Source organism: Amycolatopsis orientalis DSM 43388, from assembly GCF_000411975.1.
GTDB classification, from domain to species: Bacteria; Actinomycetota; Actinomycetes; order Mycobacteriales; family Pseudonocardiaceae; genus Amycolatopsis; species Amycolatopsis orientalis_D.
In genome coordinates this window covers 1-57,671 of the sequence record NZ_ASXG01000124.1, presented here as the reverse complement: position 1 = coordinate 57,671, position 57,671 = coordinate 1, and the positions used below count along the sequence as shown (strand labels likewise).

Annotated in this window: 46 protein-coding genes, 3 pseudogenes and 1 CRISPR repeat array (1 of these 50 running past the window's edge); of the genes and pseudogenes, 14 read left to right on the top strand and 35 right to left on the bottom strand. The window is 68.1% G+C overall.

Annotated elements, in window-relative coordinates; all coding sequences use genetic code 11:
• Positions 1-49, top strand: partial view of a cysteine desulfurase DndA gene (gene dndA / locus L942_RS24350; protein ID WP_037364626.1) — the 3' end only. 1,103 nt of this gene lie to the left of the window's left edge; 49 of the gene's 1,152 nt are visible here — the last part of the coding sequence; the start codon falls outside the window, past its left edge; it ends in the stop codon at positions 47-49.
• A gap of 33 nt (positions 50-82) precedes the next feature.
• On the opposite strand, the gene L942_RS43870 is transcribed toward dndA, so the two are convergent.
• The 11 genes from L942_RS43870 to L942_RS24295 all read right to left on the bottom strand — a co-directional run bounded on the left by L942_RS43870 (position 83) and on the right by L942_RS24295 (position 14,063).
• Positions 83-622: a hypothetical protein gene (locus L942_RS43870; RefSeq protein ID WP_106965008.1), complete on the bottom strand. Its 540-nt coding sequence runs from the start codon at positions 620-622 to the stop codon at positions 83-85.
• A 205-nt stretch (positions 623-827) separates the two neighbouring features.
• Positions 828-2,564 (bottom strand): acyl-CoA dehydrogenase family protein, encoded by a 1,737-nt coding sequence (locus L942_RS24340; RefSeq protein WP_037364623.1) that lies wholly within the window; start codon positions 2,562-2,564, stop codon positions 828-830.
• A complete protein-coding gene (locus L942_RS42095) occupies positions 2,561-4,615 on the bottom strand; it encodes a beta-ketoacyl synthase N-terminal-like domain-containing protein (RefSeq protein WP_051166193.1) in 2,055 nt (684 codons plus the stop codon). The genes L942_RS24340 and L942_RS42095 overlap by 4 nt, the downstream gene beginning before the upstream one ends.
• 26 nt (positions 4,616-4,641) lie before the next feature.
• Positions 4,642-5,406, bottom strand: coding sequence for an SDR family NAD(P)-dependent oxidoreductase (locus L942_RS24330; protein ID WP_037364621.1), 765 nt, complete (start codon positions 5,404-5,406; stop codon positions 4,642-4,644).
• A gap of 21 nt (positions 5,407-5,427) precedes the next feature.
• Positions 5,428-6,660, bottom strand: coding sequence for a beta-ketoacyl-[acyl-carrier-protein] synthase family protein (locus tag L942_RS24325; protein ID WP_106965007.1), 1,233 nt, complete (start codon positions 6,658-6,660; stop codon positions 5,428-5,430).
• A 4-nt stretch (positions 6,661-6,664) separates the two neighbouring features.
• The gene (locus tag L942_RS24320) at positions 6,665-6,901 is read right to left on the bottom strand and encodes an acyl carrier protein (protein WP_037364620.1); all 237 of its coding nucleotides are present in this window, start codon (positions 6,899-6,901) and stop codon (positions 6,665-6,667) included.
• Between the two features lie 477 nt (positions 6,902-7,378).
• Complete coding sequence (locus L942_RS24315) at positions 7,379-8,272, bottom strand: hydroxymethylglutaryl-CoA lyase (protein ID WP_037364618.1); 894 nt, start codon at positions 8,270-8,272, stop codon at positions 7,379-7,381.
• On the bottom strand, positions 8,269-8,883 hold the full coding sequence (locus L942_RS24310; protein WP_037364921.1) for an isochorismatase family protein: 615 nt from the start codon (positions 8,881-8,883) through the stop codon (positions 8,269-8,271). Before L942_RS24310 ends, L942_RS24315 begins: the two co-directional genes overlap by 4 nt.
• A 5-nt stretch (positions 8,884-8,888) precedes the next feature.
• A complete protein-coding gene (locus L942_RS24305) occupies positions 8,889-10,760 on the bottom strand; it encodes a hydantoinase B/oxoprolinase family protein (RefSeq protein WP_037364616.1) in 1,872 nt (623 codons plus the stop codon).
• A 2-nt stretch (positions 10,761-10,762) separates the two neighbouring features.
• Positions 10,763-12,853, bottom strand: coding sequence for a hydantoinase/oxoprolinase family protein (locus L942_RS24300; protein ID WP_037364614.1), 2,091 nt, complete (start codon positions 12,851-12,853; stop codon positions 10,763-10,765).
• A gap of 10 nt (positions 12,854-12,863) precedes the next feature.
• Positions 12,864-14,063 (bottom strand): CaiB/BaiF CoA transferase family protein, encoded by a 1,200-nt coding sequence (locus L942_RS24295; RefSeq protein WP_037364613.1) that lies wholly within the window; start codon positions 14,061-14,063, stop codon positions 12,864-12,866.
• A 153-nt stretch (positions 14,064-14,216) separates the two neighbouring features.
• Here L942_RS24295 and L942_RS24290 point away from each other — a divergent pair, with 153 nt between their 5' ends.
• The 4 genes and pseudogenes from L942_RS24290 (at position 14,217) to L942_RS43860 (ending at position 16,640) form a co-directional block, all read left to right on the top strand.
• Positions 14,217-14,912: a GntR family transcriptional regulator gene (locus L942_RS24290; RefSeq protein WP_051166192.1), complete on the top strand. Its 696-nt coding sequence runs from the start codon at positions 14,217-14,219 to the stop codon at positions 14,910-14,912.
• 200 nt (positions 14,913-15,112) lie between these two features.
• Positions 15,113-15,430 (top strand): annotated as a pseudogene (locus tag L942_RS24285) (IS1380 family transposase); the annotation flags it as partial.
• Positions 15,431-15,641: 211 nt separating this feature from the next.
• Positions 15,642-16,205 (top strand): annotated as a pseudogene (locus L942_RS43865) (ACR3 family arsenite efflux transporter); the annotation flags it as partial.
• A 58-nt stretch (positions 16,206-16,263) separates the two neighbouring features.
• Positions 16,264-16,640 (top strand): annotated as a pseudogene (locus L942_RS43860) (arsenate reductase/protein-tyrosine-phosphatase family protein).
• Here the strand turns inward: L942_RS43860 and L942_RS24275 are convergent.
• From L942_RS24275 to L942_RS24200, 18 genes are all read right to left on the bottom strand, one after another.
• Positions 16,622-17,620, bottom strand: coding sequence for a hypothetical protein (locus L942_RS24275; RefSeq protein WP_051166191.1), 999 nt, complete (start codon positions 17,618-17,620; stop codon positions 16,622-16,624). The pseudogene L942_RS43860 and the gene L942_RS24275 overlap by 19 nt on opposite strands.
• The gene (locus L942_RS24270) at positions 17,617-18,324 is read right to left on the bottom strand and encodes a cytochrome b N-terminal domain-containing protein (RefSeq protein ID WP_081655203.1); all 708 of its coding nucleotides are present in this window, start codon (positions 18,322-18,324) and stop codon (positions 17,617-17,619) included. Before L942_RS24270 ends, L942_RS24275 begins: the two co-directional genes overlap by 4 nt.
• Positions 18,321-18,488 (bottom strand): hypothetical protein, encoded by a 168-nt coding sequence (locus tag L942_RS44415; RefSeq protein WP_158684522.1) that lies wholly within the window; start codon positions 18,486-18,488, stop codon positions 18,321-18,323. Before L942_RS44415 ends, L942_RS24270 begins: the two co-directional genes overlap by 4 nt.
• A 431-nt stretch (positions 18,489-18,919) precedes the next feature.
• A CRISPR array of direct repeats spans positions 18,920-20,905; the repeat unit is 28 nt; unit sequence GGATCATCCCCGCCTGCGCGGGGAGCAC.
• A gap of 65 nt (positions 20,906-20,970) precedes the next feature.
• The gene (gene cas2e, locus L942_RS43105) at positions 20,971-21,402 is read right to left on the bottom strand and encodes a type I-E CRISPR-associated endoribonuclease Cas2e (protein WP_081655202.1); all 432 of its coding nucleotides are present in this window, start codon (positions 21,400-21,402) and stop codon (positions 20,971-20,973) included.
• Positions 21,399-22,349, bottom strand: a complete 951-nt coding sequence (cas1e, locus tag L942_RS24265) for a type I-E CRISPR-associated endonuclease Cas1e (RefSeq protein WP_037364606.1) — start codon at positions 22,347-22,349, stop codon at positions 21,399-21,401. Before cas1e ends, cas2e begins: the two co-directional genes overlap by 4 nt.
• On the bottom strand, positions 22,346-23,020 hold the full coding sequence (gene cas6e / locus L942_RS24260) for a type I-E CRISPR-associated protein Cas6/Cse3/CasE (RefSeq protein WP_037364604.1): 675 nt from the start codon (positions 23,018-23,020) through the stop codon (positions 22,346-22,348). The genes cas1e and cas6e overlap by 4 nt, the downstream gene beginning before the upstream one ends.
• Complete coding sequence (gene cas5e, locus L942_RS24255) at positions 23,011-23,748, bottom strand: type I-E CRISPR-associated protein Cas5/CasD (RefSeq protein ID WP_037364602.1); 738 nt, start codon at positions 23,746-23,748, stop codon at positions 23,011-23,013. Before cas5e ends, cas6e begins: the two co-directional genes overlap by 10 nt.
• A complete protein-coding gene (gene cas7e, locus L942_RS24250; protein ID WP_037364599.1) occupies positions 23,745-24,875 on the bottom strand; it encodes a type I-E CRISPR-associated protein Cas7/Cse4/CasC in 1,131 nt (376 codons plus the stop codon). The genes cas5e and cas7e overlap by 4 nt, the downstream gene beginning before the upstream one ends.
• Before the next feature lie 9 nt (positions 24,876-24,884).
• Entirely contained in the window at positions 24,885-25,502 is a 618-nt protein-coding gene (gene casB / locus L942_RS24245; protein ID WP_037364597.1) for a type I-E CRISPR-associated protein Cse2/CasB, read from the bottom strand.
• On the bottom strand, positions 25,499-27,142 hold the full coding sequence (gene casA / locus L942_RS24240) for a type I-E CRISPR-associated protein Cse1/CasA (RefSeq protein WP_037364592.1): 1,644 nt from the start codon (positions 27,140-27,142) through the stop codon (positions 25,499-25,501). Before casA ends, casB begins: the two co-directional genes overlap by 4 nt.
• Positions 27,132-29,951, bottom strand: coding sequence for a CRISPR-associated helicase Cas3' (gene cas3 / locus L942_RS24235; RefSeq protein WP_200862906.1), 2,820 nt, complete (start codon positions 29,949-29,951; stop codon positions 27,132-27,134). Before cas3 ends, casA begins: the two co-directional genes overlap by 11 nt.
• A gap of 218 nt (positions 29,952-30,169) precedes the next feature.
• Entirely contained in the window at positions 30,170-32,068 is a 1,899-nt protein-coding gene (locus L942_RS24230) for a recombinase family protein (RefSeq protein ID WP_158684521.1), read from the bottom strand.
• Positions 32,069-32,326: 258 nt separating this feature from the next.
• Entirely contained in the window at positions 32,327-32,869 is a 543-nt protein-coding gene (locus L942_RS24225) for a hypothetical protein (RefSeq protein ID WP_158684520.1), read from the bottom strand.
• A gap of 231 nt (positions 32,870-33,100) precedes the next feature.
• Positions 33,101-34,468 (bottom strand): DNA-methyltransferase, encoded by a 1,368-nt coding sequence (locus L942_RS45530; RefSeq protein WP_037364587.1) that lies wholly within the window; start codon positions 34,466-34,468, stop codon positions 33,101-33,103.
• The gene (locus L942_RS24215) at positions 34,465-35,508 is read right to left on the bottom strand and encodes a DNA-methyltransferase (protein ID WP_051166188.1); all 1,044 of its coding nucleotides are present in this window, start codon (positions 35,506-35,508) and stop codon (positions 34,465-34,467) included. Before L942_RS24215 ends, L942_RS45530 begins: the two co-directional genes overlap by 4 nt.
• The gene (locus L942_RS24210; RefSeq protein WP_051166187.1) at positions 35,505-36,740 is read right to left on the bottom strand and encodes a DNA-methyltransferase; all 1,236 of its coding nucleotides are present in this window, start codon (positions 36,738-36,740) and stop codon (positions 35,505-35,507) included. Before L942_RS24210 ends, L942_RS24215 begins: the two co-directional genes overlap by 4 nt.
• A 111-nt stretch (positions 36,741-36,851) precedes the next feature.
• Positions 36,852-37,769: a DNA methyltransferase gene (locus tag L942_RS24205; RefSeq protein WP_037364584.1), complete on the bottom strand. Its 918-nt coding sequence runs from the start codon at positions 37,767-37,769 to the stop codon at positions 36,852-36,854.
• Complete coding sequence (locus L942_RS24200) at positions 37,762-38,745, bottom strand: hypothetical protein (protein ID WP_143271441.1); 984 nt, start codon at positions 38,743-38,745, stop codon at positions 37,762-37,764. The genes L942_RS24205 and L942_RS24200 overlap by 8 nt, the downstream gene beginning before the upstream one ends.
• A 532-nt stretch (positions 38,746-39,277) precedes the next feature.
• Here L942_RS24200 and L942_RS24195 point away from each other — a divergent pair.
• From L942_RS24195 to L942_RS24160, 8 genes are all read left to right on the top strand, one after another.
• Complete coding sequence (locus tag L942_RS24195) at positions 39,278-40,300, top strand: hypothetical protein (protein WP_037364578.1); 1,023 nt, start codon at positions 39,278-39,280, stop codon at positions 40,298-40,300.
• Between the two features lie 161 nt (positions 40,301-40,461).
• Positions 40,462-40,791, top strand: a complete 330-nt coding sequence (locus L942_RS45000) for a pilin (RefSeq protein ID WP_037364576.1) — start codon at positions 40,462-40,464, stop codon at positions 40,789-40,791.
• Positions 40,792-40,795: 4 nt separating this feature from the next.
• Positions 40,796-42,931, top strand: coding sequence for a hypothetical protein (locus L942_RS24185; RefSeq protein WP_037364574.1), 2,136 nt, complete (start codon positions 40,796-40,798; stop codon positions 42,929-42,931).
• On the top strand, positions 42,928-44,079 hold the full coding sequence (locus tag L942_RS24180; RefSeq protein WP_037364572.1) for a PrgI family protein: 1,152 nt from the start codon (positions 42,928-42,930) through the stop codon (positions 44,077-44,079). Before L942_RS24185 ends, L942_RS24180 begins: the two co-directional genes overlap by 4 nt.
• Entirely contained in the window at positions 44,076-45,989 is a 1,914-nt protein-coding gene (locus tag L942_RS24175) for a VirB4 family type IV secretion system protein (RefSeq protein WP_037364569.1), read from the top strand. The genes L942_RS24180 and L942_RS24175 overlap by 4 nt, the downstream gene beginning before the upstream one ends.
• A gap of 225 nt (positions 45,990-46,214) precedes the next feature.
• Complete coding sequence (locus tag L942_RS24170; protein ID WP_037364566.1) at positions 46,215-48,716, top strand: type IV secretory system conjugative DNA transfer family protein; 2,502 nt, start codon at positions 46,215-46,217, stop codon at positions 48,714-48,716.
• 68 nt (positions 48,717-48,784) lie between these two features.
• Entirely contained in the window at positions 48,785-49,819 is a 1,035-nt protein-coding gene (locus L942_RS24165; RefSeq protein ID WP_037364563.1) for a replication-relaxation family protein, read from the top strand.
• A 6-nt stretch (positions 49,820-49,825) separates the two neighbouring features.
• Entirely contained in the window at positions 49,826-50,779 is a 954-nt protein-coding gene (locus tag L942_RS24160; RefSeq protein WP_037364560.1) for a M23 family metallopeptidase, read from the top strand.
• Positions 50,780-50,881: 102 nt separating this feature from the next.
• Here L942_RS24160 and L942_RS24155 read toward each other — a convergent pair whose 3' ends face one another.
• A complete protein-coding gene (locus L942_RS24155; protein ID WP_037364558.1) occupies positions 50,882-51,157 on the bottom strand; it encodes a hypothetical protein in 276 nt (91 codons plus the stop codon).
• A 368-nt stretch (positions 51,158-51,525) separates the two neighbouring features.
• Between L942_RS24155 and L942_RS24150 the strand changes: the two genes are divergently transcribed.
• On the top strand, positions 51,526-52,770 hold the full coding sequence (locus tag L942_RS24150; protein ID WP_143271440.1) for a hypothetical protein: 1,245 nt from the start codon (positions 51,526-51,528) through the stop codon (positions 52,768-52,770).
• 9 nt (positions 52,771-52,779) lie between these two features.
• Here the strand turns inward: L942_RS24150 and L942_RS24145 are convergent, their stop codons facing one another.
• The 5 genes from L942_RS24145 to L942_RS44405 form a co-directional block, all read right to left on the bottom strand.
• Positions 52,780-53,832: a DUF3560 domain-containing protein gene (locus L942_RS24145; protein WP_081655199.1), complete on the bottom strand. Its 1,053-nt coding sequence runs from the start codon at positions 53,830-53,832 to the stop codon at positions 52,780-52,782.
• A 94-nt stretch (positions 53,833-53,926) separates the two neighbouring features.
• On the bottom strand, positions 53,927-54,502 hold the full coding sequence (locus L942_RS24140) for a hypothetical protein (protein ID WP_158684519.1): 576 nt from the start codon (positions 54,500-54,502) through the stop codon (positions 53,927-53,929).
• 158 nt (positions 54,503-54,660) lie between these two features.
• Entirely contained in the window at positions 54,661-55,665 is a 1,005-nt protein-coding gene (locus tag L942_RS24135) for a DUF932 domain-containing protein (protein ID WP_037364546.1), read from the bottom strand.
• A gap of 133 nt (positions 55,666-55,798) precedes the next feature.
• Positions 55,799-56,584: a hypothetical protein gene (locus L942_RS24130; RefSeq protein ID WP_143271439.1), complete on the bottom strand. Its 786-nt coding sequence runs from the start codon at positions 56,582-56,584 to the stop codon at positions 55,799-55,801.
• Positions 56,585-56,619: 35 nt separating this feature from the next.
• The gene (locus L942_RS44405) at positions 56,620-56,778 is read right to left on the bottom strand and encodes a hypothetical protein (RefSeq protein WP_158684518.1); all 159 of its coding nucleotides are present in this window, start codon (positions 56,776-56,778) and stop codon (positions 56,620-56,622) included.
• Between the last annotated feature and the right edge of the window lie 893 nt (positions 56,779-57,671).

Below are 57,671 nucleotides of genomic sequence, written 5' to 3'. Positions count from 1 at the left end.
CGCGACCGACTGGCGCGGACTTCGCGAACTGATCAACGCCGTCCGCTAGCCCTTCAAGGCCGACGGTAACAGAGCGTAGTTTCTATCGCTGTTTCCGACGGGACTTCCCATATCCCTGCCTGCGAACCTTCGCGTGAGCTGGCTTCACGGAGACTGGCAAGCCGCTGACCAGCAGGTTCAGGTTCGTATACTGGCTTGTTGGGTGCACCGATCCAGGCAATGTGCGAACCTTTCGCTCCGTAGTCGTGCCTGGTGACGCGGCTGCGGAGCGTTGGGTTGGCACATTGGCGTCGCCGGGGATGATGAACGTGGGCGCAGCCGTTTCGCGGCTGGTGATGTCCTCTCGGTGGACGAAGGTTTGTATGACGCGGCGGAGGGCTTCGTCGCTGCCAGCGTCGGCTGCGGCTTCGACGTCCGCGCGCAGGGTTTCCAGGGCGCTGGTGTCGGGCATTTCCGGCGCGGTGGCCTCGTCGATCAGCAGTCCGAGTTCGTCGCGGCGAGCGCGTTGTTCGGTGAGCTGGGTGGCAAGTTTCTTGACTCGAGGCGAGCAGGTTTCCTCGTCTGGACACCAGAGCTCGATGCTCAGGTGGAGGAAGTGCTCACCTGCCGGGGCTACCGGCACCGAGTCTGCCCTACTGGCTGGCCCGGTAGCTCCCATTAGGTGAGGAGGTCGAGACTCTGGGGGCGAGGGGCGTGATCGCGTGATGGATGGGCAATGTCGATGGGTTGGTGATGGTCAGCGTTGACAGTCGGGCACCGGCTCGGGCGGTGTGACGTGACGCCCTCGGGTCGAGGGTGTCACGGGCTGGGGCCTCGGGCGGCACAGGCTATCGGACCAGTGCGGCGACGCGGTCGATGTAGTCGGTTCGTCCGATGAACCCGCCGACGCGTCCGGGGGGAACTGCGAGCCCGTCGATGAGCGCGTCGAGGTGTCGGGCGACGTCTTCGGCGGCGGCAGCGTGGGCGTTGTGTAGCACGTCGAGGTCGCCGGGGTGCAATGAGCCGTGGTTGAGGTGCCAGCCGGCCGAGTCCAGCAGGGCGTCGATTCCGTAGAGGTGTCGTGCGGAGTCGAGGACGGTGCGCCACCGGCCTTCGGAGTTCGTTGCCGCTTGATGGAATTCCTGCAGGGTGCGGCGCACGATGTGCACGCGGGCCAGGCGCTCGATGTCGTGGAGGTGATCACCTGCGTCGTCGTGGTTGATGCGGTGCCGCAGTTGGTCGGCGAGGACGCGTTCGTGGACAGAGACGAGGCGGCAGACTGAGCGCGAGTCGCCCATGCCGATGCCGGGCGCGCTGCGTGCGGGGGCGCTGGTTCCTTCGATGAGTTGTCTCCCGGCTTCCAGCAGCAGGAGCCGGGTGTCGCCACCGGCGGCGTGGAAGCTGCGGGCCATGTCCTCGTAGACGGCGATTCGGTTGGCGTGCAGGACGCCTTGGAAACCGCAGAGGCGTCTGCACGTGGCGCCAATGCCTTCGAGAGTGGTCGTGGCGGCTACCTTGGCGAGGGTGCGGTCGCGGTTGGCGGCGAGCCAGGGCGCGTAGCTGGCGTGCTCGACTTGTTGGGGCGTGCCGGTGGCTGCGGTACTGAGACGTTCGTTGATGAAGTCCCGGCGGACTTTGTCAACGTAGAAACCGGTGGCGTAGACGTGGGCGACTGCTGAGGCGAGTTGGGCACGGTGGGTGGAGAACCCGAGCGCGGGTGTGCCGGGGTAGCCGATGAGGCGTTGTGTGTTGTACCGGGCGGCTATGGCGACCGCGGCGCGGGTGGCAGAAGCAAGGGCGACTGCGGCTGAGGTAACGGCGGCGTTGACGCCGCTGAGGGACCGCGCCAGACGCTGTCCGGCCGGAAGGGGGTCGTTGACGCCGGTGCCGGTGATGGTGGCGGTGTCGGAAAGCCAGTAGCCGAAAGGGATCTCGGCGTGCTGGAAGCGGATCACTGAGTAGTCCAGCGGCACCGGAGCCCCGCCGGGAAGCACGGTGACCCGCGCTTGCGGGTGCGGGAATCGGAATGCGAAGGCGTGCACCCCGTGGTCCGCATCATCGACGATGAGCCGCGCGTTGACGACGGCCGTCCGGGCAAGTCCGGTCCAGCCGACGTTGGGCATGATCTTCAATGCGGTGTCGTCGGGGGTGTGCAAGATGAAGGAGGAGCGGTCGCGGTGGTAGCGGGCCTCGGTGCGGATATTGACCTGTGATCCGCCGCGCCCGAGTTCGGTGGCCACGATCGCGCCGGGCGCGTCCATGGTGTCGAGGTCGGCGATGAGGGGGTCGAGGTCGCCACCGGGGCGGCCGCATTCGACGAGGGCGGTGGTGGCGACCCCGTAGTGCACCATCGCGGCGTGCATCATCGCGGGGTCTATGATCCCGGCCCACTCCATTCCCGCCATGAGTCTTTCGGCGTCGCGATGTACTTCCGTAGCCGGTCCGAGTACCCGGCCGAAGGCTTGGAGGCGCTGGTAGGTGGCGTTGATCCCGGTGCGGCTGAGGTCGAATTCGGGTTTGTCGAGGAGTTCGTCGAGTTCGGCCCACACGGGCATGCGGTCACCGAAGATCGGGTTGGGTGTCATCGGGCGAGTACCTCGCTGTACCAGTAGCGGCGGAGGTTCCAGGAGCGCTGCGGGTGACGTGGTCGCGACCCGGTTCGGGTGGGTGGGGCGGCGATGATGGCGTGAGCGTTCGCGCCGGAGAGCCCGAATGAGGAGACGGCGGCGCGGCGACGGCCGTCGAACGGCCACGGCTCCACCGCGGTCGGTACGCGCAGCGCGGAGTGGTCCCAATCGATGGCTGGCGCGGGTGCGTTGTGGTGTAGCGAGGCGGGAACCCTCCCGTGTTGCAGCGCGAGGACGGCTTTGATGAACCCGGCGATCCCGGCGGCCGGTTCGAGGTGCCCGATGTTGGTCTTCACCGACCCGACGAGGCACGGGTGGGGGTTCGCTCCATACACCTCGTGCAGGGCCGTGAGTTCGACGCTGTCTCCGACGGTGGTACCGGGTCCGTGTGCTTCGATGTATCCGATCTCGCTGGGGTGGCAGCCGGCGTCAGCGAGGGCTTCGCGCATCATGCGAACCTGCCCGGGTGCGCTGGTGGTGACGATGTTGCGGCCGGATTGGCCATTGGCGTTGATGGCGGATCCTTCGATGACCGCGTGGATCGGGTCGCGGTCGCGAACCGCGTCGGGGAGTCGTTTGAGCAGGATGACCGCGATGCCTTCGGCTCGGGCGTAGCCGTCGGCGTCGGCGCTGGCGAACGCGGAACGGCCCCGTGGGGACAGGGCCTTCGCAAGGCCGTGTGACGGTCCGGCGTCGGGGTTGAGGATGAGGTGTGCCCCGGCGGCGAACGCGGCGTCCACTTCCCCGTTGCGCAGGGCCTGGCACGCGGTGTGGATCGCGGTGAGCGACGCCGAGCAGGAGGTGTCGAGCGTGATGCTCGGGCCTTGGAGGTCGAAGAAATACGACACCCTGCCGGACAGGAAGCTCTTCAGCCCTCCGCCGGACAGCGAGTAGATGTTCGGCGGCACGACGGGCACGGACAGATCCCAGTAGTCGGAATGGCTCTCGCCCACCCAGATCCCGGTGCGGGGTCCCGCGATATCGGGCGGGGCGAGCCCGGCGTCGTCGATGGCCTCCTGCACGGCCATGAGCAGCAGCCGCAACCTCGGATCGGAGCGGTGTGCCTCCCGGGCGCTGAATCCGAAGTGTTCGGCATCGAACTGGTCCACGTCGGTAACGAACCCGCCGGCCCGCATGATCGGCTCGTGGGGGTTGGTGACGCGGTCGGCAGGCACCGGCCCGACGGCGGCGCGGCCGTCGCGGAGCAGGTCCCAGAACTCGGCGGGGTTGCTGGCTCCGGGAAGGCGGCAGGCCATGCCGATCACCGCGATCGGGTCGATGTGGCGGGCAGAGGCGTGCGTATCGCGTGCGGCGATGCGGATGATCTCGTCACGCTGTTCGGTGACGGTGAAGTGTCCGGCCTCGAGCAAGTGGAGCGAGACATTGGCGTGCGTGGTTTCACGCCACCCGACGAGGTCACCCAGCTCGAACAGGGGGTCGCTGGTCCCGCTGATGACCGTGATCGGGCAGGGCAGCATGTGTCGCACGGGACGGTAGTGACCGACCGCGGTGGCATCGGCGCGGATCACGTCGACATTGGCGCGAATCGCGTCGCGGGCCGACTCGGGCGCCCCGCCAAGCCCGATGACTTCGGCGACGATGTCATCATCGGGCAGCCCGTGCAGAGACGAGAAGCGGCGCGGCGGTAGGTGTGGTGGCGGGGCCGACAGGATGAACAGCCGCTCCGGGCCGGGGGAGACGCGTTCGGCGAGGACAGTGGTGACGGCATGCGCGAGCCACGCGCCCATCGAGTGGCCGAGGAAGTAGTACCGGCCGGTGAGCCGCGGGATGACCTCGTCGGCGATCTCCTCGGCAAGCGTGCGCAAGGACCGCGCGAACGGTTCGTGGCCTCGCGGCCCTCGCCCGGGCAGGATCACCGGGAGCACGTCGATTCCCGGTATGCGCCAGACATCGAACAGTGTTACGGGCGCGCCGGAGTAGGGGAAACAGATCAGGTGCGCCGCGGCACCCGGGTTGGGGTCGTGGTGCAGCCACGGAATGGTCGGCACGGTCTGGTCCTCTCCAACGAAACAGGCTAGTACTGGGTGAAACCGCCATCGACACTGATCGCCGCACCGGAAATCGCCCCTCCCTGAGGGGACACGAGTACGGCGACGACCGCGGCGACTTCGGACGGTTCGACCATGCGGCCGAGATCGCCGGTGTAGTAGGCCGCGGCCTGGCCGAAGTCGACACCGGCGGTTTCGATGGCGCCCTGGAGTTCCCGGGGGATCATCTCGGTGTCCGTGATGCCGGGGCACACGGCGTTGGCGGTGACACCCCGCGTGGTGACCTCTTTCGCGAGGGTCTTGGTGAAGCCGATCAGAGCATGCTTGGCGGTGGTGTAGCCGACGAGCCCGGCGGCACCGGTCTTGCCCGCGATCGAGGACATGTTGACGATCCGGCCGTAGCCGCGCGGCAGCATGTGCGGCAGCACGGCGCGGCAGGCCCAGAACGCCGAGTTGACGTTGAGGGTGAACGCGCGGTCCAGTGCGTCGTCATCCACTTCGGACACTGGCCGACCGTCGTCGGTGACACCGCCGGCATTGTTGACCAGCACATCGATCCGTCGGTGTTCGTCGACGGTCTCCTCGATCAGGCTGGTGACCTGCTTGGGATCGGTGACATCGCACGGGATGTAGCGGGCCCGGCCGCCCGCCCCGAGCTCGGCGATGGCCTTGCGTCCCCGTTCGGCGGAGCGTCCGGAGATCACGACGGTACCCCCGTCGTCAAGGAACTTCTTGGCACAGGCCAGGCCAATGCCTGCGGTGCCACCGGTGACGACAGCGATCTGCCCCATATCCAGGGTTCCTTCCGTTGGTCAGGCTGCGGTGAAGGCGAGAACCGCGTTGTGTCCACCGAAGCCGAAGCTGTTGGAGATGGCGGTGTCGAACCGGCCGGTGCGAGCGTTGGACGCGACGAGGTCAAGCTCACGGGCCCGGTCACACGGAACGTCGAGATTCGCGGTTGGTGGCACCGTCTGTGCGCGCAACGCCAGCGCGGCGTACGCGGCCTCGATTGTTCCAGCCGCGCCCAGCGTGTGGCCGGTGACACCCTTGGTGGAGGTCACGACCGCGCGGGGCATGAGGTCTGCGATCACACCGGCTTCGACCGTGTCGCCGGTGGGTGTGGAGGTGGCGTGTGCGTTGACATGGTCGATCTCGTCGAGGGCGAGCCCGGCGTCGCGGCACGCGGCACGGATCGCGGCCTTGGCCCCGTGCCCGTCCGGGTGAGGAGCGGTGATGTGGTGTGCATCGGCACTGGCCCCATACCCAGCGAGGTGGGCGAACGGCCTGACACCGCGCGCGGCGGCGTCGTCGTCCCGTTCGAGCACCAGAATCCCCGCGCCTTCGGCCATGACGAACCCGTCGTGGTCGCGATCGAACGGGCGAGATGCGCAGGCAGGCGGATATTTTCGGGCTCGCGTCAGCGCGCGGAGTTTGTGGAACCCCGCCACGTGCAGCGGTGTGACGCTGGCGTCCGTTCCGCCGCAGACCACGATGTCCGCCCCGTCAGAACGCAGCAGACCGAGGCCGATGCCGATCGCGGTCGCGCCGGACGCGCAAGCCGTGGAGACGACCATGTTGGGTCCGGTCGCGCCCAACTCGATCGACAGGATTCCGGAGACCATGTTCACCAAGCTCTTCGGGAGAAAGCGGGCGTTCACCGCTTCCGGGCCCGCGGCCAGAAGCCTGGCATGGTTGTCCTCGAACGCCTGGATCCCACCGAACGCGGTGCCGACCACCACCGCGACTCGCGCTTCGTCGAGCACGGCCGCGGTGATCCGCGCGTCGTTGAGTGCGGCTCGCGCGGCGACGAGCGCGAACTGGGTGCTGCGGTCGTAGTGGCGGGACACACGGCGCCCGGTGAGCCGGTCGACGTCGAACGTGCCGGGCACGGTGCTGGCGAACCCGACAGGCGCTTCGCTGAGCGTATCGACGACACGGGCGGTGGGACGTGCGGCGCACACGGCGGCCCAGTTCGCGGCACGGCCGATGCCAGCCGGAGTGACGAGCCCGATCCCGGTGATCGAGGCGGGAGCGCGACTGGCCACGGCGCTATCCACCCACCTTCGCCGTGACGGTATCGATCACCTGCTCGACGGTGTTCTTGTTGGTCAGCTCCTCATCGGCGATCTTGATGCCGAACTTCTCCTGGAGAATGTCGACAAGTTCGATTGTCGCAACGGAATCCACGCCAAGATCGTCCAAAGTCGTCTCTGGCGCGATGTCCTCGGCGACGACCTCGAAATTTTCGCTCAGAACAACAGAAAGATAGCGGGACACGTCAGACATCGTGCGTCGTCTCCTGTGAGCGCGGGGGGATTTGCAAGATTCTTGCGGAGCGATATCAACGTTGCCATGAGGCAACTCCCGCCGGTAGCCGCTGAACGTGTGCACTAGACGTGTTCGTGTAACTACAGCCAGTCGTAGATCGACTGTGGGGGTTCAAACCAGGATCACAGCCTCGGTCCTCGTCGTTCACCCAGCTCACCAGGCCACTTGCGCGAGAAGGCCCGCAGGTGAACGGGCACCCACCGCGCAGGACGTCAACCCCCAACCCGGCCACGGGCAGCGACAGCGATCACATCCTTCCGGGAAGCTCGCCTTACCGAGGGCGACCACAGCCTTGGCCCGCGCCTGGTCTACTGGCCTGCTTCGTCTCGCCGACCAGCGCGCGTCGGCACACCCGACGCGCGTGGAGTAGCCCGGTCCGGATGGGGCATCGTGGTCTCGCTGGTGCGGGTTGCCCAGTCCCCGCGGGGGATCGTGTCAGGCCGGGAACCCACCCGCGCGCAGCAGGGCACTCGGCAGCTTCTTTTCCAGCTGTTCCTCCAGCCAGCCCGCTGTCTCGATGGTCGTCGACAGGGCGATCCCAGTCGGCAGGCCCGTTCGCTCGAGCAGGTACACCAGGTCCTCGGTGGCCACGTTGCCGGTCGCGGCGGGCGCGAACGGGCAACCGCCCGCGCCGCCGATGCTGGCGTCCAATGTGGTCACCCCGGCCTGCACCGCCGCGGCCGCGTTGGCCACACCGGTGTGCCGCGTGTCGTGCAGGTGCACCCGCAACGGCAGGTCCGGCCCGGCGATCTCCCTGGCCAGCGCTAGCCGGGTGGTGATGTCCGAAGGCACCGCGACACCGATGGTGTCGGCCAGGGCCAGTTCGTCGGGCCCCGCGTCCACCACCCGCAGCAAGACCTCGGTGAACCGCTCGACGGGCACCTCGCCCTCGAACGGGCAACCGAAGGACGCGCCGATGGTGATCGTGCTCCACACCCCGGCGGCCCGCGCGGACTCGACGAGACTCGCGGCGATGTCACAGGCTTCGGCCGTGGTCATGCCCTGGTTGCGGCCGCAGAACGTGTCGGTGGCCACCACCACGGCGTTGATCTCGTCCACCCCGGCGGCGAGTGCCCGCTCCAGGCCGCGCTGGGTCATCACCAGACCCGCGTAGGTCACGCCCTCATGTCGCGGCAGCGCGGCCATCAGCGCGTCGGCGTCGGCCATTTGCGGCACCCGCTTCGGGTTGACGAAGCTGGTCACCTCGATCCGGCGGGCCCCGCCCCGCACAGCCCGTTCGACGAGCTCGACCTTCGCCTCGGTGGACAGGATGATCGACTCGTTCTGCAGGCCGTCGCGGGGCGCGACCTCGACGATCTGAACGTTCATCGCTTCTCCGACAGGTAGGTCACGGCCTCGGTCTCGCTGACCACCTCGCCACACTTTTCCTGGATGTCGAACAGGTTGGCGTCGTTGATCTCCGGCGTACGGTCGCCGACCGACTCGCGCACGACCAGCGGGATGAACCCGTGCTGGATGGCGTCGAGCGCCGAGGCGCGGATACAGCCGCTGGTGCTGACCCCCACGATGACGACGGTATCCACTCCCTGGGCGCGCAGCATCGGCGCCAGCGGGGTGGCGAAGAAGGCGCTCGGATATTGCTTGACCAGCACCACCTCCGCACCGGCCGGAGCGACCTGGGGCATCAGCTCCCCCAGTTCCCCGCCGCCGTCGAACAAATGGCGCAGCGCGGGCACCTTGCGCACGAACACGCCGCCATCCACGCCACCAGGACCGTACGCCACCCGGGTGTGTACCACCGGTACATGGTTTTCCCGGGCGGCGGCCAGCACTCTGGCCGCCGAGTCGAGGCACTCGCTGGATGGCAGCCGCAGGGGGCTGCCCTCCACGAAGTATGACCGCATCAGGTCGATGGACACGACCGCGGGCCGCGCGCCGGCGGCTAGACGGCCGCCGAAAGCTTCGTTGATCCGCCCCATCGAGCTCACCCCGCGACCGGCGGACTCGGTGCCGGCAGGCCTGTCTCTTCCAGCGCGCGCTCCAGGATCGTCTCGATGGCCGGGCCGGTGTTGAAAGTCGGCAGCGAGGCCGGCCGGCTCGCTTGCAGCTCGGCACGCAGATGGTCGGTGGCGGCCACGTCGACCACGCCGTTCTCGTCGACGACCACGCCGTACCGGCGCGCACCCTCGGCGGTGACCAGGCCGCGGCGGACCTCCAGGGCCACCAGCTCCGGGTCGCGGGCGAGCGGGTCGCCCCAGCCGCCGCCACCCCAGGTGACGAAGTGCAGCAGGTCGCCGGGCTGGACGGGCACGTCGTGGACCTTGCTGCCGAGCACCTCCGTGGTTCCGCCGACGCGCTCGATCCACTTGCGGCTGCGGGCACCCGGGGCGCCGCCGTTGACGCCCCACGGGTAGGTCAGCCAGCGGTCGTCGTGGATGGCGATGGTGCCCGACTCGAGGAAGCGGTAGGCCACGTCTACGGCGTTGCCGCCGCGGTGCAGGCCCGCGCCGCCGGTGTCGGCGACCGTCTCCCACTTCTCGATGCGCAGCGGGTAGTAGGACTCCAGGTATTCGCACGGGATGTTGACGAACGAGGGCCACAGCGAGTGCCCGTCCGGACCGTCGCCGAGCGGACGGCCGGGGATGCCACCGAAGCCGATCGAGTACAGCTGGAACCACTCGCCCTTGCGCTCACCCTGGCTGTAGGTGCCGGAGTACATGAAGTGCGGCGAGGAGGAGAAGCCCGCCGCGTTGAGCAGGTCCGGGTTGGTCTGCCCGAGCAGGCCTCCGAACAGGTCGAACACGCGGCCGATGCCGTGGTTGCGGGCGTTGAGCGCCGCCGGGTACTTCGGCTTCCAGAACGACTCCTCCGGGATGACGACGTCGACCAGCGGGTAGAAGCCGTCATTCCACAGGATCTGCGGGTCCGCAACGGTGATCATGTAGATCCCGAAGAACATGCGGATGAGGTTCTCGTTGATGAAGTAGTTGATCGGCCCCTGCGCCTGCGGGCTGCTGCCCGAGAAGTCGAGGGTGACTTTCTCCCCGCTCCGGGTCAGGCTGAGCTTGAGCTCGTAGGGGCCGTAGCCCAGGCCGTCGTCGCAGATGTAGTCGGTGAACGAGATGGTCTCGCCATCCTTGAACACGGTCTCCAGCAGGACCTTCATCGCCCGGTAGTTGCGGTCGAGCAGCTGGTCGAGCGCGGAGTTGTAGGTGTGCACGCCGAACCGGGCGCACATCTCCTGGATCCGGCGGGCGGCGGTGCGGCAGGCCGCGACGATGCCGTTGAGGTCGGCGCGGTTCCAGTCGGGCTTGCGGACCTGGTTGAGGATGATCTTCAGGGCGTCCTGGTCCAGATTGCCCTTCTTGTACAGCTTGAAGGGCGGGATGACCACGCCCTCCTCGTAGATGGTGCGCGCGTCGGTCGGCATCGAGGCGGGTGTCTTGCCACCTACATCGGACATGTGGCCGAACATCGAGGCCCAGCCGACGATCCGGCCCTCGAAGAAGATCGGCAGCACGACCAGCCAGTCGTTGGCGTGGCTGATGGCCGCGCCGCAGGAGTACGGGTCGGAGGTGAGCAGGACGTCGCCCTCCTCGATGTCCTCCTCGAAGTTCTCCAGGAAGTCCGGAATGGACAGGCCGAACTGGCCGACGACCATCTTTCCCTCGCGGTTGGCGATGAGCGGGAACTCGTCGTGCTGCTCGCGGATACCGGGGGACAGCGCCGTGCGAAACAGCACCTCGTCCATCTCGTGCCGGGCGTTGCGCAGGCCGTTCTCGATGAGGTCGAGGGTGACTACGTCGACCTCCACGGTCTGCAGTGCTTCGGTCGCGGTCTCGATCAAACGTGCCATTGTCAGTTCTCCGAGGTGCGGTCGGCGGTCTGGTCGACCGGGCGAATGAGGAGGCTGCCGCTGGCGTGCACCGTGACCGCGTGCCCGGGCAGCACCAGGGTGGTGGAGTCCATCTCGGTGACGATCGCCGGACCGGTCACCATGTTGCCCGCACGCAGCAGCGTGCGGTCGTAGATGCCCGCCTCGACCTCGGCACCCTCGACCCAGATGGTGTTGGTGGTGTACAGCGCGTGGGACGAGTCCTTGCCGTCCTCCTCCAGTTGCGCGGTCGTGACCTCCGGCCGGGGCCCGTGCGCGGTAGCCCGGATGGTCACCAGCTCGTGCTCGTTGTCCAGCACGAACGAGAACAGCCGCTCGTGCTCGGCGTCGAACGCTCGGCGCAGGCCGTCGAGACCCGCCTCGCCCTCGTCACCGAAGGTGTCGAAGGCGATGGTGACCGGGATCTCGAAGCCCTGGCCGTGGTACCGCAGGTCGGCCTGGTAGACGACGGTCTGGTCCCTGGCGGCCACACCCTGCTCGGTGAGCGTGGCGCGGGCCTTGCCGGCCAGCTCGGTGAGCAGGTCCTTCAGGTTCTTGTCGGTCAGCTCGCCGAACCGGCGGACCAGGGTGCGCGCGGCCTCGTCGCGCAGGTTGGTGGTCGCGTCGCCGTAGGCGCAGAGGACACCGGGTGACGGCGGGATGATCACCGGCCATGAACCGGTCAGCTTGCCCAGCGCGTTGGCGTGCAGCGGGCCCGCACCACCGAAGGCGACCAGGGCGAAATCACGCGGGTCGAAGCCCTGCTGGACCGAGACCAGGCGCAGCGCACCGAACATGTTCTCGTTGACGATGTCGATGATGCCCGCCGCGGCGGCCTCCACCGAGTGCAGGCCGGTGGCGTCGGCGATCGTCTTGACCGCGGCCCGCGCGGCCCCGCGGTCGAGGGTGATCTCGCCACCGGCCAGGTCGGTGGGCAGGTAGCCGAGCATGACGTTGGCGTCGGTCACCGTCGGCTGGGTGCCGCCGTGGCCGTAGACGGCCGGGCCCGGGGAGGCACCGGCGGACTGCGGGCCGACCCGCAGCGCCTGGGTCAGCGCGGGCACGTGGGCGATCGAACCGCCACCGGCACCGACGGTCCGCACGTCCACCGAGGTAGCCCGCACGGTGAGGTCACCGACGTTGGTCTCCCGGCCGATACGCGGGGTAAGGCCCTGCACCAGCGCCACGTCGGTGGACGTACCGCCCATGTCGAAGGTGAGGAAGTCGGGAAACCCGGCCTGCTCGGCGACCCAGGTCGCACCGGTGACCCCACCGGCCGGACCGGACAGCAGCAGGTTCACCGGGTTGTCGGCGGCCACGTCGGCGGAAACCAGACCACCGTCGCTGCGCAGGATACTCAGCCTGCCGTCCACGCCGGCATCGCTCAGCTTGCGCGCGAGGTTGTCCACGTACAGGGCCACCTGCGGCTGTACCGCGGCGTTGGCCACTGTGGTGACGGTGCGCTCGTATTCCCGCAGTTCGGGCAGCACGGCGGAGGAGATCGACACCGGCACACCCGGCAGCATTTCCGCGGCCAGCGCGGCCACCCGCTGCTCGTGACCAGGGTTGGCGTAGGAGTTGATCAGGCTGATACTCAGCGCCTCGATGCCCTGCTCGCGCAGCTTGCCCAGCTTGGCGCGCACGTCGCCCTCGTCGAGCGGGGCGACCTCGCTGCCGTCGGCCGCGATGCGGCCATGAACCTCGACAGTGTCCTCCAGAGCGGCCAGCGGCTCCGGCTTCGGCCAGATGATCCAGCCCGCCAGACCGCCGGGCACGAACGAACGGGCGATCTGAAGGACCTGGCGGAAGCCCTCGGTGGTGACCAGGCCGACCCGGGCACCCTTGTCCTCCAGGATCGCGTTGGTGGCGACGGTCGTGCCGTGGAAGACCTCACGGATCTCCGACAGCGACACGTTCGCGAGTTCACAGGCCCGCTCGATACCGCGCAGGACGCCGATGGACTGGTCCTCCGGAGTGGACGAGGTCTTCGCCCGGTAGGTCTGACCGGAATCCTCGTCGATCAACAGGATGTCGGTGAACGTGCCCCCCACGTCCACGCCGAGCCGGTAGGTCACAGTCTCCTCCTCAGATGACACCGGCCGAGCGCAACGAGACAACGTCGTCGTCGCCAAGTCCCAGCAGGTCGCGATAGATCTCGTCGTTGTGCTCACCGAGTTCCGGTCCGACGTGCCGGATCCGGCCGGGACTCTCGGAGAGCTTGGGCACCACGTTGTGCATGGCGAATTCCCCCAGTTCGGGGTGAATCAGCCGGGTGATCGCCTCGCGCGCGGCGAAGTGCGGGTCGGCGAGCATGTCCTTGGCCTGGTAGATCCGGCCTGCGGGCACACCGTGCTCGTTCAGTTTGGACAGCAGATCGTCGGCGGTGTACTTGGCACTCCATCCGGCGATGAGGTTGTCCAGCTCCGCCATCGACTCGCCGCGAGCGCCGTGCGTGGCGTACCGCTTGTCGGTGGCCAGTTCCGGACGGTCCATCGCCTCGGCGAGCCGCTTGAACACTGTGTCCTGGTTGGCGGCGATGAGGATGATCTCGCCGTCGGCCGTCGGGTAGACGTTGCTGGGAGCCACGTTCGGCAGCGTGGAACCCGTACGCGCCCGCTGGTACCCGGCGATCTGATATTCCGGGATGAGCGATTCCATCATCGCCAGCACGGCCTCGTAGATGGCCGAGTCGACGACCTGGCCCCGCCCGGTGCGCGCCCGCTGGTGCAGCGCGACCAGCGTGCCGACACACGCGAAAGTGGCAGCGAGCGAGTCACCGAGCGAGATACCGGCCCGTGACGGGGGCCGGTCCGGATCACCAGTCACATACCGGATTCCCCCCATCGCCTCACCGATAGAGCCGTAGCCCGCGCGGGAGGAGTAAGGGCCGGTCTGACCGAAACCACTCACCCTGGTGATGATCAGCCTGGGGTTGAGCTCCCACAGCTTCTCCGGCGAGAGCCCCCAACGCTCCAGGGTGCCAGGGCGGAAATTCTCCACGAGGACGTCCGCGCTCTCGATCAGCCTGCGCACGATGTCCTGGCCCGCCCCGGAACGCAGGTTCGCGGTGACCGACTTCTTGTTCCTGGCCACCACCGGCCACCACAGAGACTTGCCGTACGGGCGCTCACGACCCCACTGGCGCATCGGATCGCCACCCTTCGGGTCCTCGACCTTGATCACTTCAGCGCCGAAATCCCCAAGGAGTTGGCCGCAAAACGGTCCGGCCAGCAGCTGACCGAGCTCCACGACCCGGACGTCATCCAGGGGCATCGGGTTACTCATAGATCCACCCATCCACACAGTTGCATACAATCAACTGTCATCTGTCATCAAGTGTCGACATGATTCACTGGAAGTTATGCGACTGGACGTGCGCTGTCAACGCACGATCCGAAATGTTGCATACAACTTTTCTGGTCGCTACTGTCCTTGACAATGAGCGACGCCAATCGGGACCACCCCGACACCGTGCACGCGGCGGATCACGCCTACCGGCTGATCCGCGAGGAGATCCTGTCCGGCCGACGGGCTGCGGGTGAATGGCTGCGCGAGAGTGAGATGGCCGAGTCGACCAGGGTCAGCCGTACCCCCGTCCGCGAGGCGTTCCGCAGGCTGACCGCAGAAGGGCTGGTGCGCTACGAGCGCCACCGCGGCGTGCAGGTGCAAAGCTGGAGCGAACGGGACCTGGACGAGATCTTCAGCCTGCGCTCGGTGCTGGAACCGTGGGGCTGCCGGCTCGCCGCCATCGCCGGCACAGCAGACGTGACCAAACTGAACGAAATGGCCTGCCGGATGGACGAGCTGGCCCCCGGCGGCCACCCCTCTGACGTGGATAAGCTCACCGAACTGAACAACCAGTTCCACCAAATGATCCTGAAAAGCGCCGACAACGAGCGCCTGAACAACGTGACCGCCTCGGTAATCCAGGTGCCGCTGGTCTGGCGAACGTTCGCGCGCTACACCCCGGAGGCCCTGCTGCGCAGCCTGGCCCACCACCACGAACTGGTGACCGCACTCGCCGCAGGCGACGAAAACTGGGCCGAGTCGGTCATGCGCAGCCACATCCGCGCGGCCTGGCACTCCATCCGCTCCACGGAAAAAACGACCCCGCCCACCGAATCAGCAAGCTGAACCGCACAAGCCTGACCAGACACTCACTCAGGACGCTGCGGGTCACAAATGCAGGCACTTCATCGCGGCTTGCTTACTAAGCCTCGATCCACCGACGGGTGGGGTCCGGTGGGCGTGTCGAAATAGGAGAAGTGCCTTCTGAGCTGGGATGATTGGAGTTCTCACGCAGCAATCGGACCCAGCCTTGGAAGGCACTTCGAGTGCAAGTCTCGCACAGGTTCGCCGAAGAGTCGGCGCTATTCGACGATGACCATCTCGTGTCGCCGGCCGGGCTGGTGCCAGTGATGGCCCTGGCTGAGCAGACCGGACTGCCGCAGCTGCTGGCGGAGAAAGTGTCCATCGCCGCGCCGCGTATCGCGTCCGGATCGGCGAACCCTGGCCCGAAACTGGGCACGCTGATCGCGGGAATGTGCGCGGGCGCGGACTGCATCGACGATGTCGATGTCGTGCGCTCGGGTGGGATGAGGGCACTGTTCGGCGGGGTCTACGCCCCCTCGACGTTGTCGGCGCTCATGAAAATCTCGTGAGCGGAAAACAGAGCCGGAGGGCTGGGGGGCCGTGCTGCGCGCCTGCCGGCCTGTCTGATGTCGGGACCTGGGAAATGCCGTCGGGTTGGGCTTTCGGGATCTTCTCAGGCATCCGGGCCTCCGGGACGGATCTGTGGAGCGATCCGTACGTGCCGTTCCACGGCGAAGCCCCGCGCGGCCCACGCGCGCATGATCGGGGTGGTGCATCGCGATGGTGATCATCTGGAACGACCTGGCGTGCGGCGACCGGGAGGCTGCGGCGTGCTCGTGGCGCTGAACTCCGTGTTCCAGGTGCTCATGTTCGGGGTGCTGGGCTGGTTCTACCTGTCGGTGCTGCTCGGCTGGCTCGGTCTGCCGACCACGCAACTGGCCGTGTCGGGATGGTGGATCGCCAAGAGTGTGCTGATCTTCCTCAGCATCCCGCTGGTCGCCAAGGTCGGGCCCGTCGTGCTGTTCGCGCTGCAGGGGCACCAGATCACCGGCCATCCTCTCGACGTCGCGCGTATCGCGCTGTCGCCGCTGGCCTGTTTCGCCGTGATGGGCCGGGTCGTACGCGCTGGGGAAGGCGCGCGGGCAGAGCTACGAGCGGACCACCACGCTCGCGTTCACCGCGGCGGGCGACAACTTCGAGCTGGCCATCGCGGTCGCGATCGCCACGTTCGGCGCCACGAGCGGGCCGGCGCTCGCCGGGGTGGTCGGCCCGCTGATCGAGGTGCCCGTGCTCCTCGCGCTGGTGTACGTCTCGTTCGCCCTTCGTCCACGATGAGGCAAACCTGACGCCTGAGGTGCTGTTCGTCTGCGTGCACAACGCGGGTCGCTCGCAGATGGCGGCCGCGTTGCTGGACCACCACGCGCGCGGCGCGGTCACGGTGCGCTCGGCCGGGTCGGTGCCGGCGAACACCCTCAATCCCGCCGTGGTGACGGTCATGGGCCAGCTCGGCTTCGACCTGTCGCGGGAGTTCCCGGAGCCGCTGACCACGGGAGGCCGTCCGCGCGGCCGACGTCGTGATCAGGATGAGCTGCAGCGACGCGTGCCCGGTCTTTCCCGGCAAGCGTTATCTGGACTGGCAGCTCGACGACCCCTGCGGACAGGCCGGTCGGGGAGGTCCGGCGGATCCACGACGAGATCGACCGGATGGTCCGCGCGCTGCTCGCGGAACTTGTGAGGCCCGGGCGAGGGGTTCAGGAGTCCGGTGGGTGAGCCGGTCCCTGTGTTGCCGTGGCTGGTGGGTGGTCGCGGTGGTAGCGTCGCCAGATCAGGCGGTGGAGCCCGACCAGGCGGGGCACGCTGCGCAGTCCGGGGATGAACGGCACGCAGATCAGGATCAGGCTCAGTAGCGCCATCAGTGCCCAGATCCAGGCATCGGCGTTGTCGGAGTGTGCGAACGACGGGATCTGGTACCAGAACGTGTAGAGCCACAGCCACGCCTGGCCGGGGTAGTTGCCGGTCTCGTTCATCATGCCCCACTGGTCGCCCGAGAGGTGCCGGGAGTCGGCGATGCCGGCGAAGTAGCCTCCGTCGGCGAGGAACAGCAGGGGTTTGGTGTAGTTCGTGGTGTAGAACCCGCTGTTGCCGACGAGCGCGCTATCAAGGCCGCCGGTCTGGGCCAGCCGGAGCAGGCGGCCGGTCAGCACGGGTACGGGCCCGTAGTCTCCCGGTGCGACCTTGGCGGGGTCGTTGCCAGGAGCCTTGCTCAGCGCGTCGTCGTAGTCACCGGCCCAGCGCAGCTGCTGGGCAGCCGAAGCCGAGGTGTAGGTCCGCAGCGCCTGCGTCAGGCGCGGGTCATCCGGAACCGCCTTCAGCGGGCCGAGCACGAAGTCGGTGGCCGGGTCGACCGGTTCCCGTATGCCGCCCCACTTCTGCAGCGTGACCGGTCCCATGTGCTGCCCTTGGCTGCTGTCGTTGTACGGGGGGCCGTAGGTCGCTGTGTCGCTGGTACCGCCGAGTTCGGTGACGGTGGTGGTCACGAAGTCCGCCGGATCCGCGTTGGCCCACTGACGCAGGCTGATGGCGTGATCGTCTGGCGAGCTGAGTACGGTGGCGAGCAAAGCCGTCAGCATGCCGGTCACGACCAGCGCGATGACGAACTCCTTGACCAGGTCGTAGTGCCGCGTCGGGCCGCGCCACGGCCCGTCGGCGTGGTGGCGCTTGCTCGGTCGCGTGCCGGTTCGGGTCGTCATCGTCGCGTCCCTTCTGTCTCCGGTGCAGCCGCCAGCTGTTCCTGCTCCTCGGGCTCGGCCCCGATTGGGGGGACCACCCCGCGCCTGCGTACCAGCAGGATGTGCCAGACGATGAGGACGCCCAGTACCAGTGGGAGCAGCAGCACGTGCCAGAGCAGCATCTGCCCGGTGTCGAGGACGTTGAACCAGGCTCCGATGCCGACAGAGTTGAGGCCGTCCTTCGCCTGGGTCGAGATCCACTGTGCATCGAAGTTGGTCTGTACCAGATATCCGGTGAACGCGGTGGCGATCGAGCCGAGGAACGCGATCGAGCCCGTCACCCAGGTTGCCGCGCGCCGGCCGCGCCAGGCGGCCATGAAGAACTTGCCCCACAGGTGGATGACCATGAAGAAGAAGAAGAGTTCCACGCCCCACAGGTGCAGGGAGTTCACGAAATGCCCGACCGGCGAGGTGTGCCACCACACCGGGCCTTCCAGTGCCAGCCAGGTGCCGGAGAAGATCACCCAGATCAGCGCGGTGAGGGTCAGCACCCCGAAGACGTAGATCCAGCTCGACACGTATGCCGGCTGACGGTCGGGCATCAGCCTGTCCGGCGGCAGTGCGCGCACCGCCCGTCGCCGCAGGCGAGCGGTCCAGTTCCGTGGGTCCACGCCGTCGCCGAACTCGTCCGTTCGCGTTTGCCCCTTGCCTGGTTCCGTGCTCATCGCCGGTCGCCTCCCCGGGGAAACGGCAACGCGATGGCCAGCGCGAACACCAGCAGCATCAACAGGATGACGACGAGGTTCGCCACCGAGATCTGGATGACGCCCCAATGCAGGTAGTGACCGGTGGTGTTCAGATCCACCGGCCCGCGGGCGAAAACAGCCATGCCATACCTCCTGATCCGGCCGTATCGCCGGCCTGCTGTCTGCAGGCATGGTGTTCGCCCCCGCGACGGCAGATGTAGTGGCCAAAGTCCCCTGCCCCGAGGACGATCGCCACTGACCAGACGGTCCTAACCGGACTATTTCCACCTTTCTGCCGAAACCCCGCTCGACCGAAGTCGCCGCCTGCCGCCTCCCGGCGCGCGGCTAGCAGCATCAAGATCGACCCGCGCCAAGCGCACGTCGACATACAACCGACCGGCCGCCACGCTCTGGAGGCCGCCGCCGTCGGAAAAGTAGCTGATGTACGTCGAGATCCTCACCGAGCCCAAGCTTGAGTTCGGCGAGGGGCAACGCCGCGTTGACCCTCGCTTCGGCATCTCTACGTACGGTCCTGCCGACGTGGGCCTCGTGTCGGTGACAAGATTTCGCAGAGGGATCATCCCCGCCTGCGCGGGGAGCACATGTTGCCGCTGCGCCAGTGCCGGTACTGGCAGGGATCATCCCCGCCTGCGCGGGGAGCACGTCCGGGATCTGGTTGATCGAGCTGACATGGCGGGATCATCCCCGCCTGCGCGGGGAGCACGTGTCCGGGTGGACAGTCGGTGACACGCTGTTGGGATCATCCCCGCCTGCGCGGGGAGCACGTCAACGGCGTCTTTGTGCCAAGCCATTTCACGGGATCATCCCCGCCTGCGCGGGGAGCACGTTCCGCGGGCGAGTACTTCCGCGGGGGCGACGGGATCATCCCCGCCTGCGCGGGGAGCACCCACTTCCACAGTTTCCGGCCGTTGGGGGTGGCGGATCATCCCCGCCTGCGCGGGGAGCACGGCTGTCCATCCGGATTGAGCGTAGGTGTCCCCCGGATCATCCCCGCCTGCGCGGGGAGCACGATGGTCGCCGGGTCCGGCATCCCGGGGTTGATGGATCATCCCCGCCTGCGCGGGGAGCACGCCCGGCGGGCGTCCTCGGCGAACCTACCGCCCGGATCATCCCCGCCTGCGCGGGGAGCACGTCCGCTTAGGGCGAAGGAACGCGGCGTACTGCGGATCATCCCCGCCTGCGCGGGGAGCACTTCCAGCCGCCAGGGTGATCGCCCCAGTACCGGGGATCATCCCCGCCTGCGCGGGGAGCACGTCAGGATGTAGTACAGCGAGTCGTACATCGGGGGATCATCCCCGCCTGCGCGGGGAGCACAGCGGCTCCCGGTTACCCACCAGCAGATACTGCGGATCATCCCCGCCTGCGCGGGGAGCACACTGGTGGCTCTGACGGCACGTGGCTGATGGCGTTACGCGGATCATCCCCGCCTGCGCGGGGAGCACGCCGCCCCACCGTTCTTCAGCAGCCATGTGGCGGGATCATCCCCGCCTGCGCGGGGAGCACATCCTCATCCAGCATCCGGGGATCTACTACCTGGGATCATCCCCGCCTGCGCGGGGAGCACCAGGCCGGAAGTCGGCAGCGCGTACAGACCCTCGGATCATCCCCGCCTGCGCGGGGAGCACAGTCGGAAGGGGTGCGGGTCGGGTTTGCCGTCCGGATCATCCCCGCCTGCGCGGGGAGCACAGGATGTTCCCTAGTGCACCTTGGATCCGCGCCGGATCATCCCCGCCTGCGCGGGGAGCACGGACGATCAACGGTCCCGGATCGACCATCCTTCGGATCATCCCCGCCTGCGCGGGGAGCACGTGGACAGGCTCACCGCATGGCTGAACCGGGGGGGATCATCCCCGCCTGCGCGGGGAGCACCGGGGCGGTCAGGTTCTCCGGGTCCGCAGAGGCGGATCATCCCCGCCTGCGCGGGGAGCACGCGTCCGTGGCGTCATCGGCCTGGATCGCGATGGGATCATCCCCGCCTGCGCGGGGAGCACAGCGCGCCGCACCTTCACCACGCGTCCAGTACGGATCATCCCCGCCTGCGCGGGGAGCACGTTTCCCGCGTTCAGGCTCGACCCCTGCAGACCGGATCATCCCCGCCTGCGCGGGGAGCACGACGAGTACGCGTTCAACACCGACCTGGTGACCGGATCATCCCCGCCTGCGCGGGGAGCACGTCCACAGTTTCTTCCACACGGTGGCTCAGCCCGGATCATCCCCGCCTGCGCGGGGAGCACATCGGATCGGTCAACTTCCCGCTGGGGTATGGGGGATCATCCCCGCCTGCGCGGGGAGCACGACGAAGCCTTGCTCAGAACTTCTCTGCGACAGGGATCATCCCCGCCTGCGCGGGGAGCACTTCCCGGACTTCGGGGGCTCGTGCCCTGCGGCGGGATCATCCCCGCCTGCGCGGGGAGCACGCCCAGCTCAGGCGGCAGTACACAGCTGATCTCGGATCATCCCCGCCTGCGCGGGGAGCACATTAGCTATCGATGCGACGTGCTCGTCAACCTCGGATCATCCCCGCCTGCGCGGGGAGCACACTTCTTGACCTGGGTCGATGTGATCAGATCTGCTCGATTTGCTTCACTTTGCCCCGACTCAAGATCAATCTTTCTCGTTTGCCGGCGGTGGTTTCGGGCGGAATTTTCGTCGCGCTTGCCGACGTTTCCACACGGTCTCATCTCGCATGGACGTTCCACCACGGGAGGGGCGGGCTGGTCTTCGTTGTTGCTGTGTCGGTCCGTTGGCCGGGATGTAGTCGGGGACCGTTTGTCGGCGTATGAGGGTGATGCCGTCGTAGTCGACAGGTGTCCAGTCGTGTCCGTGTACCTCGAACGCGAGTCGTTGCTCGCCGTTCACGGTGTAAACCATGAGCGCTCGTCCGTCGTCGACGAACTCGATGACGCGTTCCCATGTCAGTTCGCGGACGCGGGTGGGTAGATGCCCGACGAACACGCCTGGACTGATTTCCAGTAGCCACCGGGTGAGGTGCCCGCGGAGTCCGGGTGGCACGGCGGTCAGGACGATGACGATCATGTGTCGCTCCGGTATGAAACGCCGCCGGGCACCGATTCGTGGCGCTCGTCCCACAACGAGAGGACGTCGACCTCGAAGTAGTCGTCACCGGTCTTGTCGTCGGCTTCGTCGCCCAACAGGAGGCGTTGGATGTCGCGGGTGCATCGTTGCAGGAGTTTGCCTTTGTGGAGAGCGTCTCGCACACGCCGTCGTGCTTCGCCTGCGATGTCGTCACATGAGCTTGCGGCTATGTCGAAGGCCACCGGGATTGTGAGTTCGGCTTTGTACAGGTCGGCGATGTCGTAGACGAAGGATCTGTGGTGTCCGGTGTGGACGAATCCGAGCGCTGGCGAGCAGCCGAGTGCGACGATGATGGAATGCACAATGCCGTAGAGCGCGGCGTTGGTGGCGGACAGGGCCTTGTTCACCTCGTCGCCGGCGTCCCAGTCGTCGACATCGTAGGTCCGACTGGTCCAGTCCACTCCGGTGCGTTCGGAGTGTTCGCGGTACACGCGGCGGACGCGGGCGCCTTCCCGGCCTCGTAGCTGCTGCATGTTCAGGGTCGAGACGTCTTCGTCGGGGAAGCGCATCTCATACATCGCCCGCGCGACACGCAAGCGAGACCGGGTGTTGGTCACCGCTTCGGCCTGTGCGAGCAGCAGCCGCGATGAGCGGGCGAGTGAGACGCCGTGAGCGTAGTAGCGTACGCCCCGCTCGCCGACCCATACGACGGTCGATCCGCTGTCGGACATGAGGGTGATCGCTTGGTGGGTGATCGTGGTGCCGGGACCGAGCAGCAGAACCCCGACTGCCGCGGCCGGGATGTGCACGGTTCCGCGCTCGTCCGTCGCGGTGATCGCGTTGCTGTCGCGGTTGACGACACAGCGGTCGAGGTAGAGGAACGACAGCCGGTCGGATGCTCGCACCAGGTCCTTCGGCTGGGAGACGTGCCGGCCGATCGTGTTCATGCGGAGCTTCCGGCCGGGGCGGCGAGGGTGAGCAGTCCGCAGCCGTAGGACTTGGCGCGGCCGATGCCGAAGGTCAGCGCGCGTTTGAGCAGCGTGGTGTCCTCGACGTCGAGGTGGCCTTCGAACGTCGCTGTGGACAGCGTGACCCGCACACCTTTGCGGCCGAAGCGGCGGATGCCTCGTTCGACCACCGCGAGGTCGTGTTCGCCCTGTCCGACCGCACTGTCGGGGATACGGAATCCGAGCCGGGCGGCCCGGCCGAGCAGCCATTGTTGCTGCTGCGCGATCGTGACGTGTCCGACGGGTTTGGTGTCCTCCCCGTCGCGCAGCCGGACCGAGTGCACGGGGTTGGCGGTCAACCGGAACTGCCATCGTTGTCCTTTGCGCAGCGACTCCAGCAGCCCGTCGTAGACGCGCGTGTCCCACGCCTCGGTGGAGGGCCAGCCGGCTTGCTCGACGATGTGGGTGAAGTCGGGCTTGCCCGGGCTGGCGACGAACAGCAGAACCCGATGGGTGCCGTAGGTGTCGACGCGCCACAGCACGCGCCCTCGCTCGGTGGGTCGCGCATCGGCGAATCCGGCCAGTACGGCGGCGTGCATCGCGTGCGGTGACGACAGCAACAACCGCGATCCGCGGCGGCGAGGATTGATCGGCATCTGGGTCAGGAACACGAAGGTCCTCCCAACGCCGACATCGGGTTGTGCTCCGTGGAGGGGTCGACCACGCCGTGCGGGTTGGCGATCTCGACGCTGCCGCGTGTGACGGGTCGCCAGGCGTATTCGCGACGGTTGGGATCGAAGCTCACCGGTGCGTCGCGCATCGACTCCGTGCCGGGCTCGCCGGGCGCGGCGTCTCGCATGATCGCGAGTCGTACCACGCGCTCGCGGTGCTGGCGTTGCACGGCTGAGCCGGCCTGCCACGACCAGGTGGCGAGCGCGGTGTGCAGGTCGTCGTCGGTCACGCCCAGAGCGATAGGCCCAGCGGGTGGGCACGATCGGCGACCGAGGTAGAGGGGGAACTGGGGCGCTCGGATGGCTTGGTCGATGCTCTCGACCAGTGACCGGTCCCCTTCCAACACAGCCAGGAACGCGGCGTCGGTGAGGTAGTAGCGATGCGACAGCGGCAGCGAGTGCCACGTGAGGCTGCCGTCGCGTTCGCGTTTCGCGCGCTGGGCGGTCTGAAAGTCCCTCATGAGCTGGCCGGGCTGGTCGACGCGCACGCCGAGGCGCAGCCCGAGCAGGTCCTCGAGTGGGTCGGTCCGGCGTAACCCGTACGCGGCGGCGACGAGTCCGATCACGCCGCTCTTGGTGGGTTCCCGCTCGGTCGCCCGCCGCACGAACCGGCTGCCGGCACCCCAGGACTGCAGGGGTCCCGCCAGCCGCAAGGCGACCACGCTCATGACTGGTCCAGCCGGGCCGCGACCAGATCGCCCACGTTGGTCACGAGCGTGGAAAGCGCCACGTTCTGACCGAGATCGTCCAGACCGGCCGTGTCGTCCCCGACCCGGGTCACCCACGCCGCGATCGGGCACTCACCGTAGGCGCGTTCGATCTCGCGGGCCTCGTCACGTAACGCGTCCGACGCGGCCTTGATCCGGCCCACCACACCGAGTTCCCGGACCGGATGCTCGAACGCACCGACCAGGTTGATCGGCTGGCTCTCACGCACCTGCACCACGACCGCCTCCGGCAGGGTGCGGTTGGCGAAGGTGTTCTGCTTGCCCGTCGGCATCGACCGCACGAACGCCGACACGAAAGCCTCCACGGCCCGCCGGGTCGCGAGCGTGTCGCCGAGGGTCTCGCGCAGCCGGCCCACATTGACTGTCGCGTAACGATAGAGCGTCGAGGAGTTGAACTCGACGGTGCCGATCATGCCGGCACCCGTTTCCTCCTCGGTGTTGCGATCATCGACCGCGGTGAAGTAGTCGAACTCCGTCTCCACGGGGTGCACGCTGATCGCGTGGGCGACCTGCGCGGCGGCGTCGACGTTGATGTCGGCCTGGTCGGCCACCATCCGCCCGAACAGTGCGATGTCGACCGAATGATCACGGTCGGCGAGTTCCTTGACCTTCGCCGCTTTGAGTGCCTTGCCCACGTCGTCGGAATCGGCGGCCTCGATCGCCGCCTGCGCCAGATTCTCGATCTGCCGCCGGCTCAGGAACACCAGGTAGCCGACCTCGGGGGCCGGCTCGTGCCCGGTCTGCTTCTTCGGTACGTCGACCTTCATGCCGATCTGCCGTGTCGTCTCGGCGGCCAGCTCCCGTGCCTGCTGCCCCAGATACGGAGCGCGAGTTTCTATCGCCTCGGCGATCAGCTCCGGTACGCGTTTGGTGCGCACTCCCAGCTCATTGCGGTCGAGGTAGTCGTCGAACGCGACGCGCGTGGCGCGCTTCCAGGCCTGGCTGGAGACCCGTGCCCGGCGTACCCCGCCGTAGGTCGCGGTCTTCGGGCTACCGGTGTCATCACGGTTGATGTTGCTCGGCGGCACGGTCTGCAGGATGTGCAGGTCGATGAAAGTCTGGCTCATGAACTGTCCTCATTCCGGATCGCTGGTGGAGTCGTCATCGGCCGTGGTCCGATAGAACGCGCGTCCCCACGCCAACCGGACGCGCTGCGCACCGGCCGGCGTGAGCAACCCGGCCACGTCATCGGCGAACCGGGCGTAGTCGAGCCCCTGCCGCTCGGTACGCAGCTGGGTGATCAGGCCGCGAGCGTGCATGAGCACCTCGTCGACCGACTGGGCGGTCGCCACCGCCATGAACCGCCGAGTCACGGCCTCCTCGCTGCGCGCATCGCTGAACCGCAGACGGCCCACCGCACGCCCGAACGACACCCCGGGCACGTGGGCGGGCACCGTCAGCGACTGCTGATGCAGCGCGTACAGGGTCAGCGCCGCATGGGCGGCCTGCTCGGCGTAGCTCGGCTCGTCCCGCTGCCAGGTGAGTTCCTCCGGGACCGCGCCCACCGTGATCTCCCACAGGTCCGGCACGCTGCCCGCGGGCTTCCCCAGCCCGCGCCGCAACCGCGCCAGATCGGCACGCGCGGAGGGTGCGGCGCGCAGGTACTCGCGCTGCAGCCGTTCGATCCGCCACGCCAGCGCCCGGCCGAGTGGGCCCAGCCGCCGCGATCGGGTGTCCGCCGCCGCCAGGGTCATCGGACTGCCTCCAGGTCCTGGTCCGCCGAGGGGGCGAACACGAGCGAAAGTGCTGTGCGCAGCGCCGAGTGGAACCACACCTCCGCCAGCGGCACGTTCACCAACCGCTGGTTCACCTCACGTCCGGACCAGGCCGCCGCCGGTGCCCCGCTGATCAGCTGGTCACCGATCTGCCGGCAGGCGCCCCACACGGTTCGCTGCCACGCGGTGCGAGCCACCGTGAGTTCCCGGCCAGGTCCGAGCCCGGCAAGCCACTCCCGGTACGGCCGCTCGAGCACCGCATACACCGTTTCCTGTGCTCGATCACCCGCGCCCGACTTCGGCTCCGCCCCCGCGGCCTGCGCGAGGTTCTCCGCGAACCGCCATACCCGCCCGGCCGCCTGCTCGGCGTCCTCGACAGCGCCCGTGGCCGTTCGGCCCGCGTCCGGCCTGGCCTCCCGCAGCAGCAGCACCGGCAACGGCAACACATCGTCGACGATCTCGGCGTAGGTCGCGCTTTGCGCACCGTATTCGACTCCGAGCGCGCGCAGCCGCACCACGAACTCGTCGGGCAGCACGCCCTCCGCGGCCAGGTCGTCGACCCATTTCAGCACGCCCGGGGCCAGAAAGGCCTGCGGCTGATCGCCCCGGCCCGTCCTTGGCGAGACCGACGGCAACATCGCGGCCAAGCCCCGCCACACCGACCGATTGGGGTCATGCGCCCGCGGCATGTAGACGGTCGTCTTGAGTTTCTTGCTCTGCGCCTCGCTGTATCGCCAGGCGCTGTGCGGATCCACCATGTGCCGGTTCTGCGGCTGGATCTTGTCGCCATTGGACAGCAACACACCGGTGACCCCATCGCGGCCACCGAACAGCCGGACCCGCCGGGTCTGCCACGTGTACAGATCGATCGCGCCCTCCGGCGGGCGCTCCCGCCACCGCGCCGTGTCCGGCTCCCGCTCCCACGGCGGCACGTCACCAGGGCCACCGACGTCCACATAGGACGGCACATCCCGGGCGATCAGGTTCAGCAACAGGCTCTCACGGAGATTACGTCCCTGCGCCAGGACACCGCCGAGTTGACCGGACCAGCCCGGACCGATGGGATATCCCTTACCGCCTTTCACAGTGGGATCACCTGCGGCACCCGACTTGATGCCCGACGGGTCGAAGGCATGCACGTGAACGAGCCAGCGCGCGGCCTCTTCAGGGCGAAGCCGCCGCAGGCTCGACGCCGACCGCGTGGTGAACAGCGGCTCGCCATTGGGCACATCCGCGACAATCTTCTCCAGCCCGGAGGCCTCTCCCTTTTCTGTCCGCAGATCAGCGACCTGGAAGAACGGGGCCTGCGGATCGAACAGGTCGAAGCGAGACCGGACACGCGCGGCATAATCTTGGATCACCGGCATCGGCAACATCGGTTCCTGCCACAGACCTGCCCATTCCTGCTGATCTTGCGGGCCATCGAGCGCGCGATGCAGAAACGCCAGCAGCAACCGCGTGATGGCGAAGGCCTGGGTGGGAACCTCACCCCCGATCACCGTCAAACCGGCCGCCTGCTCGAACAACTCGAGGATCGAGACCTCGTGCTCGCGCCCATCCGGCGCCAGGACAAGGATCCACGGCTCGTCGAGAAGATTGAACTCGCTCTCACCCGGCATCGTCGAAGACCTCCAATCCGCGCTCCTGGCTGTAGCGGATGCGGCGGTCGGTGATCCGACCCCACCCGTCCTCATCCACGACCAGGACAGGTAGCCGATAAATCAGTGGAGACTGCTCCCACGCCGGCGGCGTAGCCTGCCAGAGCTCTTCTTCCGCGGCGGCGTTGCTGAAGGTGAGCGGGAGGCGTAACGCGCACGCGGCCATGACTTCGGCGAGGTCGTTCGGCGGCGTCTTCTCACAGGGAATGGGCGATCTCCCCTGATCGGCGAGCCACCCCGGCGTGCGCCACTGGCCGTCCGCGTCGCGGCAGACGAGCAGTACTTCCAGGCTCGGCGCCCCGTCCCGGACCTGCCCCTGACCCTGCGCGTCGTCATCGGTTTCTCCGACGCCGGCCGACAGCCACCCGACGATCGCCTTACCAGGCCGCGTCGGCCCCGCCAGCTGAAAATCGTGGGCCCGCTGCTCGCGCCGCGCCGTGCGATCCGACCACTGCTCACGTGCCGTGGCGATGGCCTCCTGCCACTCGGCGGGACCGATGTCACCGGCCCCGTAGGCGAGTTGGACCAGCGGGGCGATGTCGCCGGGCAGATCGACTGTCGAACCGAAATGGCCGACCAGGACCGCCGCCGCACGTAGCAGGGGATACCGCCCGTACACGTAGCGCTCAGCAGCCGGGTCGAGCTGGGGCGGGCTCGCGTCGAAATCCGCTCCCGTGACGTAAACACACGCATGACGGAGTCTCGCGGGCCGATCCCGCTGGTGCCGATGGACTCGGCCTACGCGTTGCAGGACGAGATCGATCGGCGCCAGATCCGTGACCAGAAGGTCGAAGTCCACGTCGAGCGACTGTTCCACGACCTGCGACGCGACCACGATGTGCCGCCACGGCCGGTGCGTCGACCGTTGTGGGGAGCCGAAGCGATCCAGCAGTTCGGTGTCCTTGCGCAGCCGGTCAGCCACGATGAAACGCGCATGCGTCACGCTGACCTCGCCAGGAAACTCCTGCTCGAGCCGCTGCGCGGCGGCGAGAACCCGGCGCACGGTGTTGCGCACGACCAGCGCCGTTCCTCCCTCGGCAAGCGTGTCGCACAGCAGCGACACCAGATGGTCGAGATCATCCGGGAGACTGTTCAGGGCGACCGAAGTAGACCGTCCCGAGGCCGGCACCGCGCGCGTCGTCGTGGAGTTGCCGCGGGTCCACGTCAGCGCCGGGTATGTGGTCTCGTCACTTGTCGCGACCGCGTCAGATCCCGATCCGGACTGGTACGCCGCCAGCAGAGCCCTGCGTTGCTCGACCGGCAGCGTCGCCGAAAGCGTCACAACCGGCACGCGATAGGCCCCCAGCCAGGTAAGCACCTTGAGCAGATACGAGTTCATGTAGGCGTCATAGGCGTGGATCTCGTCGATCATCACGACCTTGCCCGCCAGCGCCAAATGGCGCAGCATCAGGTGGCGCGCTTTCAACCCTGCGAACAACAACTGGTCGATCGTCGCGACAGCGAAGTTCGCGAGCAACGCCTTCTTCCGCCCGGCCAGCCAGGAATGAGCCGCGACAGCGTGGTCAGGTCCGTCGCCGTCTCGCTCGTCACAGCCCACTTGCCGGAGCCGACCGGCCGGGAGAAGCCCCTCATACAAACGGTTGAACCGTGCTCTGCCATGGCCGAGCACGATCGAGCCCCCCACGTGGCACCCTGCTGCCTTCATCCCATCCAGCCAGTCGACCACCCGCGTGAACATGGCATCGGTCGTTGCCTGCGTCGGGAGCGCGACCAGCACACCGCCCGCGCCCCACCGAGCCGCCAGGATCTCGGCCGCCGCCAGCGCTGCCTCGGTCTTGCCCTCACCCATCGGTGCTTCGACGACCAGCAGCCCAGGCTCGGTCATCGCCTCCGCCACCTCGCAGGCCGCCTCCTGCACCGGGCGAGGTCGCGCGCCAGCGGGTAACCGGAAGCGCGCCGCGAAGAAGGACTCCCTGTCACCGACCGGTGGGCGCGGCGCCCATGGGCAGGGCAGCTGAAGTCGAGCGAGAGCCTGCCGCACCCGGCCCTGGTCTGCAGTGACTTCGGGCAACCGCCCATGGTGATACGGCAGGAGGTCCTGATTGCTGGCAATCCAGTCCGACACGATCACCAACGCCGTCGCCAGCACCTGAAACGGGGCGGACAAGGACACCTCGGCCAGCCTGTCCAGACGGGCTCTCAAGCCCACGCGGCCAACGACACGCTCCACCAGTTCCCGCTGAACAGCCGACCAGGTGTCCCGGCCGTACAAGTCGGGAACCTCGCTCGGCCGGGCTGCTTTCTCCGAATCGGCGTCCGGCGGGACACCGTGATGCCCGCCCAGAATCGCGCCCCACGTCCGAGCGACATTCTTCGGCCACCCGTTCCCGACCAGCCATCCAACCAGCAAATGGTGACTCGCCACCGCGTGGTGGGCCACGTGCCGATCCACCAGCCCGCTCTTGCCGGTGGGCATATAGAGCCCGTGTTCGCGCATGACCTGGGCGAGCCCGACATGCTGCACCGCGAAAGCCGGAGTTGCCTTTCCCAAATCGTGCGAGCCCGCCAAGAACTGCATCGCGGACCGGGCCAGCATCCGGTCGCCACCGAACTGGTCAACGAACAGCGCCACAACATTGGCAGGAAGCCAGACATCGAACAGGGCACCCGCGATGTCACCGGCATCATCCATGTGTTGCCACAACGGCAGCCAGCCACCAACCTCATCCGTGGATTTAGCCCACACAGAGCGCGCCGCTGCGCTGAGTACCATCGTGCTCCCGCACCAGAACTGTTCGCCGACCAACACGGACGAAGTCGGTCTGAGGCACACCGTCGTTACGCCACGATTAGGTGAATCGCAAGTTGGGCCAGGCGCAGGTGGGCGTGACAGATTTCGTGACATGAAACGGGGTCGAACAATGCCTCATGACAGGGCCTGCCACAATCAGCGGAAGATAAAATACCTGGTAGCAGCCCTGGCCGACCGCGAAGTCGCGCCTTCACCCCGCGCTCGCCGCCCAGGTGTCACCGAGAGTCACCCTGGCGGTTTCGGCGGGCGGGTTGGCCGTATCCGTCGCGCCGAACCTTGACATGAGGGGCCTTCACGGAGACCGGTAAGCCGCTGACCAGCAGGTTTAGGTTCGCATACTGGCTTGTTGGGTGCACCACAAGGATGGGAACGGGAGAGATGTCAGACATGACATCCTCCTCTTTCTCGTGTTTACGCTGGTCAATGCGCTTGCTGCGGTCAAACGGTAAGATGACGGCACCGCGAGCAGCCTGCCGCACCGCTGAGACTGCGGGTCCTACGAGCGTGGCTGTGCACTTGATCTGGTTGGCGCGCTTCTGGTAGCGCACCTCAAGCCGGAGGGCTTCGAAGAGTCGCCGTGCGACGTCCTCGGGCAACTCCTCGACCCGAACCTCGCCCACGGGCAGAGCGTCAAGCAGGTCAGGGTTGACCGCCTGCTGATTCTCCTCCTCGATCTGGGCGAGCTGGACTTCGAGCTGAGATTTGCGTTCGTGAAGCTCACTGCGCTCGTCGTTGATCTCGCCGACAAGTTCCTTGGTCGGCTTTTCGAACAGCGCGAAACTGCGGACGACGTTCTTGATCATGCGAACGGTGTCGTTGATCTCGCGGCGCAGTGCGTCGATGCGCTGCTCTCGTTCCCGCTGCGCGGCAGCGCCGAGTTCGCGAGCGGCATCCCCCAGCAGGCTGCGGCGGTAGGTGCCGAAGATGTGGGCGGACAGGAACTCGTTGAGCTTGTCGACGATGGCGTCTTCGCGGATCCAGAAGCTTCCCGCGGCGGGGTGCCCCTCGGGGACGTACCCCTTCTTCGGGGCGCAGACGTAGTAGGCGTGGCCTCGGCGGGTCTTGCCGTTCATGCGGCGGCCGCAGTCGCCGCAGAACAGGTAGGTGCGCAGCAGGTAGCTGCGCTTGGTCTGGGGATGTTTGACGTTGGTGTTGTTGCCGGTGCTGCGGGAGCCGAAGCGGTGGCCGCTGACGTCCTGGGCTTGCAGCCAGTCCTCCAGGGTGACGAGAGCTTCGTGGACGGGTTTCGTGGTCCAGATCCATTCCCCGATGGGGTTGGCGCGGTTTCCTCGGGACTTGCGTCCGCTGCGGTTCCACACCATGTGCCCGGTGTACTTGGGATTGGTGAGGATGTCGCGCACGTTCGAGTAGGTCCAGCGGCCGACGGCACGTTTCGGGTCGACGGGGACGGGCGGCGGGTAGCTGGAGGGGTCGAGGTTGAGGCGGTCCGCGATGGCTTGGTAGCCGAGCCGTTCGGTGATTCGCCAGTGGTATGCCTTGCGCACCGCGGGCGCCTGGGCTGGGTCGACGTCGAGGAAGGTTTTCTTGGCGCCCTTGGCGCGCTTGGCGGGAACCGGGTGCGGTACGTGACGCGCACGGTAGCCGTAGCAGGCTTTGCCGATGTTGTACCCGGCTTCGGTGTGGGTAGCGTAGCCGTCCCAGGACTTCTCCAGCATGTCTACGACGTAAAACTCGGAGATGCTCTGCTTGACCCGCCGGGTCAACAGTTGCGTGGCAGTCTTGGGTTTTCGACCGTCCACTGTGGTCAGTTGAAAGGGCTCGTCTGCGGCAAGCAGGCGCACTCCGGCGCGCTCCAAGCGATGTTCGATGGTGGTGCCGTAGTACATGTGCCGGGCGGTGCGCTCGATCGACTCGCAGATGACATAGTCGAACCGCCGATCAGGCCGTTCGGCCTCGGCGAGCAGATCCTGGATACCCCCGTCACGCGGGATCGGGATGTCGAACTGTTCGTGCGCGCGGCCGCTTCCACGAGCGTCGAGATCCATGCGCCCGGACTCGACGTCGTAGAAATGCGCGACGATGAGGCCGCCTTCGGGAAGCGAGCGTTGCGACGACCCCAACTGGCGCGGCAAGGAGAGGGTCGGGTCCTGCATGTCCCGTGTGGACACACGGCCCAGCCATGCGAAGCGAAGAACCGTCGGCTGCGAGGAGGTGCACATCGGTTCGCAGCCCGCCGCTTTGCCGTAACGACTCCGTACGGGTCCTACGCTGCGTTGTCCAGCCCACCGACGGACCTGTTCCGGGCCTGCCATTCCGTCACCTCCCACAACACTCGTGCTTGTTCCGCGGCCAGCCGCTGAGCCTCGATTCCTTCCACAGCCCGGATTTCCGCGACCAGTTCCGGTGGTTCGTCAGGAGCCAGACGTCCGGTGGCGTCGTCGCGGCGCTCGTATTCCCCGGCCAACGTCCACACCCCCTTGTCCGCCCATATACGGGTTTTCGATCGTGAAATAGCCGGAGCCCTGGACGCGGCGGCGAATCAGCGCGGTGAGCGCACGCGCCTGCGGCAGCATCTCCAAGACCGGGTCCCAGGGCTCGGTCGCGTAAATGATCGGGACACAGTGCTGCGCGGCGAGGCGTTCGCGAGCCAGAATCTCGAACGGATCGCGCGACAGCCGCTCCGCCTTCTCGCAGACGATCAGGTCGTAGCCCGGTTCCGGAGTGGACAAAGTCGCAGCCAGCTCGCGCCACCCGCCCTCGCGTCGGGGCAGTCCCGCATCGTGCAGCATCACCGGGTCGACGTCGGCGGGCAGGTCGTAGAAGCAGTGGGTGATCACCACGCGAGGACGAAACGTCTGCTCGCACAACTGGTACTGCTGACGCAGGAGGCGCAGGGCGATCGTGTCGGTCCTGTTCTTGCGTCCGTAGAACGCCGCCCTGATCGGCTCGGACACGGCGCCGATCCCCTCGGTGGCCGTAGTCGCTGCTGGGGCGGACATGGGAATCGTGCCTCCTGGTCTCCTCGTCCCGCGCCACGCGCAAGCGCCTGTCGCTCAGCGCAAACCAGCTGGCCAGAGGGTCCAGCTGGGATGCTGCGGGCCTGGGATCGTAGCGTCGATCGGCGAAAAGCGGAGGCCCCGGACGAGTGGGCCTCGCCTGTCGTCCACGTCACACCGGCACGGGTGTCACGCTGCGCGCGGAGCCGGTTCCGTGGCCGGGTGGGTGCCGCGGGCTCGTGCTTGCTGGCGGGGGTCGTGGACGCGCCAGGCGGCGAGGCGGCAGTAGTCGCGGCTGGCATCCAGCGAGATGGCTCGCCGGCCGTGCACGGCGGCGGCTAACGCGGTGGTTCCGGTGCCGCCAAAGGGATCGAGCACCACACCGGGAACGCCGGCCGCGTTCGTGTCGGCGCAATCGCAGGCGTCGGCGAACTCGGTGGCGCGCGACAGCAGGAATTCGCGGGCGTAGCCGCCCAGTGCGGCGCGTGCCTCGGCGACGAGCTGCCCACCGGGGTGCTCGTGCCCGCCCGGACGGCCCTGGGTGTCGACGGCGCGGGGCGTGTCGTTGAGTCCCGCGGCTCGCAGCGCGGACAGGTGGGCCTCGGTCAGGCCGTGCTCGCGCACCAGTTCCAGCGCCCGCCGCGTCTGGGGCCGGGAGGTGTCCAGGCCGTAAGCGATCGGGACTCGGCGGCGGCCGTGCCCGCACGCAGTACAGACGCGTCGTGGTGACCACCCGAGGACGAGTCGCCGAGGCCATTCCACCGGAAACGACGCATGGTGCGCGATCCCGAGGTGCGGGGGCACCCGCAGGGGTTGCGGTGCGATCTCCCAGACCGATCCGGGCAGGCGGCCGTGCGGGTGCGACATCTGGCGTCGTTTCAGGGTCTGCTGTTTTGCGCCCGGGTAGTACCGACCGTCGCGTGCCGCGCGGCCAGGATGGGATCGGTGCGGTGCCACACGAACGAGACTCGGCGCGGAATGCAGAAGTCTGATGGTGTCGATAGCGCTGTAGTAGCGCGGGTTGAGCGTGAGGTGGAACCAGGTTTCGTGGCTGCGGCGGACCCGGTCGCGCACGGCCTCGGGCAGTCCGTGTGGTTTGGACCAGATGATCTCGGCGCGCAAGATCAACCCGAGTTCGTCGACGCAGCGCAGGGCGTAGCGCCAGGGCAAGCCGATCAGCGACTTCGCCGGAACACTGCGGCTGTGTGGGTCGCCGCCGTCCGGGACCTGCCCGGCACCGCGGGTTCCGTTCAGGGAGCGGCCTTTGCCGTTGTTGTAGCTGGAGTACTTGTCACCGAGGTTGACGAAGATTGACCCGGACGGTTGGAGGACGCGGATCATCTCGCGGGTACAGGCGATCAGGTTCTCGAGATAGGCACCCGGGGTGTCTTCGGCACCGAGCTGTCCGCGGTAGACGGCGTCGCCATCGCGGTAGGTCCGCAGCCCGAAGTAGGGCGGGCTGGTGACCACCAGATCGACACTGGCGTCCGGGACCGGAAGGGCGCGGGCGTCGCCGTGGATGATTTCCGGTTGAACAAAGGCGGTGTCGTCGGTCATTGCGGCCGTCCTGTGTCCGGGTCGACTGCGGTGATGCGTCGGAGTGCGAGCTCGTGGTAGGCGGGGTTGGTGTCGATGCCGGTGAAACGTCGGCCGAGTTCGCGGGCGGCGACGGCGGTGGTGCCGCTGCCGCTGAACGGGTCGAGGACGTGACCGCCGGGCGGGCATCCCGCCGCGATGCAGCGCCGCGGGATCTCGGCCGGCGACGGAGCGGGATGCCCGATACGGGTGCGGTCCGGCGGGATGGTCCACACGTTGCCGGGGTTGCGACCACGCTGTCCGTCGGCGGGTGTGCGGGGCCAGGTTCCGCGGGCGGTGTTCGGTTTGGTGCCCCGGTGGTGGGCGCGCCGGGACAGAGCCCGGTCGCCGGTGTAGGGCTGCCGGATCGCATCGAGGTCGAAGTAGTAGTCCGGCTGCGTGACGAACAGGAAGAGCATCTCGTGCCGAGTCGCGAGACGGTCGGAGATCGATGTGGGCGTGGCGTGGGGCTTGTGCCAGACGATCGCCGACCGCAAGATCCACCCGTCGTTCTGCAGAGCGAAGGCCAGCCGCCATGGCATGCCGAGCAGATTCTTGTGCGGCACGTCCGCTCGCGGCCGGTAGTGCGATTGCCCTGTATGCCCAGGGGTCGTGCACCAATAGCCGTCGGAATTGGTGGAGTAGCTGTCACCAAGATTGACCCACACGGTGGCCCGCGGAGTCAGCACCCGCCGGGCCGCGGCGAACACTGCGCGCACGGTCTCGACGTAGTCGTCCGCAGTTGGTTCCAGCCCGATCTGCGGATGCTCACGCCGCGCCCCGCAATCCCGGCACCTCTGCTGCACTGAACCCCGGCTGCCGAGGCCTGCGGACCGGTGTCGGCAGCCGGGCCGGCCACCGGTCCAAGTGTCGGGTGCGTAGTCGCGCAGCCGCCAGTAGGGCGGGCTGGTGACCAGACAGTCGATCGAATCCTCGGGCAGGTTCTGGATTCCGGCTTCGGCGTCGGCGGTCACCAGCGTGACGGCGTCGTCCTCAGGGGAGCGTGCGGCGAAGGTGGTCATGCCGCCCTCCCGGTGTTCTGTGCGGTGAGACCAAGGCGGCGCAGGCCGATCTCGTGGAACTCCGGGTTGAGGTCGATGCCGACGTAGGAGCGGCCGAGCTGGCGTGCGGCCAGTCCGGTGGTGGCGGCACCGCTGAACGGGTCGAGCACTACACCGCCGGCTGGGCATCCGGCCGCGATGCAGCGCAGTGGGATGTCGACCGGGAACGCGGCGAAGTGCGCCTCCCGCAACGGGCGGGTGGTGATCGACCAGACGTCACCCGGATTCTTGCCCCGAGCATGCGCGGCGGTGTGCCGCGCGCCGGTCGGGCGCATCGCGTCCCCGTGCGCTTTCGCGGAAAACGGCTCGGTATCCCGGTATTTGCCGTACACGCTGTGTCCGCGGCGGCGCGCGGTCGCGCCGATCCCGCTGTGGCGGCCCTTGTTCGCGCCGCCGATCACACTGCCCGACGTGAGGGCTTCCGGGCATGCGAGCGGTTCGCGGATCGGGTCGAGGTCGAAGAAATACTTCTGCTGTTTGGTCAACAGGAACAGCATCTCGTACCGGTTCGACAACCGGTCACGCACGGATTCGGGCATGGCATTGGGTTTGTGCCACACGATCGCATTGCGCAGAATCCAGCCGTCGGCCTGCAGTGCGAACGCCACCCGCCACGGCATCCCGACCAGGTTCTTCCGCGGCAGCGACCGCGTGCGCGCCACCCCGGCCCGGCGCACCGACTCCCGCAGCGGCGCCGCCGCGCTGCGACCGGACAGGGTGCTCGCCCGCATCGCGTCCCCGGTGCGGCCGGGCGGTTCGGCGGAGTACGAGTCGCCCAGATTCAGCCACACCGTGCCGGTGTCGGACAGGACCCGGCGCAGCTGCCTGAAGACCTGCCGCAGCCGGTCGACGTAGTCCTGCGGGGTCGCCTCCAGGCCGTGCTGGTCGTCCTCGCGACGGGCACCGCACCGGCGGCAGCGCTGCGGCTCGCCGCCGCGATGCGCCGCCGACGCGGGATAGGCGAGACCGGGGTGTTTGGACTGGGGAATGTTGCCGCCGCGTCCGGACCCGGCAAGGTGCGCGCAACCGGGATCGCCGCCGACCCAGGTTCCGGTCCCGTAGTCGCGCAGCCCCCAGTACGGCGGACTGGTGACCACGCAGTCCACCGATTTCTCCGCCAGGCCGGCGAGGGTCGCGGTGGCGTCGCCGGTGCAGAACGTGACGGTGTCATCGCGGTAGTGGACGGTGTCCATGAGATTCGCTCCTTCGGCACGTTGGGTTGAAATCGCGAGCCGCAGTACGTCGGATCGCGTCGCTGCGCCACAGGCGGGTTGCCGGCGGGTGCTGGGCGACGCGGCGCGCACTCAGGCGGCGGCCGAATCGGGCCGTGTTCCGCGCCCGTGGCCGCGTGGTGGGGGCGCGGGCAGCGCGGGGAGGGACTGGTTCAGGGCCGGATCGGCGGCGTCGGGATCGGCCCGGAGCACCAGCGCGGTGTGGTGCGCGGGCAGCGCGACCGGATGCCCGAGAACGCGTTCCGCTCGGGCGGCGGCTCGTCGCTGGGCCAGCGACGCGCGGGTGTACGTGCGGCCTCGTCGCACTGCGGCGGTCAACGCCACGCACCGCGCGACCGGCGCCAGCCCGGCCGCGCCGGCGACCGCCGCGATCCGGCCGGGCACGTCGAGCAGGTCGTGCCGCACGGGGTGGCGCTGCGGGGCGCTGGTGACGACCACGTGCCCGCCCGGACGCAGCAGCGGCCGGTATTGCGCAAGCAGTCCGTGCAACCTCTCCAGTGCACCATCGATGTCGCCGACCGGACCGGGTCGCAGGGTTGTCAGGAGGAGAGCGATCCGTCCGGTCAACCCGGCCGTGGCTGCGGCGGCGGCCGTTCCGGGGCGTCGGTCGAGGACGAGGACCATCCCGTCTACGAACACGCCCCGCGCCTTCGTGGCGGTCACGTTGGCGCGCGCCAGGCGCCACCACCGGCGCTGCCCGGTCAACCCGATCGCGTGCCGCCCGGTCCGGAGCGCTTCGACGATCGTGGTGCCCGCGCCGCAGTCGGGATCGAGCACGACATCGCCGGGCCGGGTCAGCGCCGCGACGGCGTAGCGGGCGATCGCCGGGGCCATCAGGCCGGGGTCGGCACCGGTGGCGTCGTGGTAGCCGCCCTCGGTCAGCTGGGCCGTCAAGCTGTCAGTCCCCGTCGGCCACACCGACGCCACAATCGGGCCTTCGGACCGCTCCCCCGACGCGCGGGGGAGCTGCCTGTCGGCGCTCTTAGACATCCGAGGTCTCCTTCCCCTCGATGCCACGGTCGTCCGTCGCGTCCGGCGACAGCCGCCCGAGCAGAACGAGGTCGTGGTGCACCGAGCGCAGCGGCGGCGCTGCGGCGTCGGCCGCGCGCGGCGAGAAGTCCGGCACGGAGTCCTCGGCGCACATCCGGTCGGGGCGGTCCGGCAGGTTCGGCACAGGCGTGGCGAGCACGGCGATGTGATCGTGACACCGCAATCCGCGACTACCCAGTGTGTTCAGCAAGGTCGCTAGCGGATCACGCAGCTGGCCATCGCGGGAATCACTGTGCGTGACGACAGCAACGAGGCCGCGCGGGGTGAGCAGGGCGTCCCAGTCGGCGCGCGCGAGCCAGTCGGTGGCGCGCGGGTCGAGCGAGGTGATGATCAGGTCGAAACCGCCGCGCGGTCGGTCTCCGTCGCGACGCGGAGGGCGTGGGGAGTCTGGGTGCGGGTCGGCCAGCGGGTGCAGATCGAGCCGACCGAGTCGGGGTCGCGACCCCGACTCAACTCCGGAACGGCGGGGCGAGTCGGTGTGCTCGCCCGGGCAGTCGGGGGCGAGTACCGCTGTCGCAGTGTCGGTGCTGCGTCCGAGCCGGGCGACGGTCCAGACCGCCTCGGCGAGACCGGCGTAGGGGGCGGCGTCGCGGGCACCGCCGACCGCGTGCCGAAGGGTGCGTGGGGACGGTGGCGGGGTGAGGAGAAGGACGCGGTCGCCGGGGCGGGTGTAGGTCGTGACGAGGGTGACGATCGTGCGTCCGAGCCAGCCGGGAAGCAGCGCGGTGCCGGGCAGCATCTCCGCGTCGGCGAACGGCCAGAAGGCCGCCGGACGTGGCCGGCGGGCAGCCGCGACAGCGGGCAGGCGCTCCGGTGCGCGGTGCCGTCCGTGACGGGTACGCGCCGCGCTCGCCGTGCGGTGATGCGGCGTGTGATGGCGGCGGCTTCCGGGCTCAGGGTGCGGTGTTGGAGTCATCGGCGGCCTTCCTCGCAGTGTGATCGGCGCGGTCTGCCAAGTCACCCCAAGAGGCGGGTTTTGAGGCCGCTTTTCGACACCGCACTTCCAGGTTTTTGACAAACTCCCGAAGCTCTGAACCGCACGCAGCGAGAAGAGAGTCCGAATACGTCGACACTCCCGGACGTTCGGAACTATTCGGGTCCAACACAGTGCGGGGTCGATCTGCTGTCGAACCATCCCGACTTGAGCCAAGAAGAATTTCCGATCCGAATCAAAGTCGCCCGACCGAGTCGTCGTGCACCCTCCTCTACGAACAGTCGCTTGCCTACTAAGGATCGCTTAAACGCCAGCTCGCCAGCTACTAAGACGATCGAGGACGCCGCCAGGGTGCGCCGCCAGCAAGAGGTCTTCGAGTCCTTCGAGGCTTCGGTTTTAGTAGCCGAATTTGCCTGCCAACAAGATCATCCTTGTTCTTTTCTTGCCCCTTTCTTGTCGCCGCCCTGGCGTCCTGACGGAGCTGATTCACCAACTCCAGTCAGGAGCGCATCAAATGACGAACGACGAGACTGCTTCTGCGCTTATCCGCCCTGATCGCGGGGGACACGAATGGTTGCCATTGGACACCGCGCGCGACGCCTTCGGGTGGCTGGTCACCGGGCCGAAGCCGATGGCCGTGCAGGGGGCCCGGTTCGCCGGGTTGCCGCGGCGCCCGGTGCCGCTGGACGAACTGCGGGACCGGGTGATGAGCAAGCAGTGCCCGCCCCGCACGCGCGACGACGTGTGGGCGCACCTGGTGCTGCGTTCCCGCACGCACGGGGGTGCCTGGACGGTGGCGTGCGTCGGGATGGCGCTGCCGTCGCTGGCCGCGAGCGCGCGATGGCTGGCGGCGCGGTATCGCGGCGATCGCGCGGACGCCCACGCGGCGGTGCTCGCCGGGTTTGTCCACGCGCTGTCGACCGTCGATCTGGCCGACCCGGCCATCGCGGTCCGGCTGCACTTCGCCGCCCGCCGCGCCGGGCAGGAAGCATTGGAGGAGTCGCTCGACGCTCCGATGCCGGCGGGCTCGGGCTACCGCTCCGCGGCACCGCGCCCGCCGTACGGACATCCCGACTTGGTGCTCGCGCGGGCGGTCGGCGAGCAGATTCTCACCCCCGCCGAAGCGGAACTGATCTCGGCGACACGGCTCGGCGACACCTCGGTGACCGACTGGGCGCACCGTCATGGCGCTGCGCTGAAGACCGCGTTCAAGGCCCGTGATCGAGCCGAAGACCGACTCGTCGCGTGGCTGCGCGATCAGGTCGCCGGCGCTGGCCCCGAAGACCCTGTCGCCGACGCAGCTGTCGCCGCTCTCGTCGTCGATCCACCGGACGCTCCCGCCGAGGAAAACCCAGGTGTGTCACGTGCTGTGAGCGGTCGTCTGCGCAACGGCCGACCGGCTTCTTCCAGGAAATCGTCACGGGCGGTGTCGAAAAACGACCCGAAATCCGGCCTCTTGGGGCGCGGGGAGACCTCACCCGGCTCTCCGCGTACCGCCGAGCACGAGCCGACTTCGGAGGTGCGCCGATGCGCGTGACACCCCATCCCCAGACTCAGCACACCCCCGCGCCGTCGTGCTTCCTCGCGTCGAGCACGACCGACCGGAAACGATCCCGCCCCGGCGTCGTCAGCCACTCGCGGCCGACGGCACACACGGATACCACACGCACCTGTCATCGGATCTCTCGGTCGCGGCCAGTGCGCCACGCGGCGATCTACGCGGTACTCGGCGCGGTCCTGCTCAGCTCGCTCGCCGCGGATGCGGCGCAGGCTTCCACACAGGTGCTCGCGATCGCGAGCAGCGTCGGGCAGGTCTTCGACAACATCCGCAACTGGCTGGTCGGCATCCTCGCTGGGCTGGCGACGGTGTTCCTCACCATCGGCGGCGTCCGGTACCTGATGGCCGGGGGTGACCCCGGCGAAGTCGAGAAGGCCAAGCAGTCGTTCAAGAGCGCCGGGTGGGGCTACGGGTTGGCTGCGCTGGCACCGCTAGTGGTGGAAACCCTGCGCGGGATTGTCGGGGCCTGAGGCTATGACCGCGACCCGACGCTCCCGCGTGCCCGAGCCCGATCGCGGCGAGCCCGGCACCGGCTCGCGCCCGTTGGACCCGGTGCGCCGGGAGCGGGTCCTGCTCGCCCCGCCGACCCCGCAGCGCACCGGACGTGGTTCCCGGCGGCGGGTCTGGCTGCTGGCGCTGGGCCTGACCATGCTGCTCGGCGGTGCGCTGGCTGTCAGTGCGTGGGCCGCGCCCGGCGCACCCCGGCAGCCGAGCACGCAGCCCGCGGCGCAGCAACCGCCGCCGTTGCCGCTGCCGCCCAACCCCAGCGACACGTGTGCCCCGAACTCGCCGGACCCGGCGTGCCGCTTTCCGACCGGCTCGCCGCGCCCGTCGGTCCCGGCGACGCCACTGCCTCCGATCACCGAACTGCCGCCGCCGACGAGCTGCTTCCCCGGCCAGATCGGCTGCACACCCGGCAGCCCGACCGCCGCGCCGAGCACGACTGCGAACCCGCCGTGCACGGGCGAGGACTGCATTCCGCAGCCCACTCCGCCGCCGAGCACGAGCCCGCGGCCGGGCGGTCCCAGTACGGGAAACGGCGATCCGGACTGCGGGCTGACCAACATCACCGGCTGCATCGCCAAGGCGATCAACGGCGTGTTCAAGGATCTGGTCACCGCCGCGCTGTCGCCGATCCTGGACTTGCTCGGCCACACCGTGCTGACCACGCCGACGCTGGATCAGCTTCCCGGTATCGGCGAACTGTGGGACAACTCGTGGCAGATCGTGCTGGCCTGCTACGGGATGCTGATCCTGGTCGCCGGGATCGTGGTGATGTCCCACGAGACGGTGCAGAGCCGGTACTCGATCAAAGAGATCGGCCCGCGGATCCCGATCGGGTTCCTCGCCTCCGCGCTGTCGCTGTTCTTCGCCGAGAAGCTCATCCGGCTGGCGAACGCGCTGTCCGCCGCAGTCCTTGGCGACGGGGTGGACCCGCCCTCGCTGGGCTCCACGCTCAAGGACGCGGTCGATGGCGCGGTCTCCGGCGGGTTCTTCATGATTCTGCTGGCGCTGGTGCTGGTGGTCGTCGGGATCGCCCTGCTGGCTGTCTACGCAGTGCGTGTCGTCATCACGCTGATCCTGATCGCCACCGGGCCGCTGTTTCTGATGTGTCACGGCTTGCCCCACACCGACGGCATCGCCTGGTGGTGGTGGAAGGCGACCGGGGCGACGCTGGCGATCCAGGTCGCGCAGTCGCTCGTGCTGATCGGCGCCGTGCGGACCTTCCTGACCGGCGGGGTGCATCTGTTCGGCTCGACGCTGTCCGCGCTCGGCATGCTCATCGCCGCGATCGCCTTGTTCTACGTCCTCTTCAAGATTCCGTTCTGGTTCCTCTCGGCCGCCAGGATCGGCAACGGCCGCTCTCTCCTCGGAAGTCTCGTCAAGACCTACATCGCAGCGAAAACATTCGGGATGGTCGCCGGGAAGTCCGGCCGCTTCGGCAAGGCCAGCACGGCCGCCGGTAGCGGCAAGGGACACAGGGGCGGCGGTGGCCGGGGCGGTGCTGCTGCCGATCCGCCGTGGCCCGCTCAGCCGCGGAGCCCGCGGACACCGGAGGCGGTCAACAAGCGGATGCAGGCGGCCTACGACGCCGAGCGCGCCCGTGCTGCCCAGCAGCCGCGCCCGCCCTCGCAGCGACCGGAGTTTCTGCAGCCCGGTCCGCAGGAGACCATCCACGACCCGGCCGTCACCTCGGCCAGTCAAGGACCCGTCATGCCCGAATTCAGTTCCGCACCCAAGCCCGGCATCCCAGCCCCGCCGCTCGCCGGGCGGCGCCGCAGGCGGGCTCCGACGGCGCCCCGGTTCCAAGCTCCTGGTGCACCGCGCCGAGCCGGTGGTGCCGCGACTCCGGCTCGGCCGGTCGCGACGGCCGCGGTTCCTCCGTACTTGCGGTTCCAGCCGCCGACGCCGGAACCGCCCCACGTGTCCCGTCCGGCCACGCCCGCGACTGCGCCGCCCGCCGCGCCGGTGTTCCGGACCGCGCACCCGCAGCCGCGCCTCGGCGACGCCCGCCCGCGCACGCCGTCCGTGCCGCCGGTGACGTTCCGGGCGCCGACCACGCCACCAGCTCCGCCGAAAGCCCCGCCCCGTGGAGGTGAGAAGTCATGACCCAGCCCGTGCGCATCCCCTCCGATGTCGATCGCGAGGATCGCGTCCTGGCCAACCTCACCGCCCGGCAGCTGGCGATCCTCGCCGTGACCGGGATCGTGCTCTACGGTGCCTGGACGCTGACCCGCGGTGTGGTGCCGCTGCCGATCTTCCTGATCGCCGCTGTTCCTCTCGGTGTCACGGCCGCGGTCCTGGCGCTGGGTCAGCGCGACGGCATGAGCCTCGACCGGCTCATGCTCGCCGCCCTCCGCCAGCGGCTGCAACCCCGCCGCCGCGTCGCCGCCCCCGAAGGGGTCCGGCCCGCACCCGAGTGGCTGACCAGCACCATCACCGCGACCGATGTGGCGGGCAGGTCGGAGGTGTCTCCGGCGGCGCTGCGGCTGCCCGCGGAAGGAGTCACCGAGGCCGGGGTCGTCGACCTCGGCCCCGACGGGGTCGCGATGGTCGCAGTGGCCAGCACCGTCAACTTCGCCCTCCGCACACCCGGCGAGCAAGAGGCCCTGGTCGCCAGCTTCGGCCGGTATCTGCACTCGATCTCCGCGCCGGTGCAAATGCTCATCCGGGCCGAACGGCTGGACCTGAGCCAGCAGATCAGCGACCTGCGCGAGGCCGCCCCCGGATTGCCGCATCCGATGCTCGAAGCCGCCGCGGCCGAGCACGCGACCTACCTCGACCAGTTGCGCCGCTCCACCGATCTGCTGCGCCGCCAGGTACTGCTGGTGCTGCGCGAGCCGGTCCGCGCTACGGGGCCGACCGACGGGCTCGGCGGCGCGTCCCCGCTCGCCGCACTGCGGGCACGACGCGCCCGCAGCCGGGACGGCGAGGTCACCGAGACCGCGCGGCACTCGGCGGAAACCCGGCTCGTGCGGAGGCTGGGCGAAGCCACCGAACTGCTCTCCCCAGCCGGGATCACGATCACGCCCCTGGAGGCCGGGCAGGCCACCGCCGTGCTGGCCACCGCGTGCAACCCAGACAGCCTGATCCCGCCCTCGGCAGGCCTGGCCGGCGCAGACGAAGTCATCACCACCGCCGCCCCGGACCCCGACGACCAGCCACCAGTCCATCACCGAAGCACGACCAGCCGGGGCGGGCGCGACAGCGCACCGGAGCCGACGGTCCTGGACGAATGGGAGGGCGGGGACCTATGAGCAGGAAGTTCGGCCGTGCCCGAGGCCGCGGGACGCAGCACGCGAATGCACCGTTGGGCAGGGCCAGTGCGTTCACGCCGGATTCGCTGTCAGTCGCACCCCGGCACCTGGAGATCGGCGGCGAATGGGTCGCCAGTTTCGCAGTCACCGGCTACCCGCGCGAAGTACACGCCGGATGGCTGCAACCGCTGCTGTCCTACCCCGGCCGCGTCGACGTGTCGCTGCACATCGAGCCGATCGACCCGGTCACCGCCGCCCACCGGCTCAAGCGCCAGCTGTCCAAGTTGGAATCGGGGCGGCGACACACCAGCGAGAAGGGGCGGTTGCTGGACCCGATGGTCGAGGCCGCCACCGAGGACGCCTACGACCTCTCGGCCCGGGTCGCCCGCGGCGAAGGCAAGCTGTATCGGCTCGGGCTGTATCTGACCGTGCACGCCACCAGCGAGGACGATCTCGGCGAGCAGGTCGCCGCAGTGCGAGCGCTCGCCGCGTCCCTGTTGATGAACGCGCAGCCGACCACCTACCGGTCGCTGCAGGGCTGGGTGTCCACCCTGCCGCTCGCGCTCGATCTCATCGGCATGCGCCGCACCTTCGACACCAGTGCGCTGGCCGCCGCGTTTCCCTTCACCAGCCCCGATCTGCCGCCCGCTGACCCGACCAGTGTCGCTGCACCGGCCGGTGTGCTGTACGGGTTCAACGTCGGATCGCAGGGTTTGGTGCACTGGGACCGTTTTTCCGCGGACAACTACAACGCCGTAGTGCTCGGGCGCTCCGGCGCGGGCAAGTCCTACCTGGTGAAGCTGGAAACCCTGCGCAGCCTCTACCGCGGCGTCGAGGTCGCGATCATCGACCCGGAGGACGAGTACCGACGACTCGGCGAGGCCATCGGCGGCACCTACATCCACCTCGGCGACGCCGACGTCCGCATCAACCCGTTCGACCTTCCGATCGCCATCAGGCCGGACGGTCGCCGCACCGCCCCCAAGGACGCTCTGACGCGCCGGGCGCTGTTCCTGCACACCGTCATCGGAGTGCTGCTCGGCACCGAATTGTCCGCGCAGCAACGCGCCGTGCTCGACCGGGCGATCATGGCCACCTACCAGCAAGCCGGGATCACCAGCGACCCGCGGACCTGGGGCAGGCAGGCGCCGCTGCTGGTGGATCTCGCCGCGGTCCTCACTGCCATCGGCGATCCGATCGCCGCGGATCTCGGCTCCAGGTTGCACCCGTTCGTCGAGGGCGCGTTCTCTACGATGTTCTCCGGGCCGACCACCACGCGGCCAGAGGGCCACCTGACCGTGTTCAGCTTGCGTGACCTGCCCGACGAACTCCGGCCGATCGGGACGCTGCTCACGCTGGACACGGTGTGGCGGCGGGTGTCCAACCCGGCCATCCGGCGGCCGAGGCTGATCACCGTCGACGAAGCGTGGCTGCTCATGCAAGACCCGGCCGGGGCGCGGTTTCTGCACCGGATGGCCAAAGCAGCCCGGAAACACTGGGCGGGCTTGACGATCGCGACTCAGGATGTCGGCGATGTCCTCGGGACAGACCTGGGCAAGGCGATCATCGCTAACGCGGCGACCCAGATCCTCCTGCGTCAAGCGCCGCAGGCGATCGAGGAGATCGTGGAGACCTTTAACCTGTCCGAGGGTGAGAAGCAGTTCCTGATTTCCGCGGACAAGGGACAAGGTCTGCTCTCGACCGGGACGCAGAGAGTCGCGTTCCAGTCGCTGGCTTCGCCGCAGGAAAACGCGCTCATCACAACAGACCCGGCCGAGTTGGCGCAGTACGCGGACCACGAATCTAGCACGGACGACGGCGGCGCGTTCGTCGATCTCGGCGTCGACGACACCGAACTGGCTCTCGATGCGGACGCTGACGGCCACGTCGACCTCGACAGCGCTGCCTGATCCGCACTGCCGTTGCGGGTCGCTCAAGGGCATGGCGGGGCGGCTGTCGCAGTGGCAGGCCGATTTCGACGCCGAACGGCACGCAAGCGGTGCCGTCATCTGCGACTCGTGCCCCTGCAACCCGTCCGCGCCTACCCCGACGCACGAAGGCCAAACGAACGCCGGACGACACGCGGCCTGAATCCGCACCTTTGCGACTTTTCCTTGCGAAAGAGGGGCTTTCTGATGTCATCCGCTCAATCCGTTGTCGCTTCGGCGAGGACGCTTGCGTCGCCGTTGCAGGACTACCTGCGCGATCCCGGTGCTGCAGTGCGCGCTCTCGTCGCGGCACTGCGGGAATTCGCGCTGTCCTGGGGGCCGCTCGTCGGGCCGGCCGTGGCGCTGGCGGTGGCCGCCATTGTGGTCGGGCGACGGTGGTGGGCGCGCCGGTGCCATGACCGGATGGTGGCCGACGCCCGGGTGGTCACCGTGCTCGCTCCGCCCACGGTCGATCCGGACGGCGCGGCGGCCTTGTACTCCAACCTGGTCGGGCTGTTGCGGTCCGGCTGGAAACGGCGGATGCACGGCCAGCCGCACATCGTGTGGGAGTACGTGTTCTCCCAGACCGGGGTCGCCCTGCGGCTGTGGCTGCCGGGCGTGGTACCGCCTGGCATGGCCGAACGCGCCATCGAGGCTGCCTGGCCCGGCGCGCACACCCGGACCACACCGGCCAAGCCGCCGATCCCCTTGTCCAACCCGCCGGGAAAAGCGGTCGAGGCCGCGGGCGGCGAACTGCGCCTGGCCCGCAGCGAGGCACTGCCCATCCGGTCGGACTTCCCCACCGACCCCGTCCGGGCCTTGCTGGGCGCACCGGCAGGCATGGCCACCCACGAACGGGCCGTGGTGCAGATCCTCGCGCGCCCGGTCACCGGCGCTCGTGTCCGCACAGCCCGCCGAGCTGCCCGCCGGGTCCGCACGGGCAGCTCGGCCCGGCTGGCCGGTCGCCTCCTGGACCTGATCACCCCGCACACCGGATCGCGCAAGCCCGCCACGACCGCGAAGCGGCCGGTCGTCGATCACCAGACCTCGCTGGAAACCTCGGCGCAGGACCGGGTCATCGTGGCCAAGCAGCGCAGCTCCCAGTACGAGACCCGCATCCGGTACGCCGTGGCCACCCTGGTCGACGAGCACGCGACCGGCGCGCAACGGGTTCCGGTGCGGGCGCACCTGCGCGGACGCGGGCATGCCATCGCCAGCGCGTTCGCGGCTTACAGCGAACACAACTACTACCGTCGCGTCCGGCTCACCAACGCCGTCCGGGCCGTGGCCGAACGACGCCTCACCTCCGGTGATCTGCTCTCGATCGCCGAACTGGCCGCGCTCGCGCACGTCCCGACCGACGAGGCCGTACCCGGTTTGCAGCGCGCCGGAGCGAAGGCGGTGCCGCCACCACCGGGAATTGCCACCGAGGGCCCGGGAGTGAAACCGATCGGGATCACCGACTCCGGCCACTCCCGGCCGGTGGGGCTGCGCGTCGCCGACGCGCGCCATCACCTGCACATTCTGGGCGCGACAGGGTCGGGCAAGTCCGAGCTGATGGCGCGGATGATCCTCGACGACGCCGACGCCGGCCGCGGACTGGTCGTGATCGATCCCAAGGGAGACCTGGTCGCGGACACCCTGATGCGGCTGCCCTCGCGGCTCGGGGAGAAGGTCGTGCTCTTCGACGCCGACAGCCGCGCCCGCCCGCCGGTGCTCAACCCGCTCGAAGGCGACGACACCGCCCGCACCGTGGACAACCTGGTGTCGATCTTCTCCCACGTCTACGCCTCCAGCTGGGGGCCGCGGACCGAGGACATCCTGCGCTCGGGGCTGCTGACCCTGCGCGAGCTGCCCGGCACACCCACGCTGACCGATCTGCCGAAACTGTTGACGGTGCCCGCTTTCCGGCAGCGCGCGCTCGAGCAGATCTCCGACGATGTCCTGACCGGGTTCTGGCACTGGTACGACGATCTGTCCGACGCCAGCCGGGCACAGGTCGCCGCGCCGCTGATGAACAAGCTCCGAGGCCTGCTGCTGCGCCCGTTCGTGCGGGCATCCCTCGCCGGCGGCGAGTCCACAGTGGACATGGACGCGGTGCTCGACGGCGGAATCTGCCTGGTGCGCCTGGGCAAGGACGCGCTCGGGATGGACACCGCTCGCCTGATCGGCTCGATCGTCGTGGCCCGCACCTGGCAGGCCGCCACCCGGCGAGCCCGGATACCGCAGCGCGAACGCCACGATGCCTCGCTCTACATCGACGAATGCCACAACTTCCTCAATCTGGCGTACCCGATGGAAGACATGCTCGCCGAAGCCCGGGGCTACCGGATGTCGATGACGCTCGCGCATCAGTACCTGCGGCAGCTACCGCGCGAACTGGAGGAAGGCATCAGCACCAACGCCCGCTCGAAGATCATTTTCTCGGCGTCGCCCGAAGACGCCCGGGACCTGTCCCGGCACACCGCGCCCCGGCTCTCCGAACACGACCTCGCCAACCTCGGCCGGTTCCACATCGCCGCGCGACTGGTGCTCGACAGCGAGGAAGCTCCCCCGTTCACCGCAGTCACCCAGAAGCTCCCGCCCGCGATTCCCGGCCGGGCCAAAGAAATCCGGCGGCTCGCGCTCGTGAACACCAAGCCTCGAAACACGCCCGATCCGGCCGAAAACGCCCAGCCGGTGGCGTTCGACCCGCGCCGCGCGGCCTGACCCGCTCAGCTATTTCCGTTTGCCCGCAGGGCGTTCCCGCGTCCCGCACGTCTGGAGGTGCACTCACGATGGTCAGCAATCCCACCCCGCAGCGACAATTGCGGGCACATCGGCCCGAACGAACTGCGGCGCGGGTGCTCAACACGGCCGAGCATCACGCGTGGCTGGCCCGGCATCTCACCGACCGGGACCGGTGGCTGTGCCGAATGCTGTTCGAACACCACGTCCTCACCAGCACCCAGATCATCGACGTCGCCTTCACCGGTCGCCGCAGCGCGAACCTGCGCCTGCGCAACCTCTATCAATGGGGCGTGCTGCACCGGTTCCAGCCCCACCGCGACCGCGGCTCGCACCCGATGCACTACGTCCTCGACACCGCCGGAGCGGTCGCGCTGGCCCGCGAGGACGGCATCGACCCCAAGGAACTGGGCTACAGCCGTGAACGCGAGATCGGACGCGCGTTCTCGCTACAGCTGGCGCACACCGTGGGCTGCAACGGGCTGTTCACCACCCTGATCCGCCGAGCCCGTCAACCCGGCACCGCTGGTGTGCTCGCGGCGTGGTGGTCGGCCGCCCGGTGCGGCCGGCACTGGGGCGACATCGTCACCCCGGACGGCTACGGCCGCTGGCGCGAGGCCGGCAGGGAGGTCGAGTGGTTCATCGAGTTCGACTTCGGCACCGAGCAACTGTCCCGCCTGGCAGGCAAGCTCGCCCGCTACGAGCGACTGGCCGAGGTCACGGGCATCACCACACCCGTGCTGGTGTGGCTGCCCAGCGCCAGGCGCGAAGTCAATGCACGCAGCGCGATGGCCGAGGCGCTGCGGGGTCTCGACCGGCCTGCACGCGTACCCGTGGCGACCAGCAGCGGCGAGGCCGCGGCTGACCCGCTCGACATGGCCGCGCCGCGCTGGCGACGGCTCGACGAGTCCGGCACCGCCGGTCGAGTGGCGCTGGCGGGCCTGCCCGCCCTCTGGCCGGGCCTGCGCGCCTCGGCTCCCGGCGGCGGGCAGCGTCCGGCGGCCGCGACGCCCGTCGCCACGCGTGCGGAGGTGGCCCCGCCCTCCCCGATGCCCCCGCCCGACCCCGCGCATCCGTGGAGGTGACGCGTCATGGGCAAGATGGCCGCCGCCGGCGCCGGGTTCGTCGTCGTGATCATGCTCTTCATCGGCGGCGGCGCCATCGCTGTGGTTCAAGCCGTATTCGGCAGTTCCAGCAGTTCCGCCGGAGACCTGAACTGCGCCCCCGTCGGGGCGAGCACGACCTCGGCAGCGGGGTACGGACCGCAGGAGATGAGCAACGCGGCGACGATCGTCACGGTCGGCAAACGGATGAACGTGCCCGAGCCGGGCTGGGTCATCGCGGTCGCCACGGCGCTCACCGAGTCACGGCTGAAGAACCTGAACTACGGCGATCGCGACAGCGTCGGCTTGTTCCAGCAGAGGCCGTCGCAAGGCTGGGGAACGGTCGCGCAGATCATGGACCCCGCCTACAGCAGCGAGCAGTTCTACCGGCATCTGCTGGCGCTGCCGAACTGGCAGAACATGCCGGTCACCGTTGCCGCCCAGACCGTGCAGCGATCAGGATTTCCCGGCCGCTACGCGAAATTCGAGCCAGCAGCGCGCCAGATCGTCGGGGCCGTCCAAGGTGCCACCTGTACGACCAGTGCGAACACCGGCGGCTGGACGACCCCGACGAGCGGCACTTGCACCTCCAGATTCGGGTACCGCGGCAGCGAATTCCACAAAGGACTCGACATCGCCGCGCCCATCGGCACTCCGATCCTGGCAGCCAACTCCGGCACCGTGATCAGCTCAGGCCCGGCGTCCGGCTACGGCCTCTGGATCCGCATCCAGCACGGGGACGGGATCGTGACGATCTACGGCCACAACGACCACAACCTGGTCCGCGAAGGCCAATCCGTTCACGCCGGCCAGCCCATCGCCGCGGTCGGAAATCGGGGAGCTTCCACCGGAGCGCACCTGCACCTGCAAATCGAGGTCAACGGGCAGGCCGTCGACCCAGTAGAGTTCTACCGGCAGCGAGGAGGCCAGCTCTGCCGATAGCAGCGCACCGTCGCGGGTGCCCGGGACGAGCCTCCGTGACGTTCCCAGAGCGCTCCGGCGCATGACGCTGGCTCCGACAACCGCCCAGACGCGTGAATCCGGCTACTCGTCCGCCGGAGCACCCTTGAGGTGGTTGTAAAGGTTCGCGCGGCTGAGGCCGACCTCCTTGGAGATTTTGGTCTTCGGCACACCGGCCTTGTCCGCTTCACGGATATCGGCGAGCCGCTCCGTCCGTTCGACCTTCCGCTGCTGGAGCAGGATCTCCCGCATCTCCTGCAGAGAGCTTTCCACGTCGCGGATGCTCTCCAAGGCGGTTTCGATCGCTTCGATGCGCTGTCGGCGGGCGCGCAGCTGCGCGATGTGCTCGTCCTTGTCCATCTGCGGCCCTCTCTCGCGTTGCCAGGGTCGGCCGGCCTCTGAGCGTGACCAACTATCTGTTTGCCGCCCTGTTTCCCTAGACACCTTACCGAGACAGCCGCGGTCAGCGGGGGGGTGTAGTGACCCGAGGGCCCCGGTCGCGAACCACCTGCTGAGCCTGCTTCAACGGAGTTCCGGCGCGTCATCGGAGTCCGCGGGTGGCGGCCACCTCGTCGACACAGGTCACGGCGGTAGCCATCCCGGTACGCAGCAATCCGTGGGTCCCGCCGGACCCACCGCATCGATCGATCACGGCTTTGCGAGCCGGTCGCCCTGGCTGTCAGCGGCTCGCCTGCTGGCCGAGTGGGCGATTCCGCGTGCCACTATGGGTGGGTACCCAGACCATCTGGCTCGACCGTGAGGGCGCAATGGGTTTCTTATCAGGGCCGCGACAGATTTCGGTTCGAGGTTTTCTCGGCCGCCGGTTCCGCACCATGAGCGATGGCGGTTATCCGGGCCTGGTCTTTCTCCTGGCGCGCACGGCCGACAATCCGAAGCTGCACGAGCGGTTCTTCGCGGAGTGGACTGACATGCACGACGTGACGCGTCGCTGTCTGGCAATCATCACCCCTGCGCCGGGAAGCATCACTCTTGAGCATCAGGACCCGTGGCGGGCGGGCCGCGAGCAGGCCGTCGACCTGTGCGGCGTGCAGTGCTTGGGCGATACAAAGAGGCTTACCGAGCCGGCATTGAACGCTCGATCGTGCACGGACATCGACGCACGACCCGACATGGTGGTCGCCCCGGTGCTGCCAGGAAAGTTGCAGTCGTACCGGAAGGCATTGACGGTCGCGGTCAGCGAAATGCGCACATTTTTCGGTGTTTCTGAAGCATTGCTGCCTTGCACGGTGTTCGTCTCCATGTTTGAACGCCGTGTCTTCATTGTGGCACTGGATGACATGACCAGCCTGTATGGTTTTCTAAAGCGAATCAGGATTGAGCTGGAGCCGGTGCTGAACGAGCTCGACATGGCTGAGGCGGAACTCGCCGAGGCGAAGGTGGTCCGGGCAGAACACCATCGCCGTGTTGGCGACCTGCGCTGGAAGGCAAGGAGCGTGAACTTCGAGTGGCACGCGCAGCTGGCACGGTTGGCACAAGACTTGCTCAAGCTCACCGGGAGCCTGGCCGACGAAGAGGCCGAGCTGTGCCGGCAGGTGGCCGCTGACCTGGCCAGCGGCCAGGAGTTGACCCCCGAGAAGCGAGCATCGGCGCGGACTCTGGCCCGCAGGCTCAGTGAGGCTCGTATGCATGGGAAGATGCCGCGTCGATTGCGGCGGGCCATCGCCAAATTTGAGGCTGGCTACCCGGGCACGCACGACGTTGCGGTACGGATGGCGCAGGCGGTCGGCGAGCAAGACGCGCACCAGCGCACGATCGGCCGACTGAAAGCACGGATCGACGACCTCGGCCGGGAACTACGCCTCGGCGCGGCGCTTGTCACTGCCGCCAAGGACGGGACGACCGCCAGGAACATAGTCCAGGCCAACACGATCGGTACCGTGCACTTCCACCAACACGGCAAGGAGCGCCCCGGGCCAGCCGATCGACAAAGCCCAGCAGAGAGCAGTAGCTAAGCAGGTGCATCAGTTGCTCCGGTCGACGCCTGGCACCTCGTATGCTTCGACGACCTCCGGCGGCATCTCCTCCGTGGTGCGGTGTCCGCGCAGCTTGTGCCAGGCGACGGTCCAGGTGGCCTCTTTCTCTCCGGGCTGCGGCGGCGGGAAGACCGGGTTCGGCACAGTCACCGACTTCTTGTTGACCCGGCGTACCCGCATCCACATGTTGTTGTAGAGCACCCAGTCGCCCTTGCTCACGGTGTCCGGCCCCAGCGTGGACGCCTTGCCCTCAGCCTGGAGCTGGGCGTAGATGCCCTTCCAGTAGTCGATCTGCTCGGTGAGGGTGGTGATTTCGCGCCGCAGGTAGGCTGCGCGCTCCTCGCCGGGACGCCTGGTTACCCAGCGGTCCCGCGGTTGGCCGTGCTCGTCGGTCTCGGTCACCCAGCCCGGTTCGCCGTCAAGTTCGCGCTGAAGACGCCGGCGGTCGGCTTCCTGCGTCTCGATCCGGTTGGCCACGGTGACCGGGTTGTGGCGGGCGCCCATGTGGTGCGACGCGGTGTCGGCGCGGCGCGCCAGCTCGTCGGCGTACTCGCCCTGGTTGATGGATTTGCCGAGGTTGTTCCACGCGCGCTCGCGACGGTTGAGGTCGGCCCGGTAGCTGTAGTGGTCGACCAGCAGCGGCTGGCCCATCGGGATGTTGTGGAAAACGTAGTCGGCTTTCGCCCGCGTGGCGTCGGCCTGGGCCTGGTGTTTCCCTGAGCGCTCGGTGAGCCGGTCGGCCCGGTCGTCCATCCGGTCGGCGAGATCGGCCTCTCGCTGTTCGACGCTGGGCATCGTGTCGTCGACGTCGCGCTCGACCGTGTAGCCCGCATCGGTGAGCACGCGCTCGATCTCGGCGAGGGCGTACGGCTTGGACTGGCGATGCCGAGAGGATCGCAACAGCCACGCCGCGGCGTAACGGGACCAGGTCCATGACGGATGGGCCTTCAGCGCCAAGTGCGCAGGACTGTTACGAGTGGTTCCCTCGACGGTGGTGCCGGACTCGTAGTCGTGGTGCATTGTCAGAGTTCCTAGGGACATGGCGATGTGCCTCCTTCGTTTCAGTTCATAGGTGGTGCGGGGCTGTCTTGTTCAGTCCACCTACAGCCGGGCGGGTCATCAGTGGTCGCGGGTCTCAATCCGTCGTTCGCGGGAATGTCGCCAAGAACGCGGCGACACGGGCGGCCTCGCTCGGAGCGACCGAGAAGGCGAAGGCCACGTGTCCGCCGTTGCGGGGCACCGTGGCGGTGCCGACCAGAGGACCCTGGTAGCGCACGATCGCTTCCTGCGGGTCGTGGCCGAGCGGGCTGGGGCCGGGCGCGTGGACGGTCGCGCCGAACGGGTCCGCGATGGCGTGCGCGAGCCGGTCGCGAGCAGCGGCCTGGTCATCGACTCGTTGTTTCAGCTCGCGGGTTTCCGCGAGGGTGGCCCGGTAGCCGGGCAGCAGTCGCCGGGCAGTCTCAGCGGCGACCGTTTCGGGTGTCTTTGCCGGGGACACCGTGATTTCGTGTGACGGCACCGGGTTGCCATGGCGATGCCGGATAGTCGCCAGGTCGGCCGGGAGGCCGACGGACAGCCTGAGCCGTGGTGTCTTCTCCCAGTCGGAATAGCACACGTGAAGCTGTTCACCGTCTGGGCCGATGAGGCATCGGTCACGGTGACCGTGGTGGCCCGGTCCGACCGTCCATGTCCCGTCGAGCGCTTCCGCCATCGCTGCCGCGAATGCCTGTATCTCCATGGGTTGTTTTCCTTTCTGTGTCGCGGTTGGTGTGCCCTACAACTGGTTCGGGCGTCGGCTATGGCCATCTCGCGGCCACGGCACCCGCGCGGCGATCGGCCGCGCGGGCACCGAAGCGGCGACAGTCCTTTTCAGACCGAGGCCAGCACCTTGCCGAGCGTCGTCACGGTGTCCTGGTCGAGCGCGTCGGCTTTTCCGTCCACCGCGCGGGACATGTTGCGTTCGGCGCGGGAGGCGTTGCGCACGATCGCTTCGTGGTGGGTGTAGGTGTTGATGGCCTGCACCACTCCCCACGCGGTACCGCGCCACGGGCTGACCCGGTTGTCGGTGTTCCACAACCGGTTGAGCGCGGCCCGTTCGTTCGTCGCGGTAGTGCGGGCACGTCCCTTCTCCTCGGGCACCGGAGTGTGTGCGTCCAGGAAGGCGCGCCATGCCTGGTCGGTCACGGTCGTTTCGCACAGGGCCTTGACCTCGGCGGCGAATTCCTCGGCCACCGTGTGGACCATGACGAGCGCATCACGGGCCTCCACGATGCGGAACTTGCCGTTCTTGGAGTGCTTGACCTTGAACTGCTGGCCGTACTCGCGCAGCCCGGCCGACATCGTGTTGTCGCACACCACGTTGGTCACGGTGCGCTTGTAGGTGGTGGCAAGGCTGCCGTCGTGGCTGGTGCAGGCGACCAGGTTCGGCCGGAACTCCACGCCTTCCGGGGTGGTGATGTTCTCGGGCACTTCCACGCTCACCCAGGCCTGTCGGCGGTCGCGCAGCAGGCCCGCGGAACCGATCGACAGACCGTCGTCCAGGATGGTGCCGACCTTGTCCAACAGCCATTCCTGGTATTGGTGCACGGTGTAGCCGTCGGCGAAGATCCCGAGGACGTCACCGGTATCCGATGCGGTGATGGCTTGCTTGTTGGGCACGCGGCGAAGGCCGAACTTGCCCGCCACAAGCACCGGTTCCGGTTCGGCGGTCCAGTAGAACAAGCGCCGCTGCACGTCGGCGACCGGAACGGGTCCGGGGTAGTGGTTCGGCTCGCTGCCTTGTGCCGATGCCCGGTAGTGCCATGCGTGCCCGCGCTTGTCGGTGAATCCAATCAGAACGTTGTTGTTGAGCCATTCGCTGGTTTCTTTGGACATGACAAACCCACTTTCGTTAAGGGAAACCGTTGTGCGGTCACGGCGTCCGCACGCCTACGCGCGCGGCACCGAAACGCCACAACACCATGCGGTTAGTTGCCACAGTCAGATCGCGTCAATTCTTCCGCCCGGCTCACTGCGGCATGTTGTGAAAGCCACGCACGTTTTTGCCGTAGGGGTAGACAACCGGGTAACAGTGTTCGCAGCCACGCAATGTTTCGCGAACGTCCGACATGGTTACGGTGTGATTGCCGTGCCGGTATCCGTCGACCATGACCGAAACGCATTCGCAGTCGTCTTCTGCGTAGTATTCGGCGCAGTCGTAATGCAGTGGCTCATCACAAGCGCTTTCGAGCCACTTGTCGCACTCGATGCATTGCCGATATCCCAGCTCGAACATGATGTGGTCGATATCCCAGCCGTGGCAGTCGGTACACAAGGTCTGCCCGTCATCGCTCAACGCCGAAACGACGTCCGCCGCGCCTTCCTCGGGCACGTCGTAGCAGGCGATCAGCACGCGCGCGGCATTCTCGGATTCCCGCCCTGACAGGTCTTCGTCGTCGAGCAGCGGGTATCCGGCGAGAGCAGCACCGATACGGTCGGCGGCCGCACGTGCGGCGGAATCGCCGTAGTCGTAGGCAAGAAGACCGTTCCACTCGGCCGCTTTGCCGGGTGCCGCTTCCTCCATGAGCCGCACCGCCGCGTGCCCGTTGGACACGTCCGCCAGGTGGGCGCACTGGTGCCCGGTGAGGTAATCGCCGGGAATTGGCAGCGGATCACCGCCCGATCCGAGCACGAAGCCGAATCCGGACCAGTCATTATCTCGGACGCAGTCTTCACCGTCCCATGTCCCGTAACGGAAATTCTGCCTGAAGAACAAGTGCGCATCTTCGGAAAAAGAAATTTCAGGGTTGTTCATGATTGGCACTCCCAGCGGGTGCGGATTGGTGTTAATCACAGACCGCATGCGGCAAAGAAACGGTCGCGGTCGAATCGCGAGTTTACCGATTTGAAGTACGTGCACATGGCGTCGGCGAGCGCTTTTCGTTCGTCGTCGGCGACAACTTCCCGACGTACGGAATCGGCAATTTCTTTGAAGTCTTTACGCGTCATGACAGAACCTCCAATGATGTTGTAGTTGCGTGTCGTTTGGCGGTTCAGGCCAGTTGCGAACTGGTACGGGCCGAAATCTGGACACGTCGGGTGCGATCCGCGCAAAGGGGATCATCTTCTATGTCCGTGCGATGCGTAACCGCAAGCGATAGCGCCCGGTCGGCCGGTAGCGCATTCCCTGAACCTCCCCAAAAGGGAAGCCGTTATGTCTAGCGCACAACGCAGGGAACCATGCCCGTGAGACATAGCGTGCTATGAACAGGAAAGCGCGACGCGCTTGAGAGAGTGTCGTTCAATGTCGGCAACCGCTCTACACAATCCGGACGCCCACACGTTGTGACGGTTTTCGGCGCTAGACCACCATGTAGTTATCTTGGGGACACACCACTGGCAGGCATGCCTTTTATGCGCGCTACTCCGCTCTATAGCAAGGGATTCACATAACGGGGCTGCAAGCGCAGTTACTACGCATCTCAGACTAGAAATGCGCGTTTGGCTACGCGTCGTTCCCCACTACTGCCCTGCACGGTTTCGCTGCTGTCCGCGCGGCCCAAGCCGCTGCCCGCGCTATGCGGGTCTTATCGTTCGTAACGACCAAACCTTTAAGGAAAAAAGGAAGGAGATCGCTCGCGGGACGCCGTGTCCCGGTCCTCACGCCCTTCTCTGTCTTATCTCTCCGGTCTGTCTCGGTTAAATGTCTAGGTTGACATACTGACTAGACACTTTCAAGCTTCAGCCGGGTTCCGTTATCTCGCCGTTACCTTCGGCATCGACCCCCTGCCCAGGGCCGGCCAGGCCCTTGAGCTGGGAAGACGCAGAGGAAGAGAAGGACCCGCACAGCGGCAGCCAGCGCCCGCGCCCGCAACCCGCACAGCGGCAGCCAGCGCCCGCGC

Excerpts from the sequence above, each read along its gene's own strand:
- L942_RS24290 (WP_051166192.1), top strand. The coding sequence starts at position 14,217 with ATGAGCGACGCCAATCGGGACCACCCCGACACCGTGCACGCGGCGGAT.
- L942_RS24315 (WP_037364618.1), bottom strand. The coding sequence starts at position 8,272 with ATGAACGTTCAGATCGTCGAGGTCGCGCCCCGCGACGGCCTGCAGAAC.
- L942_RS24230 (WP_158684521.1), bottom strand. The coding sequence starts at position 32,068 with ATGCAGGACCCGACCCTCTCCTTGCCGCGCCAGTTGGGGTCGTCGCAA.
- L942_RS24200 (WP_143271441.1), bottom strand. The coding sequence starts at position 38,745 with ATGACTCCAACACCGCACCCTGAGCCCGGAAGCCGCCGCCATCACACG.
- L942_RS24275 (WP_051166191.1), bottom strand. The coding sequence starts at position 17,620 with ATGACGACCCGAACCGGCACGCGACCGAGCAAGCGCCACCACGCCGAC.
- casB (WP_037364597.1), bottom strand. The coding sequence starts at position 25,502 with ATGACCCTGGCGGCGGCGGACACCCGATCGCGGCGGCTGGGCCCACTC.
- L942_RS24215 (WP_051166188.1), bottom strand. The coding sequence starts at position 35,508 with ATGACCACCTTCGCCGCACGCTCCCCTGAGGACGACGCCGTCACGCTG.
- L942_RS24165 (WP_037364563.1), top strand. The coding sequence starts at position 48,785 with ATGGTCAGCAATCCCACCCCGCAGCGACAATTGCGGGCACATCGGCCC.
- L942_RS24330 (WP_037364621.1), bottom strand. The coding sequence starts at position 5,406 with ATGGGGCAGATCGCTGTCGTCACCGGTGGCACCGCAGGCATTGGCCTG.
- L942_RS24205 (WP_037364584.1), bottom strand. The coding sequence starts at position 37,769 with ATGTCTAAGAGCGCCGACAGGCAGCTCCCCCGCGCGTCGGGGGAGCGG.
- L942_RS24140 (WP_158684519.1), bottom strand. The coding sequence starts at position 54,502 with ATGGCGGAAGCGCTCGACGGGACATGGACGGTCGGACCGGGCCACCAC.
- L942_RS24145 (WP_081655199.1), bottom strand. The coding sequence starts at position 53,832 with ATGTCCCTAGGAACTCTGACAATGCACCACGACTACGAGTCCGGCACC.
- L942_RS24135 (WP_037364546.1), bottom strand. The coding sequence starts at position 55,665 with ATGTCCAAAGAAACCAGCGAATGGCTCAACAACAACGTTCTGATTGGA.
- L942_RS24340 (WP_037364623.1), bottom strand. The coding sequence starts at position 2,564 with ATGACACCCAACCCGATCTTCGGTGACCGCATGCCCGTGTGGGCCGAA.
- L942_RS24270 (WP_081655203.1), bottom strand. The coding sequence starts at position 18,324 with ATGAGCACGGAACCAGGCAAGGGGCAAACGCGAACGGACGAGTTCGGC.
- L942_RS24305 (WP_037364616.1), bottom strand. The coding sequence starts at position 10,760 with ATGGCACGTTTGATCGAGACCGCGACCGAAGCACTGCAGACCGTGGAG.
- L942_RS24210 (WP_051166187.1), bottom strand. The coding sequence starts at position 36,740 with ATGGACACCGTCCACTACCGCGATGACACCGTCACGTTCTGCACCGGC.
- cas1e (WP_037364606.1), bottom strand. The coding sequence starts at position 22,349 with ATGAACACGATCGGCCGGCACGTCTCCCAGCCGAAGGACCTGGTGCGA.
- L942_RS24320 (WP_037364620.1), bottom strand. The coding sequence starts at position 6,901 with ATGTCTGACGTGTCCCGCTATCTTTCTGTTGTTCTGAGCGAAAATTTC.
- L942_RS24160 (WP_037364560.1), top strand. The coding sequence starts at position 49,826 with ATGGGCAAGATGGCCGCCGCCGGCGCCGGGTTCGTCGTCGTGATCATG.
- L942_RS44415 (WP_158684522.1), bottom strand. The coding sequence starts at position 18,488 with ATGGCTGTTTTCGCCCGCGGGCCGGTGGATCTGAACACCACCGGTCAC.
- L942_RS24170 (WP_037364566.1), top strand. The coding sequence starts at position 46,215 with ATGTCATCCGCTCAATCCGTTGTCGCTTCGGCGAGGACGCTTGCGTCG.
- L942_RS44405 (WP_158684518.1), bottom strand. The coding sequence starts at position 56,778 with ATGACGCGTAAAGACTTCAAAGAAATTGCCGATTCCGTACGTCGGGAA.
- cas2e (WP_081655202.1), bottom strand. The coding sequence starts at position 21,402 with ATGATCGTCATCGTCCTGACCGCCGTGCCACCCGGACTCCGCGGGCAC.
- cas5e (WP_037364602.1), bottom strand. The coding sequence starts at position 23,748 with ATGAGCGTGGTCGCCTTGCGGCTGGCGGGACCCCTGCAGTCCTGGGGT.
- L942_RS24180 (WP_037364572.1), top strand. The coding sequence starts at position 42,928 with ATGACCCAGCCCGTGCGCATCCCCTCCGATGTCGATCGCGAGGATCGC.
- casA (WP_037364592.1), bottom strand. The coding sequence starts at position 27,142 with ATGCCGGGTGAGAGCGAGTTCAATCTTCTCGACGAGCCGTGGATCCTT.
- L942_RS24195 (WP_037364578.1), top strand. The coding sequence starts at position 39,278 with ATGACGAACGACGAGACTGCTTCTGCGCTTATCCGCCCTGATCGCGGG.
- L942_RS24175 (WP_037364569.1), top strand. The coding sequence starts at position 44,076 with ATGAGCAGGAAGTTCGGCCGTGCCCGAGGCCGCGGGACGCAGCACGCG.
- L942_RS24295 (WP_037364613.1), bottom strand. The coding sequence starts at position 14,063 with ATGAGTAACCCGATGCCCCTGGATGACGTCCGGGTCGTGGAGCTCGGT.
- L942_RS24155 (WP_037364558.1), bottom strand. The coding sequence starts at position 51,157 with ATGGACAAGGACGAGCACATCGCGCAGCTGCGCGCCCGCCGACAGCGC.
- L942_RS45530 (WP_037364587.1), bottom strand. The coding sequence starts at position 34,468 with ATGACCGACGACACCGCCTTTGTTCAACCGGAAATCATCCACGGCGAC.
- L942_RS24310 (WP_037364921.1), bottom strand. The coding sequence starts at position 8,883 with ATGGGGCGGATCAACGAAGCTTTCGGCGGCCGTCTAGCCGCCGGCGCG.
- cas7e (WP_037364599.1), bottom strand. The coding sequence starts at position 24,875 with ATGAGCCAGACTTTCATCGACCTGCACATCCTGCAGACCGTGCCGCCG.
- L942_RS24130 (WP_143271439.1), bottom strand. The coding sequence starts at position 56,584 with ATGAACAACCCTGAAATTTCTTTTTCCGAAGATGCGCACTTGTTCTTC.
- L942_RS24185 (WP_037364574.1), top strand. The coding sequence starts at position 40,796 with ATGACCGCGACCCGACGCTCCCGCGTGCCCGAGCCCGATCGCGGCGAG.